Origin of the sequence: Paenibacillus sabuli, from assembly GCF_014705605.1 — a bacterium.
Taxonomy (GTDB): Bacteria; Bacillota; Bacilli; order Paenibacillales; family Paenibacillaceae; genus Paenibacillus_D; species Paenibacillus_D sabuli.
In genome coordinates, this window is the sequence record NZ_JACXIZ010000025.1 from 1 (window position 1) to 57,671 (window position 57,671).

Below are 57,671 nucleotides of genomic sequence, written 5' to 3' on the forward strand. Positions count from 1 at the left end.
GCAGATCAAAAAACTGCCGTACTTCCTGTCGGAAGTCGGCAGTTTTTTTGCAAGTTATGCAGCTTGAGTAGAATTTTCTCGTACGTCTGCGACTATTTGTCTAACAGACTCGCCAAAAGCTTGGCCGTCTCGGCCCGCGTCACCTCGGCCTGGGGCTGGAAGCGTCCTGCGCCGCGGCCGTCGATCAGGCCGAGTGCCTGCGCGTCGCGGATCGCGTCCTGCGCCCAGATCGACGCCTCGTCCATATCGACAAACTCGCGATCGGCAGCAATTGCCGAAACGGCCGGAGTAGACGGATGCGCTGCGTAAGCGGAAGCGACATCAGCGGCAGTTGCAGCACCAGCATCAGCAGTTATAGGAGCATTCCTCGTCGATAGTGACGCCGTTCTTGAAATAATAATTGACGCTGGTCGCCTCGAAGGCAAAGTAAGCGTCGCTCTCCAGTGCGGCATACGTGTCTTGCGCCAGCGGCGCGCCGTCCAGGGCCAAGGTCAGCTCATGCCACGGCGCATGCTCGGACGTGCCCTTGAGCAGCTGCGTGCCGCTCAGGATGTCGCCATCCCGGACGTTCAGACGCAGGTCCGAGCGGTCGCGACCGCCGGTGACGGCAATCTGCCGCGTCTCCGACGTGACCGTATGCGTGCCGTCGCTTGGAGATGGGCGTTTCTTCCGCATTGCGGAATGTAGCGAGGCGTGTGGCGGAGCCGCATAGGAGAAGGAGATAGAAGAAAAATTTGAGCTTGCAATTGACGAACATTGCAGATTATGGTATGATATTTCTTGTCGCCACAATACAAGGGGCCTTAGCTCAGCTGGGAGAGCGCATCGCTGGCAGCGATGAGGTCAGGGGTTCGATCCCCCTAGGCTCCATACAAAAAGAAACGTCATCCTGTAACAGGGTGACGTTTTTTGTATGGGTTGCATAGGGGAGATGAACCCCAAAAGGAGTTCGCCCGCTGGCAGGGAGTGAAAGGAATGTATCAAAGAATAAACGTCAAACGTACGAGCACGGCGTCTGAATCACCGCTGGGATCTGCTTCGTCGTATAGGCTTCGTCAGCCAATTTAAACAAGATTCATACATCCCCTATGCTCCATCTAATATAAAGCCGCTAAACACAAGGGATTCCGGGTGCTTGGCGAATGCGGACTACCTGGAATTGTTGGAGAGCCATCACGTGAAAGCTCGTAATCGATGATTTTGCGGCTGTACCAGCGCGTGGTGAACCAGATCTGCAGCCAGGTCCTATTTGAGGCCGAAGGAAACGAGACGAAAGTGGTAGAAGCGATGCAGATTAGCCGCGTGCTCACCGATATGGAGCGGCAACGGGGGGCGGCAGGGTGACCTGCCGTTTTCCGCCCCTCCCCCTTGATGATTGGCATTAGGAGATTCAACTTACTGGCCTGCCTGACGCACAAACGCTCACGTCATTGACGGTGATTCTTTCATCGACATAATGCGTGAGCGTTGACAGCCAAGCCGGTATTTTGGCTGGGTTTCTATTAACGATTCAATGCTTGCAGTGCGTCCGCTAAAGCGATATCGCCGCTCGCAAGCTGTTGTATGCGTTCCGGGAACATCTCCAGCACATAATGAAAGATAGACAGCACTTCTAACAATTCGTCCGATGACACCATACTGGATGAAGGGACGCTACAGACGTAGCGCACATAGATCTCCCCGGTACTCTGAATGCCAAAATAGCCAAGGGGTATGCGTCCGTTAATGACATGGAGGAAATGCTCCACATCCGATTGTCTCCCTTCAGCTATATCGCACGGAACCGTAGTATACATCTGCAGAAGTCTAATCCATTCAATGTCAGAATCAGGGAGGGGCTGGAAATTCAAGTTTACAATGCGATCTCTTCCGGCTGCATCCTTGCCAAGTGGCAAAAGCAGCACATGCAACGGGATATCAGGTGTTCGCTCTAGCAATTCCGACTGGAATCCCTCACGCTGAAATGCAAGTTGCATCCCTCCCAGCTCTGCCAGTTGCTTAGCATGCTCTTGTTCTGATATCATCCTGGGAGCCTCCCTTCATGATTTTGTTCCATTCAGTTAATCCCGCTTTTTCATTGCTTCGATTAACAGCTCGCGTTGTTTAATGACATCGCCATTTTCTCTAAACAACGCTTTAGTGCTGCAGCCTGTTGCTTCTATGTAATTCAACACACGCTTATATTGTCCGCGCTCTTCCTCAGTATTAGCCCGATCCGGAAGCTTCGATACCATATTAAGGATAAGCTCTGCATCTCTGCTCCGTCTATTATGCTTCTTATCGGATGATTTCTCAGCGTTGAAAACCGCCGACCATACCCGGGATGAATCTTGCTTGGCAGCCTTATCGCGACCGAACTGCTTCATTCGTCTAAACAAGCCCATGCCCACTTTCGCTCCGCCAGCTGCCGCTTTGAGGCTAACGCCGACAGCCGAGGCAGCTCCGCTCAGCGTTGCGATATCTCCCGCTATCGTCGCCATCTCCAGACCCGCTTCAATGCCAGCCCGCGTCATACGCTTCTGATTGATGTTTTTCATTTCCTTCGCCAGGCTATAATCCTCAATGTCATTCAATTCCAGTTCCGCTTGCTCTTTCTCCGCATCTGTAGCAGCATTTGCCGGGTCCAGGATAGCCGCCAGTTCATTCTTTCGTTGCTCAAGCAAGAGCTTGTTTGTCCCTTGTGATTCATGCAGCCGTCTTCCAAACAAAGAATAGGATTTGTGCACGACTACACCGCTACTTGCATATTTCGTTTTGAAATCACGCTTAATTTGGGTCATTTTTCCCCGCGATGTATTCCACTGGATCATGTTATATACTTTAATTGTAAGCTTAATCCCGCTAATTGCTATTCCAATACCGGGAATGACCTGTCCTAGTTTGCCAACGCCGGACTCCAGAATCTCCAGAATAGATTTGACCGTTTTGACAGCCGAGCTAGCGGCTTCCAACCCGTTTTGTACCACATCGAGACCGCCTCTAAACAGTTCCTTTTTTGACAATCCTTCATTGGAATTCGCCTCTCTATATAGTTCAAAAATGCTTTTGACCATAAAAAAGGCGCTCTTAATAGAGGACAGCGCGTCGCCAATGCTGCCGGAGTAGCCCGCCACTGCTTCGGAAGAGCCGATGCCGTCCTCATGCCCCTCTAGCTTGGCGGCATTGTCGACCACATTTGCCACGCCGCTAAATACTTTCTGCCCGCTCTCCAAACCTTCATAAAGCGCTCCGGCCGTCTCGGATCTGTTTTTCGATTCTTTAATGGCTTTTTTCATGTTGAGGAGTCCGATAAATCCAGCTCCAACATCTAGAAGGCCTGCGGCGACGCCAAGCCTCTGGTTTTGATGATCCGCTCGTGCCTTGTCGTCTTTCAGTTTGGAGACGTCTTGCTGATTTTTCTCGCCTTCCTCAATGGAGTCCTTCAGCGAGTCGGATAAATCGTCGTACACTTCGGATTGTCCGCCAACACCGGCGCTGGAGATATCCAATAGAGCATTGATATTGTCGAATGCAATATCTTCTGCTTGATAGTCTTCTGCTTGACCCATAGTGCCATTGGCAGACGCTTCACGCAGCCTATGCCCCATCAAGCCAAGGCCTGTTGGCGCTTGGGAGGACGCAGGGGGGATCGCCTGCGGGAGCGGAGGGATCGCCTGTGGCACAGGGGCAACCGGTACAGCGATGGGAATCGCCATGGGAGCATTTCGAGGCGGACGCTGGTTGACCGCGTTCCCGATTCGCTGTAACGGTGTTGTCATCATTTGAAGTGCTGACTGGTTGCCCACAGAGGCTTGCAACTGACGCATCACATCTATTGTTCCACGCTTTGAAATGCCGCCGGAATGAGCGGAGTTGATTTGTTGAGGAGCGACTGGCGCCCCTTTCTCGAGTGTTACTAAGCGAGGATGCGACTTGTCAGCCATCAAGCCTTGGCCCATTGAAGTTCTTCCTTTCCAAGTCAATTGTTTCTTCAGCCCATTTCCAAGGAATACCGCAATGGACATGCAGGAGTCATATCAGGTCCGTAGCATTCTCGCTGATGCAAGTACGATTATTATAGCATAAAACCGGACGAGCAGGAGGCAATCGGATTACTGGTCGCACGAATTAATTCTTCTTTAGATCGAAGCGATCCGCATTCATGATTTTGACCCTGGTTGCGGTGCGCAGGCGCCGGCCTGTCATGCGATCCATTCCTTCGTACAAGCCGTTCGTCTGTGGCCGCCATGCGACACGCATATCCAGCAAATTGACAAAAAAATCATTGGTGAGCACGCCGGGGCGATCGGTGAAGACGCCATTTCGTGTATCGGCGTAGTTCGCGCCGAGCACGCGCAAACCGCCGATCAGTGCAGTCATTTTGTAGACAGGCCGGAATTCAAAGCAAGTTTTTCTCTGCTTCGGAAAAGAGGCCGAAATTTTCGATTAGATTTATGTCGAAAAATGTCGTTGCTCACTTTCACAGAGAGACTTATAATGGAAAGAAAAAGTCTGGGAGCGGGAACGACGGGATGACGAAACGAAAATGGGGCGGGATTGCTGCAGCGCTAGCTCTGGGTATCATAATATGGGTGGGAATGACACCAGATGAAGATAGCACAGACTTCGTCGCTGGAAGCGAAGATGCACGGACGTCCGAGCAAGAGGAGTATGCGGGCACAGCCGCAAATGACCCGCTCGACAATCAGGCGGAATATACGATTCTGGTCTACATGAATGGCTCTGATTTGGAAAGTGCCTATGACGAGGAGTCCGATGCTCGCGACGGCGCAGCTACGGCCGATCTCGACGAGATGATCTCCGGTACTTCTGGCGAGCGTGTGCGTGTGGTGGTGGAGACAGGAGGGACTCTGGCCTGGGCCAATACGGTTGTAGACGGGGAGCAAAATCAGCGCTGGTTGATCGAGAATGGAGAACTGTATCATCTTGAGGACGTTGGCCGGCGCAACATCGGCGATGCGGATACGCTGACAGACTTTGTCGTCTGGGGAACGACGCATTATCCCGCCGAGAAATACGGACTGATTATGTGGAATCATGGCGGCGGCTCGGTGCTTGGCTTCGGCTCGGACGAATGGTATGACTACGATTCCCTGACGCTGGACGAGCTGGTTGCCGGACTCGATGAGGCTTTCGCGCAGACCGGCGAGCAGTTCGAGCTGATCGGGTTCGATGCATGTCTGATGGCGAATGTGGAGACAGCCTTCATGCTCAGTCCATACAGCCGTTATATGGTGGCCTCGGAGGAATTGGAGCCGGGGCACGGGTGGGATTATGCCGCAGTGTTCGACAGGTTGTCCGAGCAGCCGGGAGCGAATGGTGCACAACTGGGGCAATGGATTGCGGATACCTATCAGGCGCACGCCGTCGACTACGGTCAGGAGAAGAATATCACGCTATCGGTGATTGATATGGCGCAGACCGGGAATGTGGTTGTCGCGCTGGAGGCGCTGGTGGATGAAGCTGCGTCTGTTATTTCGGTCGACCGCTCCAACTTCTACCGATTCGCCAACGGTCGCAGTCGCGCGGAGGAGTACGGCGGGGCCTCCTCGCCGGACGAATCGAGCGACATGGTCGACTTGCTTGCTCTGACGCGCAATGTTGCCGAGCTCTATCCTGAGACGGCGGAGAACCTGGAAGACGCGTTGCAGAAGGCGGTAATTTACAATGTCAATAGCGTCGGACGGCCGGACGCAGCCGGCTTGTCCATCTATTTTCCACACCGAAACAAGGCCAATTTCGAAGACAATTTGCAGCTTTTTTCCAATATCGGTTTTTCACAGACGTACGTCTCTTTCCTCGAACAATATGTCAATGAAATGCTGGACGGCGAGGATGCTGTGAACGTGACAATGCGCGACGGACTAGAATTCGGATATAGCGAAGACGATGACGAATATGCCCCGTATGAAGTATACGTAGACCCGTATGAACTGGAGCGGATCGAGCAGATCTATGCGATCGTCTCGATGTATGTGAGCGAGGAGGACGGCGACGAGAGTCCGATGCTCTACCTTGGCTACGACCATTATGTGGATGTCGATTGGGAGCAGGGCATCATTCGCGACGACTTCACCGGCGAATGGCTGATGTGGGACGGCAATTTCGTCACGCTTGAGTTGTTGACTCAGGGAGAGGACTACATTCGCTACGCCATCCCGGTTAAGCTGAATGGGAAGGACATGGATATCCTGGTCCACTATGACATCGAACAAGGGAGCTTCGAGGTTCTGGGTGCGTGGGGCGGTCTTTCCGGAGAGACGGGGATGCCCGACAAAAATATGATTCCCGTACAAAGGGGGGACGAAATCATTCCGCAATTTTACTATTATACCGACACGGAAGACGGCTACGTTGACGGTGATGCGTTCACGGTCGGCGCGACCATCGAACTTGCCTATGATTTTTTACCGAACGGCTCATACTTGTACGGATTCTCACTGGTGGACTATGCCGGCAACGAAACCCTTACTGATTTTATCGAATTTGAGCTTGAGGATTGAGCGCCAGCCATACAATCAAGCCCCCGAATTACAGGCGCTTCCAGCGCAAGCGCTGTGTGAATCAATCAGAGATAGCCACCCACCACCCATGAAGGCAGTCAGTATGGCGATGCTCGCTCGACGTGGCGCCTGTAAAGGGTCTGACTATCTGGGAGGTAAGAGGCGCCGCCAGTCGATGGCCAGGTTGTCGAATGCATCATGCCTCCCCTGTTCCCATGGAGAACCTGTCAGGAGCGCGCTGCTTTCCGATATTGCCCCGGCGGCATGCCGACAACCTTCTTGAAGGCGCGGGAGAAGTTCTGGGCGTTGCTGTAATATAGGCGCGTCGCAATTTCCTCAAGGGGAATTTCCCCGTTTTGCAGCCACTCTTTGCTTTTGTTCATCCGAATGTGAAACAGCGCTTCCGAAAAGGTCGTATCCTGTATGTCTTTTAACGCCTGCTTGGCGAGTTGAACAGAAATGCCAAGCTCGCGGCAGACGTCGCTTAGCCGCAAGTCGTCCTCGAACCGTCGTTCCAGATGCTGCGTAATCCAGGCGCAAATCTTCTCGTATTGGCGACGACGCTCATGCGCCAGCTGATCGATGAGCGGATCGACGCAATTCGCGCGCATCCAGGCCGTCCACTGCGGAAGCGTGGACAACTGAAGGAGACTGTCGATTTCGTAAGGAAACGGCCTGCCTGCGGACAGCTCCCGCCACAGCACAAGGGCAAGCTCGATCAACTGGTGCTGCAACCCGCGATAGTGCTGATCGCCTTGGCCTTGCAGGGCGACCGTGTCGATCCGGGCCAGTACGTCGTAAGCGTGCTCCCGATCGGCCGCTTGCACCGCCTGAATCAATTCGTTCTCGAGTTCTCGCCACGCAGGAGCCGTCCCGGCTTGCACACCCGCGATAGTCGTCTCATACGCCAGAATGCCGCCTGTTCCGGCAATCATTTTTTGGCGCAGCGCGTCACCGGCTTCCACGTAAGACAGATTGACGTGGCGGGGGCGGCTGCGCGACGAGCTGAGGCCGATGGTCACCGTAAACGGGAAATAATTTTTGATAAATTGCGAAACGGCTTGAAGCGTGTGCCATAAAGAGGGGGCCTGGCCTGCAGAACCCGAGCATTCGATGACCGCGGCGAACCGGCCGCCGCCAATATTCAGGGCGCTGCACGCAAGGTCGTGCTCGACGCAGGATTCGCGAATGACGCAAATTACGCCGTATTCGAACTTGTGCATGTCGTTCTCGTCATACAGATCGAGCATGGCCTGATAATCGTCCATTTCCAGGACCATCACGCGATAGGGACGCCCGTCCAATGGAATATTGTACTGCTTGACACGTTCATGCTCCTGCGGCGAGCGCACGCCGCGTCGCAAGACGTTCCCCAAAAACGCTTCTTTGACCTCCGGAAGAAAATGCTTCATTTTTTCTTCCAAAAGCATTTGCTGGCTAAGTATACCGCTGATGCGCTGCCCCATCAGCTCGAATTCATCCCCGTGAGGGGGGAGCTTGGCGTCCTGATGCTCCAGCAAGCGTGCCACCCGCTTCCATCCCTTCCAGGACCACTGAATGGACGCCGTATACAACCCGAGCGAGAACAGCAGCAGGATGGCGGTGACGGCGGTGGTCGCAGTGCGCATCTGGCGAATCGGCTGCAGCAGCATCTGCTCCTCTACCGCGTAGACATAGCTCCACTGCGATTGACGAGGCGTCATGTACAAATAATAGAAGCCGTCGTGTGTGAGGGCGGCCGCCTGCTCCGGCGGAGCGGCCGCAATACGGCTCCACAGCTCGGCGGGCAAGTGAGCTTGGAGCGCCGCATCGTCAAGCAGCCCGCTATTGCGGACAATGCGATGCTCTTGGTCGACAATCATATAGTTGCCCTGGCTTTGTCGATTGCGCACAATCTCGCTAAAAAAATTCGGATTGAAATGCACGACGACATAGCCCTTGGGCGGGTCGGCTCGGAAGAGCGGCAGGGTCTGCACGTAAAACGTATAAAAACGCGTCTCGTCCGATACGCCGAGCAAGGCTTGGCGTTGTCCGAGCTCGGCAAATCGCGTCAGCTGCTCTTCGTAGCGCTCGCCGAATCCAAAATTCATGGTGCTGTTGGAGGCATACTGCTTGTTGAGCCGGGTGTCCACCAGCATGACATTGTCGACATGGGTCAGGGAGGCGTGCATCGTCTGCAACTGGCGAATCAGATCGACTGGAGGAGAACGATGCGCTTCCGTCTCGTCCATGTGCAGCCAACGTTGGTATTCCTGCGAACGTTCGAATTGAATGATCGATTGATTGGTTCGTTCCAGCAAGTTGTCGACCTGATCTCCGGCACTGATCAAATTGGAGGACTGCGCTTCGAAAACGACTTGCTTGAGCTGTTCGGCAGACAAGTGGTACAATATCAAACTCAGGGTGAAAGTGCTTACAATGCAGATTGCAAGTATATTGGCGATACTGCGTATTTTACGTGAGGACATGACCATCACCCCCGCCTGGCATATCGTGATCTCTTCTATTATATACAAAATTGCGCATGAAATAATGGTCAATTTCTGCATGCGCTGCAAATGACGCAAATGATAAAGCTATCAATTGGTCTAATTTCCTTCAAACCTGAGGTTCATTATTGAGCCTGGCCGCGGGCTCGTGGGATAATGCGGGCAACGCCAGATGAAAAGGATGTGGAACAGGTTGAATACACGTGTAAAAGGATGGCTGCCAGGCGCAATGGTCTTGATTCTATCCGCGTGCAGCGGCGGGGGAGCGTCGGACCAGCCCCCGGCCGGCAAGGCGGGGGAGACGGAGAAAGAAGAACGCGTTTCGGTCCATTTTTTTCTCAGCTCATCTCTGCCGTATGGTACGCCGACCATGGAAAACAACAAAGCGCTTGCGTTTTTGCGCGAGCAAACAGGGGCGGACTTGAACTTTGAGATTTATGAACAAATCTACGAGGATAAAATTCGGGTCAAGATTGCCAGCGGCGAAATTCCCGACGTATTTGAATGGGGAAAGGTCGATGATTTTCTGATCCCGCTCATTCAGGCCGAAGCCATCGTTCCCTTTGAGCCGTATATCGAGGGCTATGCGAATTTAGAAGCGCAGCAGCAGCTATATACGACCAAATATCAGGGTCAGATCTATCCGATTCCGGACGTGCGCAATCCGATTGCAAGCCAGGATATTCCATTGATCCGGCAAGACTGGCTGGATCGTCTTGGACTGGACGCTCCGACAACGACCGAAGAACTGTACGAGGTGGCCAAGGCCTTCACCGATGACGATCCGGATGGCAATGGCACGGACGATACGTACGGCATTCAGATTGCGGGCAATAACCTGGATGGGACGTGGAGCCTGAAAATGGCGTTCGGCGTCGACAACCAATGGATGGAAGAGGACGGCAAGGTCATTCCGTATTTTGAATCCGCCGGATACCGCGATTATTTGGCGTACATGCAGCGCCTGTTCCGCGAAGGCGCAATTGATCCCGACTTTGCGGTGACCGACCACATTCTGGCTCAAAACAAGGTGGTTGTGGAAGGGCGAGCGGGCATTTTCATGCATTATGCGACCCGGGTATATGAATTCGAGGACGGCTTGCAAAAAAGTAATCCCGATGCCCGATTGGTCGGCTTCGAAGCTGTGAGCGGCCCTGACGGCGACCGGGGGATCCGGGCGCGGGTCAACGAGGGGGGCGCGTATCTGTCAAAGGACGCGGCAGAGAATCCGCGTAAGCTGGAAGCGATTATGAAGTGGCTCGATTTTGGTGCCAGCCAAGCGGGCAAGGTGTTCCGTGACTCGGGGCTTGTCGATGTGCATCACAAGGCGGGCCAGGACGGAAATGTGGAATTGAACCAGAGCGTATTCGAGCGCGATTCGCCATGGGCGTTCTTGAACACGGCCCCGATTCAGGATACAAGCGAAGTCTACATCGATCGCAGCAAAAGCGAAGAGAGCCAGAATATTGTTCGGGAAGCCCATGCTATGAATGAACCGTACTTGGTATACGACGAAACGAAGACCCTGTTCTCGGAAGCGCTGACAAGTGTGGCCACCGAATCGGATCAGTATATCCTTGATCGCGAAATTCAAGCGATTATGGGTCAGATTGCAATCGAGAAGTGGGACGACGTCGTCCAGGAATGGTACGCCCGATTCAACGGCGAGCAAATCGTCCAGGAAATCGCCGAATCCATGTAAGCGGATGCAATAGCGTTGCGCCGTTAAACGACGAAGGAGGAATCAGCCATGAAGGAAGCCGCCCGACTGCACACGGCCAGCTTCGCGCAACGTCGCTCCGGCATATGGCGGCGCGCAGGCAGGCGACTGATCATGGATCGGTACATGTATTTGCTTGCGCTGCCGGGGCTGATCTACTATTTCATTTTTCACTACCTCCCGATGCTGGGCATCACGATTGCGTTTCAGGATTACAATGCTTTTCTCGGCTTCAGCGGCAGCGATTGGGTCGGGTTCAAGCATTTTGAGCGGCTGTTCAGCCATCCGGATTTTTGGCTTGTCTTTCGCAATACGATGATGATCAGCTTGCTGAATATTGTGTTTTTCTTTCCGACGCCGATCGCACTGGCCCTGATGCTCAACGAATTGCGCATTTCATTGTACAAACGGGTGCTGCAGACGCTGCTCTACTTGCCTCACTTTTTGTCCTGGGTAGTCATATGCATCCTGACGATCACGCTGATGAGTTCCACCGGCTTCGTCACGCATATGATCCAATGGCTCGGGTTCGACGTACAGCCGCTGCTGGACAAAAGCTTGTTTTGGGGAATCATTACCATCCAGAGCATCTGGAAGGATGCTGGCTGGGGAACGATCATCTTCCTGGCGGCGCTGGCGGGGATCAACCCGGATCTGTACGAGGCGGCGACGATGGACGGGGCCAACCGGTGGCAACAAATGCGCTTCATTACGGTGCCTTCGATTATGTCGACGATTGTCATCCTGCTCATTCTGCGGCTCGGTCAAATCCTGAACCTGTCGTTTGATCAGCTGTATATTATGGGCAACGCCATTGTACGCGATGTGGCCGAGGTGTTCGATACGTATGTATACAAGGTGGGGGTCGTGCAAGGCAACTTCAGCTTCGCAACGGCGGTCGGTATTTTCAAGTCCGTCATTGGGCTGCTGCTGGTACTGGGGACCAACTATCTTTCCCGAAAAACGAGCGAACATTCTTTATTTTAGCAGAACGGGGATGTGCCATGCGTAAGCCATTCACAGCGAGTCGGATCTTTGACGGACTGAATGTCATCATACTCGGGACCATAGCGGCGCTCATGCTCTTTCCGTTATGGATCGTGCTGGTCAAATCGGTATCGGTCGCGCACGTCGTGACGGAGGGCGGCCTCATGTTTTGGCCCGAAGGGTTTACCTTGTCCGCGTATGAGACGATTTTTCAACGCCGCAATTTTTTGAACGTATTTGCTAACACGATTGTCATTACCGTGCTCGGCACGGCAATCAGTATGATTTTGACCACCTGTCTGTCTTATCCGCTGTCCAAAAAAAGAGTGGCCGGTTCGACCGTCATGTTGTTCCTGGTGTTCTTCACCATGCTTTTTAACGGCGGTCTCGTGCCCAACTATTTGGTCGTGCGCGAGGTCGGCCTGCTCGACACCTTGTGGGCGCTGATGCTTCCGCAAGCGATTCAGGCATTTAATGTCATCATCATGGTCAGCTTTTTTCGCACCATTCCGCAGGAGCTGGAGGAATCGGCAAAAATAGACGGCGCCAACGATTTGATCATTCTGTTCCGCATCGTCGTCATGACTTCGCTGCCGGTCATTGCGACGCTGACGCTATTTTATGCGGTGAATCAGTGGAATACGTATTTTCAGGCAGTGCTGTATATTAACAGCGAACAAAATCAAGTGCTGCAGGTGTTGCTGCGGCAACTCATCCTTCAATTAAACAACCAGGAAGTCATTCAGGACGATGTAGCGAATCTGCATCAAGTCGCGGTGACGGTTAAACAGGCGATGGTCATCGTCGCGACCTTGCCAATCTTGCTGATATATCCGTTTTTGCAAAAGTATTTTGCAAAGGGCGTCATGATCGGCTCAATCAAAGGATAAAGACCAATGACGCGATCGCTTGTAAGGCGCGCGTCAGAGGCGTCGCGTTCGCGAACGATGGAGGGGAAACGTAAATGACGATATGGGAAACTGTGCGCAGTCGCGAAGAGCGGCTATTGGCGAGCGAGCTGCAGACATGGAAAGCGAACGGACGGATGTGCGACTACCCGGATACACACAATTATAGCGTGCGGTTGCGTCATCTCGACCTGCTGCTGCCGTTGTATCTCGACCCGGAATCGGCCTATTCCGGCAGTCCGGAGCTATTGCCTGATCTGGAGGAAGCCGCGCAGGGGCTGCTGGATACGCAGCTGGCCAGCGGGTGTGTCTCACTCATGGACTGCAATATCGATTCGCCGCCGGACACCGCGTTCGCGGTGCACCGCGTCGCCCTGCAATACGAGGCGATCAGCCGCCTCGGAGACGACCGCCTGCGGACGACAGGCGAGGCGCTGCGGCAATTCATGAGCCGCGCCGCGCCTTGCCTGCTCGAGGGCGGCGTACATACGCCCAATCATCGGTGGGTCATGTGCGGCGCGCTGGCCAGGATGGAAGCCGTATTCGGCGGCCAGGCGTTTCGCGAGCGGGCGTTTGCTTATTTAAGCGAGGGGTTCGACTTGACGGCGTATGGCGAGTGGACGGAGCGCAGCAATGCCGTCTACAACCCGGTCTGCGCCATCCATCTGTACGATGTAGCGGTCCAATTCGGCCACGCTGCGTCGTTGGAGGCCATCCGGCGCAACCTGTACATGATGACGCATATGCTGCATCCCGGCAATGCGGTAGTGACGGAATACTCGGGGCGTCAAGACCGGGCGCGCACGATGCCGCTTAATGCCCGGTATTACATCATCTGCCGGCTCATGGCGCATCAGGATCGCGATGCGACCATGGCCTCGCTCGCGCAAGCGGCCGCAGATAGCGGGCTGGAGCGGGCCGATGCCAACCTGCTGCTGTACCGGCTCCTGTATCCCGAAGCGCTGCGGCATCCCGAGCCGGCGTCCGCGCTATCGGAATCGTACACCGTGTTATACGGCGAGGGCAATCATGCCGCTGTACCGCAGACCGTGCCATACCGCGGCATGCCCGCAGGGCATCCGCACGGCGCCCCGGTGCTGCGGCACCGCGAGGGCAAGCTGAGCGTGACTGTGATGGCTGCTCAGCCGGAGTGGCTGTATGTGCAGTACGGCCAGGCACGGATGACGGGGCTGAAGCTCGTGGCGGGATGGTTCGGCATGGGCGGCGCGTCATTCCCGACCATCGTGCGCGTCGATGACCGCATCTACCGCCTCCACGTCGAGCTGGAGGGCCACTACCGGCAGCCGTTGCCGGAGCTTCACACTAGCGGACTGGGCGGCAGGTACGTCGAGATGCCGCATCAGCTCCGCGAGAAGTCCCATGTCTCCCGGTTGGAGCTCGATATCGAGATTCGTTTGATTCAAGGCGGTGTGGAAGTGGAGTGGGAGGCCGATGGGCCGCCCCACGTCTTTTTGCAAGCGGTGTGCATGTTCGCCAAGGAAGGACAATTGAGCGGCTCTGTCTTGCCCGCAGCACAACCCCGACTGCTGATGTGGGAAGGCGGAGAAGCGGTGTATGCGTGCGGCGGCGACTGCTTGGCGGTATCGACGCCGGAGGCAGGACCGCGTCATCGCGAGCCTGTCATACGGGGCGATCGGCTGAGCGAGGATGCGCTGCATTTGGCATTCAATGCGGTGACCCCGTCGAAGCGCATCATTCGCATTCGCGGGTATGAGGAAGCGTAAGCATGCGAGCCGAATGCGGCGACGCATTCACGCGAAGAACGCGCCATTCGTCATAAAAGACGTCCGTGATCGTGCCATTGCCCGTACATTTTGTTTTCTCTTGTATTTTTGATCAATTTGTTCAGTCTGTGCTGGAATAATGCGGGCTGCTGCCTGACGCTTTGAATGGTATCGATCCGAACCCTTCGATATAACTCGGGAAATGCCAGGAAATGCGCGTAGACTTGCTCATCCTCCTTCAACCGCTGCTCAATCGCATCATCGATTCGAAATGCATCGGGGTCCAGATCGGGAAGCACGCGTCTGCCTTCGTCTGTCATCAGGCCGAGCTTTTCCAGGCGACGGGCCCGCGCCTTGTTCAGCTCCGTCCATGAACTTTTGTTCCTTCTCGGAGACAGCCGCTGCGCTGTCTCCGTTTCGGATACTTTCTTCTTGAGGCCATCGATCCATCCAAAGCACAACGCTTCCTCGACCGCGTCCAAATACAACACCCGATCCAGGGCCGGCTTCATCGTAACCAGGACCCAGCAGCAATTTTCAGTATTGCCATGTTCCTGCAGCCAAGCCCTGAGCGCCTGCCTCGAAGTTGCTGCAATCCGATGTTCAATTTCCATTGTTGCCGGCGATCACTTGATCCAGGAATCGATCTGCGTCGCGATTGAATTTCCAGCAGACGCCGAATTTGTCTGCCAGCAGGCCAAAGCATGAAGACCAAGGTGTCTGCGACAACGGCATGATCACATGGCCGCCGACAGACAATCGCGCAAAGTATTTCTCCAACGCTTGGATATCCTCGATGACTAAACTGATCCACACGTTGTTTCCTGGGACCAGCTCGCCGGTGGTGCGCTTCATGGAAGGCAGCAAATCCGACATCATGAGCTGTCCGCCTGCAAATGCGATGGAGGACTCCATGATCAATTCCAGCTCCTCTTCCGGCAGCGGATAATTCGGGTCTTGCGGGAAATCCTTAAACTTTACTTTTTTGACTTCTGTCGCATGCAAGGCCTCCGCATAAAAGGCAATCGCTTGTTCGGCTATTCCATCAAAATTCAAATAGGCAATCGCGGACATGAACCAAAACCTCCTTTTTGTGATACCTGTAGTATAATGGACGAAAGGTGACAGCATATCGTCACCATTCTCAAAATACATGAAAAAGAGGTCGGTCATGAACAAGGTGGAGAGACTGATATCGATCATCATGATCCTGCTAAAAAAAGAGGTGGTGTCAACCACTGCATTTGCGGAATTATTCGATGTCTCCAAAAGAACGATTCTGCGCGATATGGAAACGCTGAGTCTGGCCAACATTCCGATCTATGCTGCACATGGCGTAAATGGCGGCTACGGCATTATGGAAGCGTACAAGGTGGACAAACGGCTTTTGAGCAATTCCGATCTGGAGCATATCCTGACTGCGCTCGGCGGCTTGGAACAAATCCTGGTGAGCGAAGAAGTGGAACGGACGATTAAAAAAGTGGAAGCGATGGTTGGCGCATTGCCGCTGAAGCGTTCCGTTCAGCTATCTTTTTATGATTGGGAAGGCAGATCCGAAATGCTGGACACCATAAAAGCCTGTCAAGCAGCCATATGGAAAAGCACGCTCGTTTCCTTTGCTTACATCGACAAGCATGGTGCAGGAACGAATCGAAGGGTGGAGCCCTACGCGCTTCATTTCAGCGAAAGGAGCTGGTACTTGAGAGGATTCTGTCTGCATCGTCAGGAATACCGAACGTTCAAATTATCCCGGATCGAGCAGCTCAGCATGGAAGAAACAACGTTTCAAGTCCGAGCGGATTGGTCCGAAGCAAAACGCGATACGGGCGATCAGCCACCGCTCATTGCGGTCAAGGCCTTGATCTCCCCCAGCATCAAAGATCAATTCATTGAAAGGTTCGGCAGAACGTGTATTGCGCCCTATAATTCGGAATATTGGTCAGCTGCTTTCTCGATTCCGCATAATACGACCGGATTTAAATTTTTAGCAGGTTTCGGTACGAATTTAAGAATTACGGAGCCCCGAATCTATGTGGAAGAATTTCGATCTTATTTAGCTGAAATGATGGCGAACTATACAAAAAGCCTGGGTTGACGACTTGGCGATGGCCAGCCCAAGCCCCGCCCGGGTGTGGGAGTCCATTGCAGGATGCTGCACATGAAAAATTAGGATATACTGATAGCAGTATCCTTGTTCAGGGGGAAAAATGATGCGCACATATGCTCCTTCGGAAATCAAGTCGCTAACCAACCAAGAAAAACATAGGAAAGGCAGAACAGAAATTCAAACTGCTGAGCTGTCGTTTGGCTCCGAGCTATATGATAGCTGCGTCAGTGCTTTGTATTATTCTGCTTTTCAATATGTGACAGCATTAATATTAACGAAGGGTGAAAATGTAAGTAGCAAGCATACCTACGTCCGGGGATGGGTCAACAAAAATCTCGGTGCAACAGGCACGATGCCACTGGAGTTAGTGAAGTTGTATAATCGACTAATGGATCACCGGTCAGAGGCCGACTATAGTGTGACGGTTAGCTTTTCAAAAGATAAGGTATCCGATTTAATGGAGCAAGTCAGAACGTCCGGTCCTGATACGGCAGCCCGCGCCCGGTTTCGCAATAGGTTTTTAGACTATATAAAAACATCGCCCAGTTGTAATTGCAGGAGCGGTAAAAGTCGGTGATTTCCCTCCAGTGCCTATGCCGCAGGAGGATATTTGTTTTGCCGCGACGCTCATGCAATTCGAAGGAGATGGTCGTGCCCACCCATTCCGGGTCGGACTCCGTGCATGTCCATTCCACTTTTTCCATTGGCTTCAAGGTCACGATTCGCATCTTCGTCAAGTCATGGCCGCCAAACCGAAATTCGTGGATTGATCCAACCTCTTGATAGACCGTAAGCTCGCGGGTCCACACTTCGGCTAGCCCTTCCGCTGTGGTGAGGGCCTTGTATACGTCTGCCGCAGGTGCATGAATGCTTTGCAGGTGTTCAATATCTGCCATGAGGCTTCCTCCTCTTTTTACGTTTTCTAAATTATAGCGGTTTGTTGCAAGCAAGACTTCTTATGAATTGCGATTATTCGGCAACTGGTTCTACACGGTTCCCCCTTACGCAACGGCGATTTCAATGCAATGCAACGCAATAGGCATATCCAGCAAAAGGCGTCGACGTTGCATGTCATCAGCGATCAGATGGCGGGGAGCAATGTTTCGGGCAGGCTTCCTCTTGCACCCAGCAGGTTGCGTCCGTAATCGTGGTATGGCTTGCCTGGGAACCGGAATGCCCGTGCTCCGCGTCTACCGCAATCGATAGCTGACCCGTCGGGGCGATGTCCGCGCTGAAGAGCTGCTCGCTATGATAAATCCCCTTGGGCAGCGAGCAAGTATAGACAAATGCCGCGATTGCGGTGGCAGCGCGCGCGGTCAGCTCTCCTTCGCGATGGGATTCCAGGCCCACCTGAACTTGATACGGGCAGCCTTGTCTGCTCCCTGCGGCACAGACGCTTAACGCGCACACATCTGAGCCCATTTTGAATCTGCTGAGCGCGCCGACAGCCAGCTTGCGACCCCCAGGCAGCTTCAGCAGATTGAATCCCCGCATCCGCTGCAGCCAGCCGCTGATGCGGGTGAACGACGCGGAATCAAAGCTTAAATAGGTGGAAGCCGACGGGATGTTCAGGGTGCGCGCCAAATTGAAAACGTTTGGGATCTGTAAAGCTGCGCACCTGCAGGGCTTGTCCCTGTTCCATTACAGAATACACGGTATGCAGGCTATCAACCGTCCATTCCATTGCGGCCCTGCCATGTACATCGCCAAGACCCAGCAGGACAGCAATGTCGATGCGCGCGGTCTGCTCCAGCAGGCGGGCCGCCGCTTTGGCCATCAGATTCGACAAGCCCGGAGCAAGCCCTACGCTCAGGACGGCCGTTGCGCTCCAGAGCTTGCCCTGTTGTTGAATTTGCTCCATCTTGTTAAAACAATCGAGATTGGAGGAGACATCCACATAATCAATTCCGTGGTGGAGGCAACGCTCTGCAAATCGAGTATCCTGCAGATCCAGACACATAACGACGAGTCGCGTTTTTGCGGGAAGGCGTGCATGGGCGTCATCTTGAACATCGACCATCAGCGGCTTGATCTGACCGAAGGTGGCGCTGGTAAATTGCGTGGCGCGAGAAAGATTGCGGCCGGCAGCATATACTTTTCCGGGCCATCTCGCACCGAGTGCGCGGCTGATTAGCCCCCCGACATTCCCATATCCGCCAATGACCACAATTTCATCCTTCATTGCCGATTGCCCCTCCTTTGATTGCAAAAAAGCCTTCGATAAGAAACGAACCAAAAAAACGACCAGTCGTCTCGAATCCCGTATCTCGAAGCAAGCGCTCGATCTGATGCGCAGCAATTACATCGGACTGTACGCCAATTGTGCCTGCAAAGCGATTCCAGTCTTCCAGGGTTAAGCCGGCATGAAGCATATGCTGCCGCCAGCCTGCCATCTGGCAGCGGAAGGCTTCGCTTGCGGGCTCTCCGCAAATCGTGGAGCATAGCAGGATGCCTCCCGGTTGAAGACGCGCATGAATTTCCTGAAGAAGCGCGCGTTTTGCCGGTATCCCTTGCACAAAATGCAACACCAGCATACAGATCGCCGCATCGAAGCCCGCATTATGCGGCAAATCCTTGGCATACCCCAACTGCAACCGGACCTGTTCCTCCAAGCCCGCTTGCGCGATCCGCTCACGTGCTGCGCTCAGCATGGATGGAGACGGATCAATGCCGGTCATCTGCCAGCCGGGATGGCGTGCCCCGAGCAAGGCCAGTTCCTGCCCGCCGCCGGCGCCGACGACAAGCAGCCGTGCGGACTCCGTATCAACGGCTGTACGCGCCAGATGACCGGTGAGCATGCGTTCCATCGTGTGATGCAAGAGTTCATACCCGGCAATTTTTTGAGCAATGGTTTGCTCATATTGCACAGCCACGTCGTGCTGCCAGTTCATTGTGTCTTTTGTTTCGCTCGATTTGATTTGCGATTTGTTCGCGTCGTCGTTTTTGCACATGGCGGTGAACTCCTTCTGTTGTATGATGAATTGGGCAATACCATGAAATCGGGATTCATGTTCAAGTATAATGAATAGTAGGAAAAAACCTATCCCATAAACAGGGGATATGGAAAGGAAGAGGCTGATGATGCGTTCAACCGTCACCCGAATGATCAAGCAATTAGAGAAGAGCGCGGCCGACTCCTGGGCGTATCGCAAAGCCCTGCTCGAACTGCTGCGTCCCATCGTGCCGTTCGATGCAGCCTGCTGCACCCTGGTGGATCCGAATACGCTGCTGTCCACCGGGGCTATGTTCGAGGAAGGGGTGGAAGCGATTCATCATGACCTGTTCCGGCATGAATATACGCAATCCGACTTCAATGTTTATGAAGAAATCGTCGCTTCAACTGAACCGGTGCGCGCGCTTAGCCTCTCAACCGGGGGAGCGTTGAGGCGGAGTGGGCGCTTTCGAGAGGTATTGGAGCCAGCCGGATTCGGAGATGAACTGCGTGCTGCACTTGTCATCGACCGAGCCTGCTGGGGGTACTTGACCTTGTTCCGGCGCGCACATCACCCCCGCTTCAATGAGCAGGATTGTGAATGTATCCAGGCCATTGTCCCGTCTGTCGCCCGAGTACTGCGTTCAGCCGGGCTTGCGTTGCCGGATCCCGCTGCAACGATGAACACCGGGCGGGGGATGCTTCTTCTCACGGAGCAGTTTGATTGCCTGGCGAGCAATGCTGCCGCACACGACTGGCTGTCGCATCTGCGACAGATGGAACAGCTGTCCTCAGACAGCTTGCCATGTACCGTGCAAGCCGTATGCGCCCGTGCACTGAAGCCGCAGACGGAGTCCCGAGCGCATGTCTGTATCCCAATACCGGATATCGGGTATCTGGCCGTTCGTGCCCATCATTTGAAGGACGCTATCGGATCGATTCAGCTCGCGGTCTCGCTTGAACCGGCCCAGTCGAGCGATTTCATGCCTCTCGTCACCGATGCGTATGCCTTATCCGCACGGGAGAAACAAATTACCGCGCTGCTCTTCCGGGGATTGTCGACCAAAGAGCTCGCTGCCGAGCTCAACATCTCGAGTCATACGGTTCAGGACCATATGAAATCCATATTCGCCAAAACCGGAGCGACCAATCGCCGGGAGGTGATGTGGCGGATCCTGTCGGGGTCCGGTGTGCCTGTGGAATTGAAAAGTTAAGCGGGATAGAACAACCAGAAAGCGCAGAGAGGGGCAAATAGCATGTCCGACATTTACCTATTCCGCAGCATCCGCCAGCTGACGATCAGGGAGGGGGACGCGCTGCAGCAGCTGCATCCGCCTGCGCTGTGGATGATGATCTCAATCTCGGGCTGCGGCGTGGCACAGATCCAGCATCAGCGGCAATTGTATATGCTGACTGCCCAAGGTGCGCTGCTCTCCTACGAAGGCGGAGAAGCGCTGGCATTGCAGACTGAGCCGGGCATGGGGCCATGGAGGTTGTACTACATAGAGTTCGAGAGCATGCGGTATGCGGAGCCGGAGGCAGGGGAGGCCGATGCCAGAGAGCGGCAGGTCGGCGAATCTGCGATCGCTGTCGTCGAGCGCCCCGTGATCGACGAGCTCTCTGCGATGGCGGAGCGCCTGCACTACGCGGCGCATATGTTGAGCGACCGTCGGGAGCGCGCACTGCGCGTACAACTGGTGTTGCAGGAGATCCTGCTATGGTGGCATGCCAGCGATAACCGCCTTCCCGCCCAGCAGACGACCGAGCAGGCCGAGCAGGCCGTGCAGCATGCGATGGAGCTGCGCTATCAGGAGGAATGGCGTCAACGAAACGACAACGGAAGCGGATCATCAACAGGAGAACAACGATGCGCTTGAGGCAGATGGGGCGTCTGCGACGCGCGTCGTCTCTACGATAAATGGAGAGGTGGAGATTCCGGCTGAACCGCAGCGAATCGCTGCAACCTACTATGCAGGCGAGCTGGCTGCGCTCGGTATACGTCCAGCCGGCACGGTGACGCGATTGCTGCCCGAGCAAAGTCCGCACCTGGCCGGTTATACGGACGATGCGCTGGATCTTGGACAATTCCCGCCGAACATGGAGGCGATGGTGGAGCTGGCCCCGGATCTGATCATCGCAGCCGACTTCGATGAGCTTGATTACGAGCAATTGTCCAAAATTGCTCCGACGGTCATCCTCCCATGGACCACCGATGATGTCTGGGGCAAGCTGAGGACCGTCGCCGGGATCCTGGGCAAGGAAGCGGAAGCGGAGGTATACATCGAGGCCTACGAGACGCATGCCGCCGAAGCGCGCGCCGCCATTGAAGGCGTCATTCAGGAAGGGGAGACGGTCTCGGTCATCCGCTTCGTCGGCAAGGGCGGGGTCCGGGGATATGCCGGACGGGATGTCGGGCACGCGTTCCACCACGGATTGCAGCTCGATATGCCGCCAGCCATGGAGGCGCTGGTGGAGGAAGACCCGAATCTGACATCGACCGGCAATCTGTCGCTGGAAGAGAGTCTCACGTATGCGGGCGGCGACTGGCTCTTCATCCTCGTGACGGACAAGGAATCGGATCAGGCCTACCAGCAGGCTCAGGAACTCTGGTCCAATCTGCCTGCGGTGCAGAACCAAAGGGTGCATCTGCTGCCGGCGGATGTCTGGTTCACCTATGACCCGATCTCGATGAACCATACGCTGGACGAAGCGGTGCGGCTGCTCGTAGGAGGAGACGAACAAGGATGAAGGATGCAGAAATGGAAGAGAAGCTGATGCTCGAGCTGTACGATACGACAATTATCGGTGGGGGCCCTGCCGGTTTGTATGCCGCCTTCTATAGCGGCATGCGGGATATGAAGACCAAGCTGATCGATGCTACAGGCAATACGGTATTTTTGCTGCTGGCGGCGCTTGTCACCTTTTATCCGTTGTGGCACGAGCTCAGCCTGTCATTCAGCAACACCGAAGGCGCGTATCGCGGGGGGATCTTCCTGCTGCCGCGCGGCTTCAATCTGGAGGCGTACGCCAATGTGTTCCGCTCGGACTTCATCTGGCTGGCGTATCGCAACAGCATCATCGTGACCGTCGCAGGCACGTGCCTGAGCGTGCTGTGCACGGCAATGACCGCCTATGCGCTGGGGAAGCGGACGCTGCCGCTCAAAAATGCGATCATTCTCATGATCCTGTTCACGATGGTGTTCAACGGCGGGCTGATTCCGACCTACATGATCGTCAAAACGTCGGCCTGATCAATTCCCTGTAGGCGCTGATCATCCCGGGCATGCTGTCGGCGTTCAACGTCATCGTCGCGCTCAACTTCTTCCGCGCCATTCCGATCGCGCTCTCCGAGTGGGGCACGGCGGGCGGCGGGGCGGGCTGGCTCGAGGGCAATGTCGTGCCCGCGCCGGGCGGCGGCCTCGTCAATATGCTGCGCCTGACGACCGATCCGGTCTGGGACCTTGTGGCGCTGACGACCGTGGAGGCGCAGGGCGCCGCGCTGCGCTTCGATCCGGCCACGGGCTTCGCCCGGCTGCCCGGCGGCTCGCACAAGTTCACCGTGCGCCGCGACGCGGCAACGGGACTGTACGTGACGCTGTCCAATCAAGGCGAGGATCGGACCCGTCCGGTGCTGCGGGAGCGGCTGTCGATGTTCGCGTCCGAGGACCTGCGGCGCTGGTTCCACGTCATCACATTAATGGCGGCGGATCCGGGCGAGGACCCCGAGCGCGCCCGCATGAAGACGGGCTTCCAATACGCCGACTGGATCCTCGACGGGGTCAGCTTGCTCTATGTCGTGCGCGTCTCGTATGACGGCGCGCATAGCTTCCACGACAGTAATCGCATCGTATTCGGCGCGGTGGGAGATTATCGGGCGCTCTTGGAGGCGCGCCGGCCGAAGTAGACGCGGCGACGGCCGGCGATGACCGTGCTAGATCCCTTGCGCGATCATGGCATCGGCGACCTGGACGAAGCCGGCGATATTGGCGCCCGCGACCAGATTGCCCGGCGTACCGTACGCCTCGGCAGCCTCGGTGCAGGACCGGTAGATGTCATGCATGATCGCCTGCAGTCTGCCATCCACCTCCTCCATCGTCCAGGAGAGGCGTGCGCTGTTTTGCGCCATTTCGAGCGCGGACACCGACACGCCTCCGGCGTTGGCGGCCTTGGCCGGCGCGAACAGCACGCCGCTGCGCTGGAACACCTCGATCGCCTCGAGCGTCGACGGCATGTTGGCGCCTTCGCCGATGGCCCTCACGCCGCCGAGCACCAATGCTTCGGCGGCGGTCTTGCCGATCTCGTTCTGCGTGGCGCACGGCAGGGCGATCTCGCACGGGATCGTCCAGATGCCGTCGCAGCCCTCGACGTACAGCGCCTCCGGATGCGCCTCGACGTAGTCCGCGATGCGCCGGCCTTCCACTTCCTTCAGCCGCTTGATCGTCTCCAGGACGAGGCCTTCCTTGTGATAGACGAAGCCGCCCGAATCGCTGCATGCGACCACCTTGGCGCCGAGTTGCATGGCCTTCTCCATCGCATAGATGGAGACGTTGCCGGAGCCGGAGACGACGACTGTGCTGCCCCGGAAGCCCGAGCCTGCATGCTGCAGCATCTCCTCTACGAAGTACACCGCTCCATAGCCCGTCGCTTCCTTGCGCCCGAGACTGCCGCCGTACCCGATATCCTTGCCCGTCAGCACGCCCGCCTCATATGCGCCGGCGAGCTTTTTGTATTGGCCAAACAAGTAGCCGATCTCCCGGGCGCCTACGCCGATATCGCCCGCCGGCACGTCGGTATCCGGTCCGATATGCTTGCTTAGCTCGGTCATGAAGCTTTGACAAAAGCGCATGATCTCAAAATCCGACTTGCCCTTCGGGTCAAAGTCCGCGCCACCCTTGCCGCCGCCGATCGGCTGTCCGGTGAGGGTGTTTTTGAAAATTTGCTCAAAGCCCAGAAATTTGACGATGCTGGCGTTGACGGTAGGGTGAAAGCGTAAGCCGCCCTTGTACGGTCCGATGGCGTTGCTGAATTGGACGCGGAAGCCGCGGTTGACGCGAATGCGGCCGGCGTCGTCCTGCCAGGGCACACGGAACGACAGGAGCCGGTCCGGCTCGACGAGCCGCTCCAGCACCGCGTGGGCAGCATAGGCCGGCTTTTGCGCCACGACTGGCACGAGCGAGGTCAGCACTTCTTGCACGGCTTGATGAAATTCGAATTCGCCGGGGTTGCGCCGCTTGACCGCCTCGAGCAATTGCGAGACGTGAAGCTCCGCTTCCCGGGTGTCGATGAGGGTTGTTTGTTCTGCCAAATGCATGGATACACTCCTTCAATGTGTCTTTCGCCGAAAAGAATACTATAATAGTAGTCATGAATTGTTGATCGTTTCAATATCTAGTCTGAATGAGATTGATGCAATATATGCATAAGGGGGGCGAAAGCAAAGATGGAGGTACGTCAAATGCGCTACTTCATGGAGGTGGCCAAGCGCGAGCATGTGACCGAGGCGGCCAATGCGCTGCATGTGGCGCAGTCGTCGGTCAGCCGGCAGCTGGTACAGCTGGAGAGCGAGCTCGGCGTCGATTTATTCGTGCGCAAAGGCCGGCGCGTCAAGCTGACGCCGATCGGCCGGATATTGCTGGAACGGGTAGAGGGGATCATGCATAGTATCGGCGAGGCGGAGCGGGAGGTCAAGGAATATTTGGCGCCGGAGAAAGGGGTAGTGCGCATCGCCTTTCCGATCAGTCTGGCGGCGCATGTGCTGCCGACCGCAATTTACGCCTTTCGGCAGCGCTACCCCCAGGCGCAATTCCAGATGAAGCAGGCGCTGTACCACGATCTGATCGACGGCGTCGCCGGCGGCGAATTCAACCTGGCGATGATCGCGCCGCTGCCCGAGGGAGAGCCGCGGGTGCGGCAGCGGCTGCTCTTCACCGAGCGGATCGTGGCGCTCCTGCCGGCCGCACACCCGCTCGCCGGACGCGATGCGATACGGCTGGCGGACATGCGGGAGGAGGCTTTTGTCACCTTGCCCGAAGGGACGGTCTTTCGGAGAATCGTGCTGCAGGCCTGTCAGCAGCTCGGATTCGTGCCGCGCATCGCCTTCGAGGGGGACGATATCGACGCGCTGAAGGGGCTCGTATCCGCAGGGCTGGGCATCGCGCTGATGCCCGAGGTCACACTGGTGGACAACATCCCCCAATCGACCGTCAAAAAGCCGCTCGTCGATCCCGATGTGACGCGCACGATCGGCGTGCTCTGTCCGCAAGGGCGCAAGCTGCTGCCGACGGAGGCGCTGTTCTACCAATTCTTGACGGAATTCTACGCGGACTAGCGCTCGCGCCTGACCTCCTGCAAAAAGGCGATGCACATCAGCACCATAATGAGCGAGAAGGGCAGCGCCATGAGCAGCGACGCGGTCTGCAGGCCTTGCAGGCCGCTGGACAGCAGGAGTACGGCCGCTACAGCCGCTTGCAGCACGCCCCATACGATCTTGCCGATGCGCGGCGGGTCCATCCGATCGCGGGTCGTCATCATCGCCAGCACGAAGGTTGCAGAGTCCGCCGAGGTGACGAGAAAGGTAAAGATGAGCGCCAGGGCGATCCAGGTCAGCACCGGGCCCAGCGGCAATTGCGCCAGTGTCGCGAAGAGCCCGTACGTCAGGTCCTCCCGCACCGCATCGGCAATGGGCAGGTCGGCGATGGTCTCAAAATAAAGCGCGGAGCCGCCCATGATGGCCATCCACGCGATGGCGACAAGCGGCGGCACGAGCAAGGTGCCGCCGATGAATTCTCGAATCGTCCTGCCCTTGGACACGCGGGCGATGAAGCTGCCGACGAACGGTGACCAGGCGATGGCCCAGGCCCAATAAAAGAGAGTCCATTCCTTGAGCCAATCCAGATTCGGCTGCTGCGGCCGTATATTGAAGCTGAGCGGAATGATTTCGTTCAAGTAACGGCCGACGCCCGAGATGAAGCTGTTGAAGATATACAAGCTGGGGCCTGCCACGAAGGCGAAGCCCATCAGCAAAAAGGCGGCGCTCAGATTGACAAAGCTCAAAATCCGGATCCCCTTATTCAGTCCGGTAATGGAGGAGACCAGATAGGCGAGCAGCAGCAGGCCAATGATGAGCAGCCGGCTCCAGGCTGTATCTGGAATCTGCAGTGCATAGTTCATCCCGCCATTCACTTGCATGACGCCGAGCCCCAGCGAGGTCGCGACACCGGTGGCCGTGGCGAGCACAGCCAGAGTGTCGATGACCGATCGCCATCCCCGCGGTACCCGCCAGCGCCGAGCCAGCGGCTCGAGCACTGCGCTGATTGAACCGGGCCGGCCCCTGCGGAACTGCGTGTAGCCGATGGTCAGGCCGATGACGGCAAAGATCGCCCACTGATGAATGCCCCAATGAAACATGGCAAATTTGATTGCGGCTTGCGCCGCTTCCTTCGTCTCCGCTTCATAACCGACAGGCGGATTCAAATAGTGCTTGATCGGCTCGGACACGCCCCAAAAAATAAGGCTGACGCCAAAGCCGGCGCTGAACAGCATGCCAATCCAGTTGAAATACGAATACTCCGGCCGGTCGTTGTCTTGGCCGAGCCGGAGATGGCCGGTCCGACTGAACGCCAAATACGCGCAGAAGCCGATGAACAGCACCACGATAACCAAATAAAAGCCGCCCAGGTACTTTGCCGTAAGGGCAAAGGCTTGGTTGGCAAATTGGTTGACTTGATCTGGAAACAGGGCTCCGATCAAGACGAAGAGCAGGACCAGTACGACGGAAGCGTAAAAGACGACGTTGAACTTTTTCATCGTTTTGAAGCGTATCATAGTGGCCCTTACCCGGGCGCAGGCACGATTAAACAACGCGCAGCCTCAATTAAACAGCGAGCGCAAGTCGCAAGGCTAGCGGTTGGCGGACTGCAAGCCGGTGCTCCGCCAGCTGATTACGCGGTGGGATACATGTCGCGAATAAGCGCATTGGAGACCTGCCCTTCGAGGATAGGCTGCGATACACGCCATGCGGAGGGCACGCGCCGCGGATGAACGCCGCTGCGGATGCGCCGTGGGCTCGCACCCATGCGCCGCGTACACGCGCTGTGGACACGTGCCCGTGCGTCCATGCAGATGCCTGCCGAGACAAGAGTTGTGGATGAACGCTGCCTGGCGAATTCGAGCAGGCTGCCCCGTTTGCAGAGCATGCGGGCGACCGTCGCCCGGGCTGCGCCTTCCACTCTACTCTACTGTAATGGACATGAGAGGTGCTTAGCGGCGTTTTTTGACTTCCTTCCACGTGTAGCGGACAAGGGAGACGCTTAGCGGGGATTATGACCCGGGTAAGTGGCTGAAATGATCGCTAAGCGTCGCTAGTGTCCATTAGAAATGCGCGAGGCTTCGATTTAGGCGCTAAGCGCCGCTGGTGTCCGTTAGAGCTGCCTCGCAGTGGCTGCCGAAGCATGCATGGGAATCCGGTGCCATTTGCCGAGCTGGGCGGGGCACGTTCTGCCGCTATACGCCAGATGTACTGCCGACGGAGGTTCCCCATACGGACGCGCGCAGCTCAGCTCAGGCCGCAGAGTGGCTGGTGGGGCGCTACTGGAACGACCGCTCACACGCGAGGGCGAATGGCCCAACGCACGTCCGTTTCGCAATGTCAAGCGCCGTTTCGACACGGACTGCGCGGCACACGAATCGCCAGGGGCTAGCCCCCGGCGATGTCTGGGTTGCGCGAGCGGAACACCTCGTTGTGCGAGGAGACATAGGCCATGCCCGCCGCATTCGGATCGAGGTACTGCTTGGCGCTGTTCACGGCCAGAATCGCGTCGTTGAATGCGCCGGCGATGAGCCGCACCTTGCTCGGGTAGGAGGCGCAGTCGCCTGCGGCGAAGACGCCCGGCACCGCGGTAGCGGTACGCGCGTTTACCCGCAGTATGCCTTCCTCGCTCTCGAGCCCCCACTGGGCCATGACGAGGCCGCTGGCGCTGTAGCCGTGGAAGACGACGACCTCGTCCACTTCGAGCGTCTCGGAGCGTCCGCTGTCGAGCTGCTCGATCGTGACCTGCGCGATGCGTGCGCCGGCGCCGTGCAGACGCGCGAGCCGGCACGGCGTCCGCACGTCGGCCCGCTCATGCATCAGCGCGACATTGCGCTCCATCGCCCGAAAGGCGCTCTGTCGATGGACGACCGTGACGCGGGCGCCGAGCTCGGCGAGCTCCAGCGCCCAATCGACGGCCGAATTGCCGCCGCCGGAGACGAGCACGCGCTTGTCCCGATAACGCGTCGGATCGGTCACCGTATAGTGCAGATTGGTCAGCTCATACAACTGCGCCCCGTCCAGCTCGAGCCTGTGCGGCTCGGCGATGCCCCGTCCGACCGCGATGATGACCGTGCGCGACAGGTGGAGCGCCCCGCTGTCGGTACGCAGCTCGAGCAGGCCGTCAGCTCGCCGCGTCAGCCCGTCTACGCGCGTCCGGCACTGGATCGTCGGGTCGAAGGTGGCCGCCTGGCGAACCAAGTGCTCGACCAGCAGGGCGCAGCGGATCGGGGGCAGGCCTCCGACGTCCCAGATCCGCTTCTCCGCATAGGTATGCAGGAAGCCGCCGAGCTTGTCCCCGCCCTCGAGGATCTTGACGGACAGGTCCCGCATGCCCGCATAGAAGGCGGCATACAGCCCGGCCGGTCCGCCGCCGATGATCGTCACGTCGTAGACGGAGGGCTCGCCGCCTGCTGCTTGATTCATTCCGCTCAAGGCTGCTTGTGCTCCAGCGCCTCCACGACGGTGTCGATTGCGGCGCTGTCGGCGAGCGGGGACATGCCGACGTTGAACCAGTCCTTGCCTTCCACCATATATAGATGATCTTGTTGAACGGCAGTCAACTTATCCCACAACGCACTTGAGAGCATGCGTTCGAACTGGCTCTGCACCTCTTCGCTGGATTCGTCGTCGAGCTGGATGATGAAGTGATCGGCATCGTATTCGGGCAGCACCTCCAGCGAGATGGAGCGGGCATTCTCGGCCTGCGGCAATTGCGGGACCGGCGCCAGCCCCAGTTCCTCGTGGATCAGCTTGCCGCGGGCGCTGCTCGGGCCGTGCACGACGATTTCCTTGGCCATGATGCGCATATACAGCACCGTTTCGTCACCGATCAGCTCGTCCAACTGCGCCGCGGCCTCGTCCGTCTTTGCCTGCAGCTCGGCGATGACGGTTGCGGCTTGCGCCTCTTTGCCGAATACCGCCGCGATGTCGCGCAGCTCGTCGCGCCAATCGTCGCGCTGCGGCAGCAGCACAGTAGGGGCGATGCTGGACAATTGATCGTAGTCCTTCTCCGACCACCACGCCGGCGCGAGGATGAGATCGGGATCCGCCGAGAGGATCGCTTCGAAGTCGGGCGTCCGGTCGATCCCCATCTTCAGCGTGTCCGCGAGCCCATCCCCCAGATAGGAAGGGAATTCGTCGTGGTAATTCTGGACGGCGACCGGGACGACGCCCAGAGCGTACAGCAGCTCCGGATAGACGACCGACAGCCCGATGACGCGCTCCGGTTCGACCGGGATGGCGACATCGCCCATGACCGTCTCCAGAACCTGCGTCGCCGTTGTCTGCTCCTTTGTTGTCTCGGCTGCTTCCCGGCCGTCAGTTGACGTCTGCTCGTCTTGGGCGGGAGCGCCGCTGTCGTTTGCCGCTTCGTTTGTGACGCCGCCGGGCGCGGCGTTTGTCGTCCCGTCCTGTCGGGTGCCCTGTTCGCGCGCCGCTCCGCATGCGGCGAGTAATGCTGCGATGAGGATGACCATGCCTACCGTTGACCAACTGCGTTTCATTTTTGTATACGCCTCCTGATGGGGTTGGAATTCATGAAGATAATCCTCAACTAAGAGTAATTATCATTATCATTTAACGGTAGTATAAAGGAATCGCGTCCGGCAAAACAGGAACAATTGCGACTTTATTTTATGCACGATCGCGCCATAGCTTGAGCGCCTCGTCGAGCAGCAGCTCGTGGGTGAAGGCGGTATACTCGCTCAGTGGACCGGCAGGCAGGGTGTCGATCTTGCCGCTGCGGACAGCGGGCAGCGCCGACCAGCACGCGGTCCGCGTCAATGCGCGCCAGGCTGACTGCGAGGCGGCGTCCGTCCCCACGAACACCAGCAGACGATCGGCTTCCAGCTCGGCGAGCCGTTCGCAGCTCAGCTCGGCCGCAGCGGCGTCTTGGCTAAGAGTGGGAGGGGCGTGCAGCTGCAAGTCCGTATAGAATACCTCCGCCATGCTGCGGTTCCCGGGCAGCTCGAGCCGCGTACCGCAGAGGCGCACGATGAGCAGCTTGTCCTCGCCGACAGTCGTCGCAATCCGAGCGCGGACATGGGCGGCTTTTTCGGTGTAACGCGCGAGCCAGAGCTCCGCAATGGCCGATCGGTCCAGCTCGCGGGCGATCTGCCGCAGCTGGGCGCGCCAATCGCCGGCAGGTCGGACGCTCGTCACGATCGGCGCAATGTCGCACAGTCTGTCGTCCGGTCGTCCACAAGCTGCGACGATCGCATCCGGCTCCAGTCGTTGCAGCTGCTCGTACGCCATAGCCGCGTCTTCGCTGAGGGCCAGCACGTCCGACGGGTCGTATTTGCGCCTGTAATAGTCGGTCCACGGATGGTTGGACGGCGCCGCGCTAGGAATGATCTGCAGGGCAAGCAGAATGCCGATGGCCGGGTCGTCGACGGCGGCGATTTTTTGCCTGCTGTTGTGCCGAAATGCAGCCGGCGGCACGCCCGTCACCTGCTTGAATTTGCGTCTGAAATAGATCTCGTCCGGGTACCCGACGTGCCGCGCGATATCGGACATCCGGCGGCTGCCGGCGCGCAGCAGCGTCTGCGCCTGCCGGATGCGATAGACGGTGAGGTAATCGAGGGCGCTGCAGCCGTAGGCCTGCTTGAAGCGCCGTATGAAGTGGCGCGTGCTCATGCGGGCCACCGCCGCCAGCTCCCGGATGGTCAAGCGCTCGCCGTAATGCTGCTCGAGGTGGAGCCGCGCCTGCTCGAGCGCGGCGTCGTCGCGGTGAGCCGCGTCGCGGCTGTGGTCCAGCAGCAGCGAGTGGAGCAGCTCCAGGAATCGGACCTGCGCCTCGAAGCGCTGCAGCGCTTGCGGGGCGCGGCATTGCTCGCACATCCCGCCGCAGAGCAAGCCGACCGACACCGGGGAGCGGACCGGCAGCGCGCCGTAGACCGGCAGCGGGCTCCCGGGCCGGAGCGTGCGCAGCTGTCCGTCTTCGGGCTGCCCGCTCTGCAGCGCCTCGAAGCGCAAGGCGTACAGCCCGCCTCCCTCCCGGGCCGTGCCTTGTCCCTCGATCAACTGCCCGGGCGCAGCCAGGTGGGCCGCACCTGCGCGCAGCTCGAAGAATTGCCCGTCTACCGTCAGCCAGCCCTCGCAGCTGTCGGCATACAGCAGCAGGTGCGCGGGCAGGAATTGGGCGCGCAGCGCCCAGGCATCGCCGCTTGGCTCGATGCGCTCCGCCGCTTGCAGCTTGAAGACGAGCGTATCGAGCGCGGCGTAATGCTCGGTCCGGGTCTTTTCTTTTGTCTCCGTCACCTTGAGCGGCTCCTTTCTTACTTTTGGCGATACTTCGATGATTGCGGTTCGCTTATGCTACTTTACCATAGTTTGGATCATAATATCCTACATGTAATTTGAGTTTTATACATCGTCACCCTACCGTCGATTCCCTATACTTTTTAGTAAGCGGACTTGGCCACGCTCCGATGTGCCTTGTGAACGCTTTTATTTTCAAATCGTGCAACCAAAATTCAAACAAAAGGGGAATACAACGTGAAAAAGAAGGGTTTTCTAGGGGTTACGCTCCTGACGTGCCTGGTGCTCACATCCGCTTGCGGCAACAACGATTCCGGAGCCGATTCGAGCGCGACCGGATCCGAGGGGGAGTCGAACGAAACGGTAAACCTCCGCATGGTCTGGTGGGGAAACAAGGAGGTGCACGATCGTACGCAAAAAGTCGTCGAGTTGTTTGAAGAGGCGCATCCCAACATCAAGGTTTCCACGGAGTTCACCGGGTGGGGCGGGTATTGGGACAAGCTTGCGACCCAGGCGGCCGGACAAAATTTGCCCGACGTCGTGAATATGGACCTTCAATATTTTGCGGAGTACACCAACCGCGGGTTGCTCGCCGACCTTACGCCTTTTACCGAGCAAGGCATTCTGAATTTCGACGATGTGGATCCGGCATTGCTCGAGGGCGGCATGGTCGACGGAAAGCTGTATGCAGTCAGTCAAGGCACGAACTCGTATGCGATGACGTACGACCCGGCCATGCTTGAAGAAGCGGGAGTCGCCGATTTTGGACCCGGTTACACATGGGAGCAGCTCGGCGCAATCGGGGAGCAAGTGAAAGCGCATTACGGCAGCGGCACATACGTGACCGTTCCGCAAGATTTGCCGGCTTTCGGCTTCTATTTGCGTCAGCACGGGGCTTGGATTTACAACGAAGCGGGCGACGGGCTGGGCTACGAGGGCGATCAATATCTGATCGACTTCCTGACGATGGTGGACGAGCTGAGGAAGGCCGATCTTACGCCGCCGCCGGATGTCGTGAACAGTGTGCAAGGGTTGGAAGACCAGCTGATTGTGCATAAAAAATCCCCTTTCCAGCCGTTGACCAGCAACGAATTCGTGGCGATTGCACAAGCGGCGGACCGGCCGCTTGAGCTGACGATATTCCCTTCGCTCGAGGGCGGAGAGCCCGGACAATATTTGCGTCCCGGCCAATTCTACGCGGTCTCGGCCAATTCCGAGCACCCGGAAGAAGCGGCCATGCTGGTCGATTTCTTCACCAATAGCGAGGCGGCGCACGAAGTGTTGATGGGGATCTACGGCGTGCCGATTTCAAGTAAAATATTGTCGCATATCACGCCGCTGGTAGACGAGAACACACGAAAGACATTCGATTACATCGAGCTCGCGAAAGACTATGCCGGCCCGATGTCGCCTCCGGACCCGAAAAGACAAGGGGAAGTCGTCACGGCGTATGAAAGCATTCAGGAAGAAGTCAGCTTCGGCGTTACGACGCCCGAGGAGGGGGCCAAGCGTTTCCGTGCCGAAGCGGAAGCCGTTTTATCGCGCAACGCCCAATAAGCGACAGATCAGAACAGAATGGAGGATCGGCCATGCACGATTCAAAAACACCGGGGAAGGCAACCCGATCAAAGGCAAGCCCGCTTCTTCAAGCATGGAAGAAACAAGCGATCGGTTATTCCTTTATTTCCCCTTGGCTGATCGGCTTCCTTTGCTTTGTCATCGGGCCGATGATCGCCTCGCTTTATTTATCGTTTACCCATTACGACATCCTCTCCAGCCCGACTTGGGCTGGATGGGACAATTACGTGCGGATGTTCACGTCCGATCCGCGCTTGATGACATCGCTCAAGGTCACCTTTTTGTTTGTGTTTCTTTCCGTGCCGCTCAAGCTGGCCTTCGCGTTGTTTGTGGCGGTGCTGTTTAACCGGAATCGACGCGGCGTCGGGTTGTACCGGACCATTTATTATATTCCCTCCATCATCGGGGGGAGCGTCGCGGTGGCCGTCATGTGGCGGCAATTGTTCGGGCGCAATGGCGCGGTCAACGACATCCTTTCGTTTTTTCATATCGAGGGGATGAACTGGGTGGGCAGTCCCGATACCGCGCTGTCGACGCTTATTCTATTGGTCGTGTGGCAATTCGGCGCGCCCATGCTGATTTTTCTGGCGGGTCTCAAACAAATTCCGTTGGAATTGTACGAATCCGCTTCTGTGGACGGTGCGGGGGCGGCGCGAAAGTTTTTCAGAATCACATTGCCGATGCTCACGCCGGTCATCTTTTTTAATCTGGTCATGCAGACCATCAACGGGTTTATGACCTTCACGCAGAGCTTTATCATTACCGAGGGAGGGCCGCTGGACCGGACATTGTTCTATGCCGTTTATATGTACGAGAAGGCATTTGCCCATTTTGACATGGGGTACGCGTCAGCCCTGGCCTGGTTCCTGCTGCTCATTATCGGGTTCTTTACGGCGCTGATTTTCAAGTCCTCTTCTTCATGGGTGTACTACGAATCGGACGGGGGAAAGTAATCGTGGCTCGTCAAAACACATTTTTGTATCATCTGTTCGTGATATTGTTCGGGGTGATCATGATCTACCCGATCATCTGGATGATGGCCAGCTCGTTGAAGCCGAACACGGCGATCTTCACCGAGGCGTCCTCCTTGCTGGCCAGTCCGGTGAAATGGGACAACTATGCGATCGGCTGGCGCGGATTCGGCAATGTCGGGTTCGACACATTCTTTTTAAATTCCGCATTTGTGACGGTACTGGTCGTGATTGGAACGTTGCTCTCCTCGACCACAGTCGCCTTTGGCTTTGCCCGCTTGCAGTTCAGGTTAAAAACGTTTTTTTTCGTATGCTTGATGGTCTCCATGATGATTCCGATGCAAGTGACGATGATTCCGCAGTACATTCTATTCGACGGGCTTAACTGGATCAACTCCTACAAGCCCTTGATCGTTCCGGCATTTTTTGGCGGCGGACCCTTTTTTATCTTTTTGATCATTCAGTTTATTCGCGGCATCCCGCGCGAGCTGGATGAAGCGGCGACGATCGACGGTTGCTCGACGTACGGCATCTTTGCGCGCATTATTTTGCCGCTGTGCAAGCCTGCGCTCGTCACGGCTTCCATTTTCGCTTTCATGTGGACGTGGGACGACTTCCTCGGGCCGCTCATCTATTTGAATGACACCGCGCTTTATACGGTCTCGCTCGGCTTGCGCATGTTTTCCGACCCGGCCGCTGTAACCGATTGGGGCGCGATGTTCGCGATGGCGACCTTGTCGCTGCTGCCTCAGTTGCTCGTGTTTTTGTTTTTCCAGAAATTTTTGGTACAAGGCATCGCGACGACCGGCATCAAGGGGTGAGCGGCGGCGCCTGCGACAACGCAGAGAAAAAATAGAGAAAAATAGGAAGAGGAGAGAGTCGATTGAAGATTTTATTGCTTGATCTGGATTCGACCAATCCAGCCCATCTGGGCTGTTACGGCTACCATCGCAATACCTCGCCGAATATCGACCGGATTGCGAAAGAAGGCGTTGCTTTCACGAACTACTACACCTCGGATGCCCCCTGCTGTCCTTCTCGAAATGCATTGATGAGCGGCAAATTCGGCATTCACAACGGCGTCGTCGGACACGGCGGGACTGCCGCCGATCAACGCCTTGAGGGAAGTTCCCGTGAATTTCGGACGAAGCTGCATACGGACAGCTTGCCGGCTATTTTTCGAAAGCGGGGGATGACGACGGCTCTGATCAGTCCGTTCGCGGAAAGGCATTCGGCCTTCACGTTTTACGCGGGATTCAACGAAATGTACAATACCGGAAAAAACGGCATGGAATCGGCCGAAGAGGTGACCCCTGCCGTGCTGGGCTGGCTCGACCGGCAAAACCGCGACGACGACTGGTTTTTGTACGTCAATTACTGGGACCCGCACACGCCGTATCGCGCGCCCGAGCAGTTCGGCAATCCGTTCGAAGCGGATCCGCTGCCGGCTTGGCTTAACGAGGAGCAGTTCGAACGCCATCTGAGCAAAGTCGGTCCGCACAGTCTGCACGAGATCAACATGTACGACGATCGCGAATTTCCGGAATATCCGCGCCAGCCCGGAAAAATAGAGCGCTACGAGGAGCTTCGCAAAATGATCGACGGCTACGATTGCGGCATCCGCTATATGGACGAGCATCTTGGCCGGATATTTGACGCGCTGGAGCAGCAGGGCATCATGGAGGAGGTCGCGATCGTCATCACGTCCGACCACGGGGAAAACCTGGGGCAGCTCGGCATCTACGGCGAGCACGGCACGGCCGATCAGGGGACCTGCCGGATTCCGATGATCATACGCTGGCCGGGGTGCAAGCAAGACTATGTCGATCATGGCTTGCATTATCACCTCGATCTGCTTCCTACCGTCGCGGAGCTGCTCGACCAGCCGGCGGCGCAAGAGTGGGACGGCCGGAGCTATGCGTCCGCCCTGCAACGCGGAAGCGACGCCGGGCGCCCGTATCTCGTCGTATCGCAGTGCGCCCATGTGTGCCAGCGCAGCGTTCGTTTCTCCGATTACCTGTATATCCGGACGTACCACGACGGCTATCATCTGTTCGACAAAGAAATGCTGTTCGATCTCAAGGCCGATCCGCACGAATCGCAAGACCTGGCCAAGGCAAGACCGGACCTGTGCCGGGAAGGGGTCTATCTGCTGAGCGAATGGCACGATGAGGCAATGCTGTCGATGCCGTACGAGGTCGACCCGATGTGGACGGTGATGAAGGAGGGAGGGCCGTATCATGCCAGAGGCCATCTGGCCAATTATGTCCGCCGCCTCGAACAGACCAACCGCGGGCACGCCGTGCCGGAGTTGAAAAGAAGACATCCCGGGGAATTTGGTTGAGAAGGCGAAATGGCGAGGCCGACTCTTTCGGCCAGGGCCGTTTCGTTCCGGGAAAGATAAGACAGCGAAATCGAGCCGATTGGTCCTACAAGTGCCACGTAGGACCAGTCGGCTCGATTTCATAAATCGGCTTGTATCATGCTGTTTGACAGCCGACCTCCCACCCGCGCAATAACGTTAGTTTCTCGAGACTCACGTCGAAGATTGGATGATAAACGCTTTCGGCGATGTCGACATGAATTTTTTGAAGGTTTTGGAGAAGTAGGACGGGTCATAGTACCCCAGGTGCTCGGAAATTGAAGATACGGTCATATCGGTGTCTGTCAGCAGATTACAGGCTTCCATGATTCTTAAGTAGTGTATATATTGAATGGGAGACTGGCCCATGACTTCTTTGAAAATTGAAATCGTGTAGTTGGGAGAGCGATGAATCAATCGAGCGAGATCGTCGATCTCAATCGCTTCGCGGTAGTGATCGATCAGATAGTCTTTCATTGCTTTCACATAGCTGAGCTTCATCGGCGCAATCGTTGATTCCCTCATTTCTTTGCCCAGCAAGCCAAGCAGCTCCTGCAGGATGCCTTTGCAAATAAAATACCGCAACGGCTGTTCTTCGCGCAATTCGGCAAACATTTTTTCGATGCGATGTTTATAATATTCAAAATTGTTGACGCGCAGGACGAAGTAGGTTTTGCGGCTTAAATAGTCGGGTTCGTCCTTGAAAGGAGCGCTCAGGTTGAACAGCACCGTGTATTTGTGATGGGGCTGGCCTGCAACGTTTTTTCCGCTGCGCTCGGAGTGCAAAGGGATAAACAAAATTTGACCCGGACTCAAAATGACTTCCTCGTTGTTGATGACATAATGGGCCTGTCCTTCAATCATCAACACAACAATATGCCATCTGATGCGTTCAGCGGCGGTATGCCAGTCGGGAATCATTTTGTCAAGATTTACGGTTACTTCGTTGAACAAGATTGTCACATCCCTGGTGAGTACAGCGTTTTCCATGTATGCTGTCTGTCAGTATATGCTCTTACTGTATCATACTTTAAAACGTAGAGCACTCGCAGATTATGGCCTGATTTCCGCTGCATTTTGGGGGTATTAAGCAGGAGCAGCATTGTTTATACTCAAAATTACATCGCTTTCAATCAGCGCTTTCATTTCTGAGGATAAGGAGGGAATGACGGATCGACTCAGTGCTCGCCTCAACGAATGGCTTGAACAATTCGACTCTGCCTATCGAAAGGAACGATGAACGATGAGAAAAACATGGTATGCCAAGCTGCTTGTGCTCGTTGCCGTGCTTTCGCTGTCCTTTTGCCTCTCCGCCTCGGCGAATCCGGCGATCGTCAGCTACGGCGGCTCCTATTCGAGCGCGCTCGCCTCCGGTCAGACCTACGAGATGGCGTTTGAGGCGATCACGTTTCCAAGCCGGGATGGCACTATGCTCAGCGGCTGATTTTTGCCGGCGGCCGCAAAGCCTGCAGGAAGGACGATTATTATGGCGCACGGCTATCGCGGCAACCGCCTGGAGTCGAAGCTGCCGGCGCTTGAGCTGGCGTCGATCTGGCCGCGTCCGGTCCTGTTCATCCACGGCGCGGTCCGGACCGACCGGAGGGCGCCATGGGACAGCCAAGCCGGAGGTCGAGTCGAGACGCTTCCTCCGGCTTGGGTGTAGGCAATGCGGATGCGGTTGCAGGCTGCTGAGAGGATGAATAAATCAGTGCTTATTCGGCAAATCGAAGCGGTCGGCGTTCATGACCTTCGTCCAGGCAGCGACAAAGTCGCGTACGAACTTCGCTTGGTTGTCGTCTTGGGCATAGACCTCGGCGATCGCACGCAGCACGGAGTTGGAGCCGAAGACGAGGTCGACCCGGGTGGCGGTCCGCACTAGCGTGCCGCTGCTGCGGTCGCGTCCTTCATACGTGCCGTCCGCTGCAGGCGTCCAGGCGATTCCCATATCCAGCAGCTTGACGAAAAAGGCATTGGTCAATGCGCCCGTCTGCTCGGTAAAGACGCCGTGCGCGGTACCGCCATAGTTGGCGCCCAGCACACGCAGGCCGCCGATCAACACGGTCATCTCCGGCGCGCTAAGGTTGAGCAACTGGGCCTTGTCGATCAGCAGCTCTTCCTCGGGCCCTTCGAGGCCGGCGCGACGATAATTGCGGAAGCCGTCGGCCAGCGGCTCCAGCGCGGCGAAGCTGTCCGCATCGGTCTGCTGCTGCGTGGCGTCGCCGCGTCCCGGCGTGAACGGCACTTCGACCGGGCAGCCGGCAGCGCGCGCCGCTTGCTCGATCGCCGCGCTGCCGCCCAGCACGATCAGATCCGCGAGGCTGAGCGGGCGGGGCAGCTCCGCTTGCACCCGCTCTAGCACGCCAAGCACGCGAGCCAATTCGGCAGGCTCATTGGCCTCCCACCCGCGCTGCGGCTCCAGCCGGATGCGCGCGCCGTTGGCGCCGCCGCGCATATCTGAGCCGCGGAACGTGGAGGCCGACGCCCAGGCCGTCTTGACGAGCTCTGCGACGGTCAGGCCGGAAGCCAGCAGCTTCGTCTTGGCGGCGTCGAGCTCGGCTGCCGTCCACTGCGCGTCGCTCCCCGGTACCGGGTCCTGCCAGATATAATCCTCGGCGGGCACCTCCGGTCCGAGGTAGCGGGCGCGCGGCCCCATGTCGCGGTGCATCAGCTTGAACCATGCGCGGCCGAAGGCATCGGCGAATGCGGCAGGATCGGCATGATACCGTCTTGCGATGCGTGCATAGTCCGGATCGTGGCGCAGCGCCATATCCGCAGTCGTCATCATCGTCGGCACGCGCCGACTCGCGTCCTCGGCGTCCGGCGCGAGATGCGCCGCATCGGGATTGACAGGGGCCCACTGATGCGCCCCGGCCGGGCTGGTCGTCAGCGTCCATTCATAGCCGAACAACAGGTCGAAAAAGCCGTTGTCCCACTGCGTCGGATTGGCCGTCCAGGCGCCTTCGACGCCGCTCGTAATCGTGTCCCGGCCACGGCCGGAGCCATGCGCGCTCAGCCAGCCGAGCCCTTGCGCTTCGAGCGGCGCGGCTTCCGGATCGGGGCCGACCCGGGCGGCATCGCCGGCGCCGTGCGCCTTGCCGAAGGTATGACCGCCGGCGATCAGCGCGACCGTTTCCTCATCGTTCATGCCCATCCGCTGGAACGTCTCGCGGATATCGCGGGCGCTGCCGAGCGGATCGGGATGACCATCCGGACCTTCCGGATTGACGTAGATGAGTCCCATCTGCACGGCGGCCAGCGGCTTGTCGAGCTCACGGTCGCCGCTGTAGCGATTTTCACCCAGCCACTCCTTCTCCTTGCCCCAGTATACATCTTCCTCAGGGTGCCAGATGTCTGCGCGTCCGCCGCCGAAGCCGATCACGGGTCCGCCCATCGATTCGATCGCCACATTGCCGGTCAGTACGAGCAGATCGGCCCAGGAGATGCGGTTGCCGTACTTCTGCTTGATCGGCCACAGCAGGCGCCGGGCTTTGTCGAGGTTGCCGTTGTCGGGCCAGCTATTGAGCGGCGCGAAGCGCTGCGACCCGCTGCCTGCGCCGCCCCGGCCGTCGCCAGTACGGTAGGTGCCCGCCGAATGCCACGCCATACGGATGAAGAATGGACCATAATGGCCATAATCGGCCGGCCACCAATCCTGACTGTCGGTCATCAAGGCCCGCAGGTCTTGCTTCAACGCCTCGTAGTCGAGCTGGCCGAACGCCTCGGCGTAATCGAAATCGGCGTCCATCGGGTTTGATTTGGTGTCGTGTTGGCGCAGCAAGCCGACATGAAGCTGCTTCGGCCACCAGTCTTGGTTCGAAGTACCCTGAGAATGATGACTGGCGGCCGTGTGTCCATGCGAGAAGGGGCACTTGCCGGCAGGGGATGGGTGGTCCATGGAAGATCCTCCTTATTAATCATAGTTATTTTTAATTAATAATAATTATAATTATAATAAAGAGGGCGATAAATAGCAACAATAGAATCTGGTGCGAGCGTACGCCGAAGATTGATCAGGCGGCCTGCTCCGAGCCGGCACCCTCGCCATGGGCTTGTCGATGTGCACCGGGCGCGGGCCGCGGCAGTACGGCCGCGGCCGGACGATTGGCAAGACGAGCGCCGCGATCAGGAGGCGTTTCTGCAGATTCACCGCACGCATCCGACCGCGAAGGGGGTGCTGGACCTGCGCGCCTTCCTGAAATTCGCCGAACGCGGCATGCAGGCGCTGCCGATCGCCGATGCATCCTCGGCGGCGCCCGTGCCGCTTGTCCTCCCGTACGACGCTGATTCTCCGGCAATTGGAGCAGGTGCTGGACGCCGACGCGCCGATTAGCCGCAGCCTGCTGGCACGGCGGCTCCTGCAGGCCTGGGGGATCTCGCGCATGGCTTCAATAGATCCGATAGCGTCCGCTCAGCGCCAGCAGGGCGAAGAAGAACAAGCAATTGTCATAGTAGCGGCGCGGCCCGCGGCGCAGCGGCGTCTCCCACAACAGCCGCACGAAGTAAGCGGCGTCCTCCGAATCGGCGGCCAGCGCGGCCGCCGCATTGGTCGCCAGCAGGCCGACCGGATGCAGAGCGGGCTCGTCGAAGGGCTGCCCGTCGATCGTATAGCGCCGGTAGTCGGCGACCGGGATCGGCCGGAAGAAGCGCAGCAGCCGATTCGACTGCTCCACCTGCCACGGATCGCGGCGGAACCATTCCCAGTCCAGCGCGACATTGGCCGCCACCCGGTACGCGTCGCTGAAGAAGTGACGATAGTCCCCGTGCCGCTGCGGCGGCGCGGGCGTGCCGTCATAGTGGGCGTACTCCGGCGCCAGTCCGGTCTGCGGGTGGCAGGCCAGCTGCAGATAGGCCCGGCTGGCATCCGCCGCCTCGCGCCAAAATGCGCGGTCGCGCGCATCCGCGCGTTCGGCGAACAGCTCGTAGAAGTGGGGCAGGTGATAGGAAGGGTCGCTGAACGGCGACTCCGGCACGAACTTGATCAGCTTGGTCGCTGGGTCCCACATCGGATCGCCCGGCGCCCCGTCCTCGCCCTGATGCAGGCAGGCCCGCAGGATTTGCCGCGCCTGCGCGGCATAATCCAGCGGCGGCTCGCCATCCCCCCACCGTGCGGCGGCAAAAAACAGCGCCATCGCAAAAAATTCTTCCCCATCGGGCGCAGGTCCGGACGACAGGCGGGTGCCGTCCGGCTTGCAATGCCACGCAAAATAATGCTTGTAGCGACCCTCCCGGTGCTGCATATAGGTTACCGCGAATCGCCACAGCCGGTCGAATACCTCCTGGCGGTCCATCTGGACCGCCATCATCATTCCATACGACACGCCTTCCGTCCGCACGTCCAGATTGCCGGTATCCAATATATAGGCGATGTCCGCGCCAAGCGGATAATAAAAGCGCACCGCCTCGTCCGCATCGCCGAACAGAGCGGCCCATACCGCCTCCAGCCGCGCTTCGATCGCCGTCTCCGCAATGCCAAGCTCGGCCAGCACATTCCGGTAGCGTCCCGTTTGATACGCGCTTTTTTCGTGTGTTCGCATAGGAATTCCTCCCTTATCCGTTGAATTACCTATACCATAGCATGGAAGAACATGAAAAAAGTATAGCATCTGCTGCAAAAACTATAGCGTTTCCAAGGATAAGGAGGTCGCCATGTACACCGTCATGATCGTCGATGATGAACGCTACGTCCGCAAAGGACTGATCGAAATGCTCGATTGGGCGCAAGCGGGCTTCCGCGTCGCCGCCGAGGCGGACAACGGAGAAGACGCGTTGGCCCTGATCGAAGAACTGAGGCTCGACCTGGTCATCACCGATATTCGCATGCCGGTGCTCGACGGCATCGAGCTGATTCAGCGCGCCTCGGCCCGCAAGCTGGATACGGCGTTCCTGATCATCAGCGGCCACAATGACTTCCGCTATGCGCAGCAGGCGGTGCGCTTCGGGGCGCTCGACTATGTGCTGAAGCCGATCGATCAGGACGAATTGTTGAAAGCGGTAACAACCTTTCGTCAAAGGCGGGATGCGGAGATCGCGCTGCGCGGCCGCAGCGCGCTGCAAGACGCGCGCCGGCAGTTGGCGCGCATGCTGCGCGGCGAAGCGGAAGCGGCGCTGCTGGCGGAATGGGAGCAGCGCTGGCCGTCGGCGGGCAAGACCTGGTTCGCCTACGCGCTGGTGGAGCTGAACGATCCCGATCCGTGGCGGCCCAGCCGGCCGCTGGAGGACGAAGCGGCGGGCCGGGAGCTGGCAGCCGCCGTGCAGGAGGCGGCGAGCGTCCCGGCACCGCCGGTGCTGATGGTCCACCGCCGGGCGCTAGGCTTCGTGGTGCCGGCCCAGTATTGCGCGGCCTATGGCGGGCGCTTGCAGGACTGGCTGGCGGCCGTCCTGCATCGCCTGCGGCAGCGGCCGCTCTGCGGCCGATACGAGCTGCGCGCCTATGCGGGGGAGCGGGTCGAGACGCTGGCGCGGCTGAGCCGGGCCTTCGCGACCGCCAAGCAGCAGGTCGCCTTCAAGCTGTTGGAGCCGGGCAGCGAGGTGCTGCTTCATGAGCGGACGCAGCACAGCGAGCTGCACTATATCCAACTGGAGGATGAGGTGCTGTGCAAGCTGCTGGAGGCGGTCGAGGAAGGGGAGCGGGCGGCGATCGATCGCGCCCTGACGCGGCTGTTCGCCGAGTTCGCCGAGCGCCGCTTCTCGCCGGAAGCGGTGAAGGCGGCGATCGCGCAGGGCGTGCTCGGCATCGTCAAGACGATTCGTGGCCTGAAGGGCGCCGAGACGGAGCTGCCGAGCATGGCGGCGATGATCGGCTGGCAGGATATCAGTCTCACACTGCCCACGCTGCGCAAGCTTGCAGAGACCTTTTGCCTGGAGGCGGCGGAGCTGATCGGTCGCTTGTTCCGCGCGCGGGGCAGGGGCGGGATCGAACCGATCAAGGCGTATGTCGACGCGCATTTTCATCAGAATATCAGCCTCAAGAGCATCGCCGCCCAATTCTATATGAACGCGGCTTATCTCGGCCAGTTGTTCAAGAAGAGCATGGGCGTCTACTTCAACGATTACGTCCAGCAGCTTCGCATGAACGAGGCCAAGAAGCTGCTGCGGCAGCGCGATCTGCGCGTGTACGAGGTGGCGGAGCGGGTCGGCTTTCAGAATGCGGATTATTTCGTCACGGTGTTCGAGAAGCTGGAGCACATGACGCCCAGCGAATATCGCAACCGGATTCAGGCACGCGAACGAAGCGGAGGGAACCCTTGACATGAACCGGCTGCTGCACAATATCCGGCTGCGCAATAAGATGCTGCTGGTGTATTTCGGGTGTATTTTTGCCCCGATGCTCGTCACCAACATGTTGTTCTACACCATTATCGCCGACAATGTGCGGGAGCGCAGGGTCGAGGAGATCGATCGGGCCGTCGAGCAGATCAGGAACGATTTTCGCGCCCAGATCGACGGCGCGGTCGGCGTGTCGGCTTTTTTTTATGCAGATTCCACCACGAACGAGCTGCTCGAACGCGATTACGCCCGCACGGAGGCGTATGTGGAGGCGTACGACGGCTACTTGCGCCGCATCTTCGGCAATCACAGCATGTCCTCGCCTGCGCTGCAGAGCATCACCGTCTACGTGGACAATCCGACCATCCTGCATTCGGGCAACATCGGCCTGCTCTCCGCGCAGGTCAAGCGGACCGCCTGGTATGCGGAAGGCTCCAGCAGCGAGCGCTCTTACCCGGTGTTCGTGCGAACGACGACCGAGGACGGCCGCTTCGGAGGCTTCTCGCTGCTGCGCCGCATGGATTATTTCCAGGATCGGATGTCCAAGGAGAAGCTGCTCCGCATCGACTTCAAGACGCTCGACCTGATCGAGACGTTCGCCAATCTGAACATGACCGGCGATCTGTACCTGGTCAATCCGCAAGGCGGCATCGAGTATACGACCGACGCCGCGGTCGATTGGCGCGGCCAGGCGGCCTATGCGGCGCTGCAGGCGGACGATGCGATGGAGTTCGTCAAGGACTTCGGCGGCGTCAGCTACTTGAAGGGGTGGCGCATCGTCGGCGCGATCGACGAGGACGAGATCATACGGGAGGTGCGGCGCTCCCGCGACTTCATCGTATGGTCTGCCTGTCTGATGATCCTGCTGCCGACCGTCATCATATTGCTCGTGACGCGCTCGATGAATGTGCGCATCGTCCGCATTTTGCAGCATATGAAGAAGGTCAAGAATCAGCAATTCGCGCGCATCGCCGGCGATCAATACCGGGACGAGATCGGCCAGCTCACGCTGGAGTTCAACCGGATGATCCTGCAGATTCGCAGCTTGATCGATGATGTCTATCTGGCCGACATTCAGCGCAAGTCGCTGGAGCTGGCGCGCCGCAAGGCGCAGTGGAACGCGCTGCAAAGTCAGATCAATCCGCATTTTTTGTTCAATGCGCTGGAGACGATCCGCATGCGCAGCCTGCTCAAGCAGGAGAAGGAGACGGCCAAGATCATTCACAGCATGGCCCGCATGTTCCGCAGCTCGCTGACCTGGAACAAGGATCGTATCTCGGTCAAGGAAGAGCTGGAGCTGATCGAGTGCTTCCTGGACATTCAGCGCTACCGCTTCGAAGACAAGCTGAGCTGCCGGATCGAGGTCGCGCCGGAAGCGTACGACTGCGAGGTGCCCAAGATGCTGCTGCTGCCCTTCGCGGAGAACGCCTGCATCCACGGCATCGAACCGCTCAAGCAGGGCGGGGAGATTCACATTCGCATCACGACCGAGGAAGACGAGCTGCGATTCGAGGTGACGGACAACGGCCGGGGCATGGAGGAAGAGGAGGTCAAGCGCATCTATACGCATCTCAATGCGGACGACATGATGGGCGAGCGCATCGGGCTGCAGAATGTCATATACCGGGCCAGGATGGCCTACGGCGACCGCTTTCGGCTGTCGGTGAACAGCCGTCCGGACGTCGGCACGGCGATTGTGCTGCGCATGCCGCTTCGAAGCGAATAGCTATAATTTCCAAAGAAAACCCTGTAATTGGAAGGGTGACCCCGATTCGAAGTCGCTTTTATACTGAGAAGGCAAGCAAAACGATCGCGAGAGGGGTAGGATTATGATGAAAAAGAGAAGCACCTGGCTTGTCTGTCTGGCCTTGCTCTGTGTCATTGCGGCAACTGCCGCCTGTACGGGCGGCAACGACAACAAAGGTACGGCGAAGAACGACAGCGGCAGCGGCAACGGCAACGGGACAGGCACAGGCACCACGGACAATACAACGGCCGATGCCGCGAAGGAGAAGGTGACCTATACCATCTTCAACGGGGTCGCAGGCTCCAAGGACATCAATACGAACGAAACGACGATCGGCAAAGTGCTGGAGGATCAGACCGGCGTCAACTTCAAGCTGGAATTCCTGGTAGGCGACCTCAACACGAAGATCGGCACGATGATCGCCTCCAATGAATACCCCGAAGTGCTCATTCCCGACGCCGCGATCGAAGAAGTGATGAACGCCGGCGCCTTCATTCCGCTCGACGATCTGATCGACGAGCATGCGCCGAACATCAAGCGTGTGTACGGCCCGTTCCTGGACCAGATGCGCGCCAAGGACGGCAAGCTGTACTATCTGCCGATCGCGGTGCAGGTCGGCGACTATGTGCCCGATCCCGAGCCGGGCGCGGCCTTCTACATCCAGCGCCGGGTACTGGAGGAGGCGGGCTATCCCGAGGTGCATACGCTGGAGGAATATCTGGAGCTGATTCGCAATTACGTGAAGGCGCATCCGGAGGAGAATCTGACCGGCATGGTCTCGCTGACGCATGACTGGCGCTTCTTCTCGATCGCCAATCCGCCGATGCATCTGTCGGGCTATCCGAACGACGGCAACGTGCTGGTCGATCTGGATACCCATGAGGCCAAGGCCTACGCCGCCTCGGAGGAAACGAAGCGCTGGCTCAGCACCTTGAACGGCTTGAATGCCGAGGGGCTGTTCGACAAGGCATCCTTCGTCGACAACTACGATCAGTACATTGCCAAGCTGACCTCGCACAAGGTGCTCGGCTTCTATGATCAACGCTGGCAGGTGCAGAACGCGCTCAATGTGCTGCGGGATGCGGCGCGCAAGGACACGGCCATGGACGGGTACAATTACTTTCCGCTGCCGATCACCTTTGATGCGGGCACGCCGGACGCCTACGTCGAGCCGCAGGGCGGACTGGTCACGAACCGCGGCATCGGCATCACGGTGAGCGCCGAGGATCCGGTGCGGATCATCGAGTATTTCGACAACATGCTGACCGAGGACAATCAGATCCTCACCTCCTGGGGCATCGAGGGGGAGACGTACGAGGTGAATGAGGAAGGGCGCTTCTACCGGACGGAAGAGCAGATCAACACCATCGACGAGGCGTTCAACGAGCAGTTCGGCTTCAAGCAGTATAGCTGGAACTGGCCGAGCTACTCGGCGAATTCGACGCTGGCTGATGGCAACGGCAAGTCCGTCGGCTACCAGCCCGAGGTGTTCCAGATGAGTCTGACGGAAGGGGACAAAAAAATCCTGGGGCAGTATGGCGCGCAGACGTACTCGGACCTGTTCGCCGAGCCGGTCTACCGGGCCTGGTACCCGGCCTGGGGCTTCGCCAAGGAGCAGAATTCGCCGGAGCAGATGTGGGAGGCGGCCAAGGAAGAGCTGCAGAAGAAATACTTCCCGAAAATGGTGCTGGCCTCGCCGGATAACTTCGAAGCGGCGTGGAAGGAATACACGGAGGCGTTCGCCAAGCTCGACACGGCCGGCTATGAAGCGTGGACGACCGAGCAGGTGAAGCAGCGCATCGAGAACGACTGAGCCGGCGGATCGGATAGGCCGCCCGCGGCGTGGCCCGCAGCGCGGCCTGCGATGTGGCCCGTGGCGCGGCCGGCGGCGTGGCCTGGGGAGCGGCCGGCGGTGTGGCCCGAGGAGCGGCCGCGGCGTGGCCGGCGGTGTAGCCCGCGGAACGGCCCGAGGAGCGGCCGGCGGTGTGGCCGGCGGTGTGGCCCGAGGAGCGGCCAGCGGTGTGGCCGGCGGTGTGGCCTATAGCGTGGTACGCCGATGTCTGGTGAGTGGCCGCGAAGCGTCAGTCGCTGCGGGCGCTCGTTATTGCTCGAACTTGGTCTCAACGCGGTTGCGAACTGTAAAAGTACAGTTCAACTAGCTCAAACTAAGATGAAGTCGCATTTCAACTGCAAAAGTACAGTTAATTTTCGGCGAAATGATGAAATTTGGTTAAAATCGAAAGAAATAACTGCACTTTTGCAGTTCAGCTCGAATTTAGCATTAGAAGACGGCAAAATAACTGCACTTTTACAGTTCGTTGTAGATCGCCGCCGCGCCGCAGCAACCACTCCCGAATCAAGCAGCAGTAACTGCCGAATCAGGCAGCAACCATTCCTGAATCACGCAGCAGTAACTGCCGAATCAAGCAGCAACCATTCCTGATCACGCTGCAGCAACTGCCGAATCAAGCAGCAGCAACTGCCGAATCACATAGCATCGGCCGGCCGAGAAAGGCACGTTGCAGACCAACATGCGAGAAGTGCGGGTGCCCTTACAAAAGTTGAAGCTGATGCTATGGAGGGATAGCCGACTGTGGAGTTCGCGAGGATGGACGTTGGTCGAAATACGATTCATAACTAGCGGACTGTCAGGAGTCACGGTGGTGGCGATAGTGGCATCAGTCTATCGTTTGCAGTATCGGTGGTGGCGATTGTGGTAGCGGCATGGCTGACAACGAGCCGGTGTAGGTGCCTAATGGCGACAACAGAGAAAGGAGTGAGCGCGGTGGGGATGCGGCAATTTTTCATCAAGTTGGGTCGGCAGCGCGCTTTGTTGCTGATGTCCTTGCCTTTTGTAGTCTGGTTGTTCGTGTTCAAGTACGTGCCGATCTGGGGCTGGAGCATCGCCTTTCAGGACTACAAGCCCGCACTCGGATTTTGGGAGCAGACGTGGATCGGCTTGGATCATTTTCAATTTTTGTTCGGTGACGAGCGCTTCCTGCGCGTCTTGCGCAACACGCTGGCGATGAGCACGATCAATCTCGTACTCGGCTTCGGTACGGCGATCACGCTGGCGCTGCTGCTCAACGAGGTTCGCCGCGTCGCCTTCAAGCGCGTTGTACAGACGGTCAGTTACTTGCCGCATTTCATCTCGTGGGTCGTGGCGGCCAGCATTATTCAGAATACGCTGGCCCCCGACGGCATACTGAACCAACTGCTCGTATGGACGGGCTTCATCGATGAGGGCAACGAGATCCTATTCCTCGGCATTCCCGAATACTTCTGGGGTATCTTCGGGGTCGGCACGGTGTGGAAGGACATCGGCTGGAATACGATCGTGTACCTGGCCGCGATGACGACGATCGACCCGTCGCAGTACGAGGCGGCGGAGATGGACGGGGCCGGGCGCTTCAAGCGCATGATCCATGTGACGCTGCCGGGCATTCGGCCGGTCATCGTCGTCCTGCTGATCATGAACATCGGGTATTTGATGGAATCGGGCTTCGAGCCGCAATACTTGCTGGGCAACGGCATGAACGTCGACTATTCCGAGAACATCGACATTTTCGTTTTGAAGTACGGCATTGCCCAAAGCAACTTCTCGCTCTCCATCGCCGCGGGCATGTTCAAGACGATCGTCAGCTTCATCCTGCTGTTCGCCGCCAATCACATCGCCAAGCGTACCGGGGAATCGCGATTGTTCTGATCGCATGCACGCAAGTACGAACACGAGGGACAACGGTTGCATAAGGACGCAAGCAGGCACATGGAACCGGGACACATGTACAACGGACCCGCAAGCAGGCACATGGAACCGGGACACATGTACAACGAACCCGCAAGTAGTCATATCGCCGCAAGCAGGCATAACGAACCCGTAAGCAGGCAGATCGAAGAACGCAAGCACGCCGACGTGCGCAGACGGGGCGTCAAGCATGATGAAGAAGGAGGGATGACGTGTGAAAATGGCTCGGGCGGGAGGCGCAATTCACGCCGCGATGGAAGGAAGGAGCCGGATCAGGACTTCTGCGGGCGACCGGATATTCGACGTGTGCAATTATGGATTTATGATCGTGCTGATGGTGGTGACGCTGTATCCGTTTCTCAACGTGTTGGCAGTCTCGCTGAACCAAGCGCAGGACTCGATCAAGGGCGGCATCTACGTGCTGCCGCGGGTTTGGACGCTGGACAATTACATGTACATCTTCAAGGAAGCGACGATCTTCCACGCGACGCTGATCTCGGTGCTGCGTACGGTCATTGGCACGGCGGCTACGGTGTTCTGCTCGGCGATGGTCGCCTACACGATCAGCAGACCGGATTACGTGCTGCGCAAGCTTGTGACGATTTGCTTCATTTTGACGATGTATTTTAACGGCGGTCTGATCCCTACCTACCTGCTCATCCGCGATCTGGGGATGATCGGCAGCTTCTGGGTCTATATCTGGCCGGGGCTGATCGGGGTGTTCAACCTGATCATCATTCGCTCCTTCATCGACGGGCTGCCCGAGAGCATCCTGGAGTCGGGGCGGATTGACGGGGCTGGCGACTTTCGGACCTTCTTCTCTATCGTGCTGCCGCTGACGACGCCGGTGCTGGCGACCGTGGCGCTGTTCTCGGGGGTGTACCAATGGAATTCGTGGTTCGACGTCTTCCTGTACAATTCATCGCATATCGAGCTGAGCACTCTGCAGTATGAGCTGCAGAAGATCTTGCAGAATTCGAATATTACCTCCGGGATGTCGGGCCTTGACGGCATGATCAAAGGCATGACCGGCTCACAGAGTGCGGTGACGCCGCTGTCCGTGCGGGCAACGATGACGATTGTCGCATCCGTGCCGATCATACTGGTCTATCCCTTCTTGCAGAAATACTTCGTCAAAGGCATGATGGTCGGCGGGGTGAAGGGGTAAGGCGCGCGCTCCGGCATGCGCACCGGCATGCGCTCCGGGTATGCGCTGCAGGACGCGCGTCGCGTAAGCGGCGCGCGTCCTGCAGCGGTCTTCACAGATGACGGCGGTTGTTGTATAGTAGAGATGCAATGATACAACTCGGTTCTATAATATAGTACACGATGCAATGGAGGGCTTACCGATTCCGATCATTCAATCCGTCGAGCGGGCGCTGCAGATCCTCGATCTGTTCGACGAATACCGGCCCGAATTGAAAATTACCGAAATCAGCGCCAAGCTGCAGCTTCACAAGAGCACGGTGCACTCGTTGTTGAAAACGCTACAAGCGCAGCATTATATTCAGCAAAATCCTGAAAACGGCAAATACCGGCTCGGTCTGAAGCTGCTGGAACGCAGCAGCCGTCTGATCGAGAGCCTCGATATTCGCCAGGTCGCGCGCGGCGAGCTGGAGGAGCTGTGCCGGGTGACCGGCCAGACCGTTCATCTCGTCGTGCTGGACGGCCGGGAAGGCGTCTACATCGACAAGGTCGAAGGGCCGAAGGCGGTCATCCGCTATTCGCGCATCGGCAAGCGCATCCCGCTGCACAGCAGCGCGGTCGGCAAGGCGCTGATCGCGGATGCGCTGCCGGAGAAGCTGGAGGCGATCCTGGCCGGCTATACATACGCCAAGCACACCGAGCGCACGCTGACGAGCGAGTCCGCGTTGCGCGCGGAGCTGGAGCGCGTCAGGGAGCAGGGCTATGCGGTGGACGATCAGGAGAATGAGCCGGGCGTCTATTGCATCGCAGTGCCGATTCACGGCTACACCGGCGAAGTGGCGGCTGCGATGAGCATCTCGATGCTGATCGCGCGCGTGTCGGAGCAGGAGCGCGAGGCATATGCGCAGGCGCTGCTGGCGGCAAGCGAGCGCTTGTCTGCGCGCCTGGGCGGCGGGCTCGCGCGGCGGCCGGGCGCCAGGTAGGCGAAGCAGACGAGTGGAAGTCAGGACTACGCGAGGATCACGTCGGGATCATGCTGGGATTACACCGGGACCATGCCGTGATCATGCCGGGATCACGAGAGGGGGGCAGCAGCGATCGGCAGATCCATTGCCGCTGGCAGCGGCGCTGCTGGGCCAGTTGGCGTGTGCATTGGGATTCGGAGTTATTCGGACGTACGAAGTTCGGGGTTGTCCGAATCGGGTTAGGGCTTGATCGTGCGGTCGGCTTACCGCATATAAGCCTTTCTTTTTACCTTTGATTATAAAACTTGGTTTTATAATATAAAACAAATTAAAGGAGATCAGGCCGATGCGATTGGTTCGTTATATTGAGGCAGAAGGCAAGCCGCCCGTTTTTGCCGCTTGCACGGAGGAAGGGCAGGTGGTTCCGCTGCCCCAAGACGGCATTCAGGCGCTAATCCGGCAAGCGCGCAGCGAGCGTGTCACGCCGCTGGAGTGGGTGCGGAAGTGGATGCGCACCGCGCCGAGGCTGGAGGCGAGCGAGGAGCAGCTTCGGCTTGCCGTGCCGCTTGTCGCCCCGGAGGTATGGGCGGCCGGTGTAACCTATGCACGCAGCCGGGATGCTCGCAATTATGAGGCGACCGGCGGCAAGCTCGATGCGACGACCTTTTACGATAAAGTATACGACGCGCCGCGCCCGGAGCTGTTCCTCAAGTCGACGGCGGCGCGGACGGTCGGGCCGGAGGAGGAGATGCTGCTGCGCAGCGACTCGAATTGGCAGATTCCCGAGCCCGAGCTGGGCCTGGTGCTGGATGGCGACGGCGCGATCGTCGGCTATACGGCGGGCAATGATCTGAGCTGCCGCGATATTGAAGGCGAGAATCCGCTGTATTTGCCGCAGGCCAAGGTATGGAAGCGCTCTTGCTCGCTTGGGCCGGCGATTGTGCTGGCCGAGTCGGTGGAGGACCCGTATCGCTTCGAGCTGGCATGCCGCATCTATCGGGGCGGCGCGCTCGTCAGCGAAGGCACTGCCAGCACCGGGCAGTTGAAGCGACGATTCGACGAGCTGGTGGCGTATCTGATTCGGGATAACGACACCTTTGACGGCAATGTGCTGCTCACCGGGACGTGCATCGTGCCGCCGAATGCATTTACATTGCAGAATGGCGACGTCGTGGAGATCGAGATCGGCGGCATCGGTACGCTGCGCAATACGATGCGCAGCCCGACGCAAAACGCGACGCAAAACGCGACGCATGATTCGGAGCGGTCAGCGAGCGAGTTCGGGTGAGCCGGTATCCACGCACGAGGGTTATCCCTACCAATCAAGCTGAAGGAGGCAATACTTTATGAGTGTACAAGCAGCAGGTGTAATGTATCGCAATTATATCAATGGACAATGGGTGCCCGCGGCCAGCGGCGACATGGAGGTCAGCGTCAATCCGGCCAATCGGAGCGACGCGATCGGCCGCTATCCGCTCTCGGATGCGGGCGATGTCGACCGCGCGGTGCAAGCGGCGGCCGCCGCGCGCCGCGACTGGCGCAAGCAGACCGGCGCGGCGCGCGGCGAATGCCTGCGCAAGGCGGCGGACGCGCTCGAGCGCAGGCTGGAAGAAGTGGCGCGCACGATGACCCGGGAGATGGGCAAGACGCTGCCCGAGGCCAAGGGCGAGACGGCGCGCGGCGTAGCGCTGCTGCGCTATTACGCCGGGGAGGGGATGCGCAAGGTCGGCGACGTGATCCCGTCGACCGACAGCGCTGCGCTGATGTATACGACGCGCGTTCCGCTCGGTGTCGTCGGCGTCATTACGCCGTGGAATTTTCCGGTCGCGATCCCGATCTGGAAGATGGCGCCGGCGCTGGTGTATGGCAATACGGTCGTCCTGAAGCCGGCCGAGGAGACGTCGGTGACGGCGGCGCTGGTCGTGGAATGCTTCGAGGAAGCGGGCTTCCCCGCAGGGGTGATCAATCTGATCATCGGCAAGGGCGATGTCGTCGGCCCGGCGCTGGTCGATCATCCCGGCGTGCAGGGCATCACCTTCACCGGCTCCAACGCCGTCGGCAAGCAGATCGGTCAGCAGGCGCTGGCGCGCGGCGCGAAGTATCAATTGGAGATGGGCGGCAAAAACCCGGTCATCGTGCTGCCCGACGCCGATCTGAAGCTGGCGGTGGAGGCGACGATCAGCGGCGGCCTGCGCTCGACCGGGCAGAAGTGTACCGCCACGAGCCGCGTCTTCGTGCATCGCGACGTCTACGCCGCCTTCCGCGAGCTGCTGCTCGAAGAGACGAAGAAGCTCACACTCGGCGACGGGCTCGAAGACGGCGTATGGATGGGGCCGTGCGCCAGCGGCAAGCAGTTGGAGAAGGTCGTGTCCGCTATCGCGCGCGGCGTCGAGGAAGGCGCGGAGCTGATCTATGGCGGCAAGCGGCCGGGCGACGGTCCGCTGGCCGACGGCTATTATGTGGAGCCGGCGATATTTGACAGGGTCAAGCCGGAGATGACGATCGCCCGCGAAGAGATCTTCGGCCCGGTGCTGGCGCTGATCGCTTGCGACGATCTCCAAGACGCGCTGGCGATGGCCAACGACAGCGAGCTCGGGCTGAGCGCGGCGATCTTCACCAAGGATATCGGCAGCATGCTAAGCTTCATCGACGATATCGAGGTCGGACTGGTACGGATCAACGCCGAGACGGCGGGGGTCGAGCTGCAGGCGCCGTTCGGCGGCATGAAGCAATCGAGCTCGCACTCCCGCGAGCAAGGGCAGGCGGCGATCGAGTTCTTCACCTCGGTCAAGACGGTATTCGTCAAGGCGTGAGCGCCGGCGGAAGGAGAGGGGGGGACGTCCATGAATCATACGTTGCAAGCGATCATGGCGACATGCGAGCCGGACGTGTACGCGCTGCAGACGGCGGCGCGCGGCCCGGAGGGGGCGCTGCCGCTGACGCATGAGCTGCTGATGCAGGCGCCGAGCGGCGACCTGTTCGGACTGACGCAGAATGTAGGCATGGGATGGATGCCCTCTCGGCTCGGCGGGCAGCAGGTGCTGCTGCTCAGCACGCAGGGCGGCATCCGCGGCGAGGACGGCACGCCGGTGGCGCTCGGCTACCATACCGGCCATTGGGAGGTCGGGCTGCTGATGCGGGCCGCGGCGGAGGAGATCGCAGCGACAGGGGGCGTGCCGTTCGCGGGCTATGTCAGCGATCCGTGCGACGGCCGCAGCCAGGGGACGAGCGGCATGTTCGACTCGCTGCCGTACCGCAACGATGCGGCGATGGTCTTCCGCCGGCTCATCCGCTCGCTGCCCACGCGTGACGCGGTGATCGGCGTCGCCACCTGCGACAAAGGCATGCCCGCGATGCTGATGGCGCTCGCCGGCAGCGGCGATCTGCCCGGCATCGTCGTCCCGGGCGGCGTCACGCTGCCGCCCGAGCAGGGCGAGGATGCGGGCAAAATTCAGACGATCGGCGCCCGGTACGCGGCGGGCGAGCTGTCGCTGCAGGACGCGGCTGATCTCGGCTGCCGCGCCTGCGCCACGCCCGGCGGCGGCTGCCAGTTCCTCGGCACGGCGGCGACCTCGCAGGTCGTCGCCGAGGCGCTCGGGCTCACCGTGCCGCATGCCGCGCTCGCTCCGTCCGGCCAGGCGATCTGGCTCGATCTGGCGCGCCAATCGGCGCGTGCCGTCGCCGCGCAGCAGGCGCGCGGGCTGCACTTGCGCGACATCCTCACTGACGGCGCGCTGCACAATGCGATGGTCGTGCACGCGGCCTTCGGCGGCTCGACCAATCTGCTGCTGCACATCCCCGCGATCGCGCATGCGGCCGGGCTGCGGGTGCCGGATGTGGCGGACTGGACGCGCGTCAATCGCAGCGTGCCGCGTCTGGTCAGCGTGCTGCCCAACGGGCCGGAGCCGCATCCGACCGTGCGCGCCTATCTGGCAGGCGGCGTGCCCGAGGTGATGCTGCATCTGCGCCGGGCCGGCCTGCTGGACGAGACGGTACTGACGGCAACGGGCGAGCCGCTCTCGGCGGTGCTCGACTGGTGGGAGCGCTCCGAGCGCCGGGCCGAGATGCGGACCGCGCTGCTGGAGCAGGACGGCGTGCAGCCCGATCAGGTCATCATGAGCCCCGAGCAGGCGCGGGCGCGCGGCTTGACGTCGACCGTCACCTTCCCGACCGGCAATCTGGCGCCCGAGGGCTCGGTCATCAAGTCGACGTCGATCGATCCGTCCGTGCTGGACGCGGACGGCGTCTTCCGCCGCCGCGGTCAGGCGAAGGTATTCACCTCCGAGCGCGCGGCGATCCGCGCCATCAAGACCGGGGGCATCGCACCCGGCGATATGCTCGTCCTGATCGGGCGCGGTCCGCTCGGCACCGGGATGGAGGAGACGTACCAATTGACGTCGGCGCTCAAGCACCTCTCCTACGGCAAGCATGTGACGCTGATCACCGACGCCCGCTTCTCCGGCGTCTCGACCGGCGCCTGCATCGGGCATGTCGGCCCCGAGGCGCTGGCCGGCGGGCCGATCGGCAAGCTGCGGGACGGCGACTGGATCGAGGTCGTCGTCGACCCCGTTGGGCTTAGCGGAAGCGTGGACTTCATTGGCGAGGAGGAGCGTTTGCTGGGTCCCGAGCAAGGAACGGCGGTGCTCGCTGCGCGTCCGCTGCACCCGGACGCTGCGCCCGACCCGGCGCTGCCGGACGATACGCGCTTGTGGGCGGCGCTTCAGGCGGCGAGCGGCGGCACGTGGCGCGGCTGCGTGTACGACGTGGATCGGATTGTGGAGGCGTTGACGAGAGGCGGAGCAGAGGGAGCGGGAGGCGGCGCTGGACAATGAAGTTACCTGCTCGTGCTGTGTTTGCCCTCTCCTGCTTCCCTCATCCTGTCAAAAAAGATCGGGCAGCGCGTACCAGTACCCGGCGCATGGCGCAACGGATCCGAGGAGCTGGACAATACCGGTGATGATGCGCAGCCTTCGGGACAGCCCGAGGTGTGTGAAGATGTCGGTCCAATGCCTTCCCACCTTTAGCATAATTAAACTCAAGCCTGTCACTCGCCTTTTCGCGCCGCAGCGAGAAAAGAATCGACAAGCTTCCATTGCATGGAAAGGTCGGTTGTAGAAAAGCGCTCGGCCTGCTGCACGCGGCGGCGCGCTCCGTTTCATTCGGGTTCATTGCTTGCTCGCGCCAATATTTTCGAGCTCTCCTCCTGTCGACGTAACACTTGGGACCGGCTACACGAAGTCGGACAGAAAAAATTAAATAATTGAGCTCTGTTCATTTCGTCATTCACGAGTAGATATGCTATGATGGAATTTGCTAAAATAACAAATGAGGAGTGATATTCTGAGAAAAAAACAACCGATGTCATTTGACGATCTGCTAAAGGACCTGCAAGGGCAGAAAACAATTCAAGAGGACCCCAGTCGGCCTTCATTGGAGAAGCTTTTTCCTGCATCGTTTATGAGAAAGCATTCCAGATTCAATAGCTTCCGGGAATTTCAGGAAAATGGCAACTTTCAGGCTGATACGCTACAAGACATTGAAAAAATATCCGGTGAGCTTTTCGATCGGCACATTGACAGAGAGACGGATTTTCCGAATTGGAAGACGATGCTGGAAAGCGCAAACCGGGAGTTCGAGAGAGGAAAATAAACGGCCAAGGGTCGGAACGAGGAGACGCTGGGAAGATCCCGAGCGTTTTTTCAATTTGGTCGATCCGACTCAATTTGGTATTTTCCACCAGCCCCCCCCCGGTCTTTACGTCCGCTCCAAAAACGTCTTCGACGTTCAGATTGGTTAGGTCTACTAATATGGCGATTCGAAATATACAGCGCAACTGAGCGAGTAGAGCCTTCATCGAAGAACGCCGAACTGGACGGAAGCTACCCCAGCGAGGTATGCGCACAAAGCTCCCGGAGATGGCGAATGACAATCC

At 58.4% G+C, this 57,671-nt stretch carries 48 protein-coding genes, 1 tRNA gene and 2 pseudogenes; 32 read left to right on the forward strand and 19 right to left on the reverse strand.

Features of this window, described 5'->3' with window-relative positions; genetic code table 11:
* Window positions 1–92 precede the first annotated feature (92 nt).
* The gene (locus IDH44_RS26980; RefSeq protein ID WP_190919014.1) at window positions 93–245 is read right to left on the reverse strand and encodes an S-layer homology domain-containing protein; all 153 of its coding nucleotides are present in this window, start codon (window positions 243–245) and stop codon (window positions 93–95) included.
* Between the two features lie 100 nt (window positions 246–345).
* Complete coding sequence (locus IDH44_RS15020) at window positions 346–675, reverse strand: hypothetical protein (protein ID WP_190919016.1); 330 nt, start codon at window positions 673–675, stop codon at window positions 346–348.
* A gap of 122 nt (window positions 676–797) precedes the next feature.
* Between IDH44_RS15020 and IDH44_RS15025 the strand changes: the two genes are divergently transcribed.
* A tRNA-Ala gene (locus tag IDH44_RS15025) sits at window positions 798–870 on the forward strand.
* A 632-nt stretch (window positions 871–1,502) separates the two neighbouring features.
* Here the strand turns inward: IDH44_RS15025 and IDH44_RS15030 are convergent.
* The 3 genes and pseudogenes from IDH44_RS15030 to IDH44_RS15040 form a co-directional block, all read right to left on the reverse strand.
* Window positions 1,503–2,024: a hypothetical protein gene (locus IDH44_RS15030; RefSeq protein ID WP_190919017.1), complete on the reverse strand. Its 522-nt coding sequence runs from the start codon at window positions 2,022–2,024 to the stop codon at window positions 1,503–1,505.
* 36 nt (window positions 2,025–2,060) lie between these two features.
* On the reverse strand, window positions 2,061–4,004 hold the full coding sequence (locus IDH44_RS15035) for a hypothetical protein (RefSeq protein WP_190919018.1): 1,944 nt from the start codon (window positions 4,002–4,004) through the stop codon (window positions 2,061–2,063).
* Window positions 4,005–4,107: 103 nt separating this feature from the next.
* Window positions 4,108–4,362, reverse strand: a pseudogene (locus IDH44_RS15040) (catalase/peroxidase HPI); the annotation flags it as partial.
* Between the two features lie 215 nt (window positions 4,363–4,577).
* On the opposite strand from IDH44_RS15040, the gene IDH44_RS15045 reads away from it, so the two are divergent.
* Window positions 4,578–6,503 carry a clostripain-related cysteine peptidase gene (locus IDH44_RS15045; RefSeq protein WP_190919020.1) on the forward strand — a complete coding sequence of 642 codons (1,926 nt, stop codon included), beginning with the start codon at window positions 4,578–4,580 and terminating at the stop codon, window positions 6,501–6,503.
* A gap of 227 nt (window positions 6,504–6,730) precedes the next feature.
* Here IDH44_RS15045 and IDH44_RS15050 read toward each other — a convergent pair whose 3' ends face one another.
* On the reverse strand, window positions 6,731–8,884 hold the full coding sequence (locus tag IDH44_RS15050; protein WP_190919021.1) for a helix-turn-helix domain-containing protein: 2,154 nt from the start codon (window positions 8,882–8,884) through the stop codon (window positions 6,731–6,733).
* A 301-nt stretch (window positions 8,885–9,185) separates the two neighbouring features.
* On the opposite strand from IDH44_RS15050, the gene IDH44_RS15055 reads away from it, so the two are divergent.
* The 4 genes from IDH44_RS15055 (at window position 9,186) to IDH44_RS15070 (ending at window position 14,352) form a co-directional block, all read left to right on the forward strand.
* Window positions 9,186–10,694, forward strand: coding sequence for a type 2 periplasmic-binding domain-containing protein (locus IDH44_RS15055; RefSeq protein ID WP_190919023.1), 1,509 nt, complete (start codon window positions 9,186–9,188; stop codon window positions 10,692–10,694).
* A gap of 48 nt (window positions 10,695–10,742) precedes the next feature.
* Window positions 10,743–11,699 carry an ABC transporter permease gene (locus tag IDH44_RS15060; RefSeq protein ID WP_190919024.1) on the forward strand — a complete coding sequence of 319 codons (957 nt, stop codon included), beginning with the start codon at window positions 10,743–10,745 and terminating at the stop codon, window positions 11,697–11,699.
* A 17-nt stretch (window positions 11,700–11,716) separates the two neighbouring features.
* Window positions 11,717–12,589: a carbohydrate ABC transporter permease gene (locus IDH44_RS15065; RefSeq protein ID WP_190919025.1), complete on the forward strand. Its 873-nt coding sequence runs from the start codon at window positions 11,717–11,719 to the stop codon at window positions 12,587–12,589.
* A 74-nt stretch (window positions 12,590–12,663) separates the two neighbouring features.
* Window positions 12,664–14,352, forward strand: a complete 1,689-nt coding sequence (locus IDH44_RS15070; RefSeq protein WP_190919027.1) for a hypothetical protein — start codon at window positions 12,664–12,666, stop codon at window positions 14,350–14,352.
* A 50-nt stretch (window positions 14,353–14,402) separates the two neighbouring features.
* Here the strand turns inward: IDH44_RS15070 and IDH44_RS15075 are convergent, their stop codons facing one another.
* Window positions 14,403–14,966: a YdeI/OmpD-associated family protein gene (locus IDH44_RS15075; protein WP_190919028.1), complete on the reverse strand. Its 564-nt coding sequence runs from the start codon at window positions 14,964–14,966 to the stop codon at window positions 14,403–14,405.
* Complete coding sequence (locus tag IDH44_RS15080; RefSeq protein ID WP_190919029.1) at window positions 14,956–15,426, reverse strand: VOC family protein; 471 nt, start codon at window positions 15,424–15,426, stop codon at window positions 14,956–14,958. Before IDH44_RS15080 ends, IDH44_RS15075 begins: the two co-directional genes overlap by 11 nt.
* 97 nt (window positions 15,427–15,523) lie before the next feature.
* Here IDH44_RS15080 and IDH44_RS15085 point away from each other — a divergent pair, with 97 nt between their 5' ends.
* Window positions 15,524–16,447 (forward strand): helix-turn-helix transcriptional regulator, encoded by a 924-nt coding sequence (locus tag IDH44_RS15085; protein WP_190919031.1) that lies wholly within the window; start codon window positions 15,524–15,526, stop codon window positions 16,445–16,447.
* Between the two features lie 115 nt (window positions 16,448–16,562).
* Window positions 16,563–17,036, forward strand: coding sequence for a HEPN domain-containing protein (locus IDH44_RS27405; RefSeq protein ID WP_190919033.1), 474 nt, complete (start codon window positions 16,563–16,565; stop codon window positions 17,034–17,036).
* Here IDH44_RS27405 and IDH44_RS15095 read toward each other — a convergent pair.
* The 3 genes from IDH44_RS15095 to IDH44_RS15105 all read right to left on the reverse strand — a co-directional run bounded on the left by IDH44_RS15095 (window position 16,927) and on the right by IDH44_RS15105 (window position 19,410).
* Complete coding sequence (locus IDH44_RS15095) at window positions 16,927–17,355, reverse strand: SRPBCC family protein (protein ID WP_190919034.1); 429 nt, start codon at window positions 17,353–17,355, stop codon at window positions 16,927–16,929. The two genes, IDH44_RS27405 and IDH44_RS15095, sit on opposite strands and share 110 nt — an antisense overlap.
* A gap of 638 nt (window positions 17,356–17,993) precedes the next feature.
* Complete coding sequence (locus tag IDH44_RS15100; RefSeq protein WP_190919035.1) at window positions 17,994–18,641, reverse strand: saccharopine dehydrogenase NADP-binding domain-containing protein; 648 nt, start codon at window positions 18,639–18,641, stop codon at window positions 17,994–17,996.
* The gene (locus IDH44_RS15105) at window positions 18,631–19,410 is read right to left on the reverse strand and encodes a class I SAM-dependent methyltransferase (protein WP_190919037.1); all 780 of its coding nucleotides are present in this window, start codon (window positions 19,408–19,410) and stop codon (window positions 18,631–18,633) included. The genes IDH44_RS15100 and IDH44_RS15105 overlap by 11 nt, the downstream gene beginning before the upstream one ends.
* Window positions 19,411–19,537: 127 nt before the next feature.
* Between IDH44_RS15105 and IDH44_RS15110 the strand changes: the two genes are divergently transcribed.
* The 5 genes from IDH44_RS15110 to IDH44_RS15130 are packed head-to-tail and all read left to right on the forward strand — an operon-like array spanning window position 19,538 to window position 23,295.
* Window positions 19,538–20,605, forward strand: coding sequence for a helix-turn-helix transcriptional regulator (locus IDH44_RS15110; protein WP_190919039.1), 1,068 nt, complete (start codon window positions 19,538–19,540; stop codon window positions 20,603–20,605).
* Between the two features lie 42 nt (window positions 20,606–20,647).
* Complete coding sequence (locus IDH44_RS15115) at window positions 20,648–21,268, forward strand: hypothetical protein (RefSeq protein WP_190919040.1); 621 nt, start codon at window positions 20,648–20,650, stop codon at window positions 21,266–21,268.
* A complete protein-coding gene (locus IDH44_RS15120; protein WP_190919041.1) occupies window positions 21,180–22,139 on the forward strand; it encodes an ABC transporter substrate-binding protein in 960 nt (319 codons plus the stop codon). The genes IDH44_RS15115 and IDH44_RS15120 overlap by 89 nt, the downstream gene beginning before the upstream one ends.
* Window positions 22,136–22,642: an ABC transporter permease family protein gene (locus tag IDH44_RS15125; protein WP_190919043.1), complete on the forward strand. Its 507-nt coding sequence runs from the start codon at window positions 22,136–22,138 to the stop codon at window positions 22,640–22,642. The genes IDH44_RS15120 and IDH44_RS15125 overlap by 4 nt, the downstream gene beginning before the upstream one ends.
* 32 nt (window positions 22,643–22,674) lie before the next feature.
* Window positions 22,675–23,295 carry a hypothetical protein gene (locus tag IDH44_RS15130; RefSeq protein WP_190919044.1) on the forward strand — a complete coding sequence of 207 codons (621 nt, stop codon included), beginning with the start codon at window positions 22,675–22,677 and terminating at the stop codon, window positions 23,293–23,295.
* Window positions 23,296–23,322: 27 nt separating this feature from the next.
* Here IDH44_RS15130 and gdhA read toward each other — a convergent pair whose 3' ends face one another.
* Complete coding sequence (gene gdhA, locus IDH44_RS15135; protein ID WP_190919046.1) at window positions 23,323–24,702, reverse strand: NADP-specific glutamate dehydrogenase; 1,380 nt, start codon at window positions 24,700–24,702, stop codon at window positions 23,323–23,325.
* A gap of 129 nt (window positions 24,703–24,831) precedes the next feature.
* Here gdhA and IDH44_RS15140 point away from each other — a divergent pair, with 129 nt between their 5' ends.
* The gene (locus IDH44_RS15140; RefSeq protein ID WP_190919047.1) at window positions 24,832–25,719 is read left to right on the forward strand and encodes a LysR family transcriptional regulator; all 888 of its coding nucleotides are present in this window, start codon (window positions 24,832–24,834) and stop codon (window positions 25,717–25,719) included.
* Here IDH44_RS15140 and IDH44_RS15145 read toward each other — a convergent pair.
* The 4 genes from IDH44_RS15145 to IDH44_RS15160 all read right to left on the reverse strand — a co-directional run bounded on the left by IDH44_RS15145 (window position 25,716) and on the right by IDH44_RS15160 (window position 31,959).
* Window positions 25,716–27,215, reverse strand: coding sequence for a BCCT family transporter (locus tag IDH44_RS15145; protein ID WP_223869707.1), 1,500 nt, complete (start codon window positions 27,213–27,215; stop codon window positions 25,716–25,718). The genes IDH44_RS15140 and IDH44_RS15145 overlap by 4 nt on opposite strands.
* A gap of 871 nt (window positions 27,216–28,086) precedes the next feature.
* Window positions 28,087–29,124: an NAD(P)/FAD-dependent oxidoreductase gene (locus tag IDH44_RS15150; RefSeq protein ID WP_190919049.1), complete on the reverse strand. Its 1,038-nt coding sequence runs from the start codon at window positions 29,122–29,124 to the stop codon at window positions 28,087–28,089.
* 5 nt (window positions 29,125–29,129) lie between these two features.
* Window positions 29,130–30,203: an ABC transporter substrate-binding protein gene (locus tag IDH44_RS15155; protein WP_190919050.1), complete on the reverse strand. Its 1,074-nt coding sequence runs from the start codon at window positions 30,201–30,203 to the stop codon at window positions 29,130–29,132.
* Window positions 30,204–30,333: 130 nt separating this feature from the next.
* Window positions 30,334–31,959 (reverse strand): AraC family transcriptional regulator, encoded by a 1,626-nt coding sequence (locus tag IDH44_RS15160; protein WP_190919052.1) that lies wholly within the window; start codon window positions 31,957–31,959, stop codon window positions 30,334–30,336.
* A gap of 237 nt (window positions 31,960–32,196) precedes the next feature.
* On the opposite strand from IDH44_RS15160, the gene IDH44_RS15165 reads away from it, so the two are divergent.
* The 4 genes from IDH44_RS15165 (at window position 32,197) to IDH44_RS15180 (ending at window position 36,852) form a co-directional block, all read left to right on the forward strand.
* On the forward strand, window positions 32,197–33,516 hold the full coding sequence (locus IDH44_RS15165; protein ID WP_190919054.1) for an ABC transporter substrate-binding protein: 1,320 nt from the start codon (window positions 32,197–32,199) through the stop codon (window positions 33,514–33,516).
* A gap of 32 nt (window positions 33,517–33,548) precedes the next feature.
* Complete coding sequence (locus tag IDH44_RS15170; RefSeq protein WP_190919056.1) at window positions 33,549–34,490, forward strand: carbohydrate ABC transporter permease; 942 nt, start codon at window positions 33,549–33,551, stop codon at window positions 34,488–34,490.
* Window positions 34,457–35,329 (forward strand): carbohydrate ABC transporter permease, encoded by an 873-nt coding sequence (locus tag IDH44_RS15175; RefSeq protein ID WP_190919057.1) that lies wholly within the window; start codon window positions 34,457–34,459, stop codon window positions 35,327–35,329. The genes IDH44_RS15170 and IDH44_RS15175 overlap by 34 nt, the downstream gene beginning before the upstream one ends.
* Before the next feature lie 62 nt (window positions 35,330–35,391).
* Entirely contained in the window at window positions 35,392–36,852 is a 1,461-nt protein-coding gene (locus tag IDH44_RS15180; protein WP_190919059.1) for a sulfatase family protein, read from the forward strand.
* A 192-nt stretch (window positions 36,853–37,044) separates the two neighbouring features.
* On the opposite strand, the gene IDH44_RS15185 is transcribed toward IDH44_RS15180, so the two are convergent.
* Complete coding sequence (locus IDH44_RS15185) at window positions 37,045–37,824, reverse strand: helix-turn-helix domain-containing protein (RefSeq protein ID WP_190919060.1); 780 nt, start codon at window positions 37,822–37,824, stop codon at window positions 37,045–37,047.
* A 289-nt stretch (window positions 37,825–38,113) separates the two neighbouring features.
* On the opposite strand from IDH44_RS15185, the gene IDH44_RS15190 reads away from it, so the two are divergent.
* Together IDH44_RS15190 and IDH44_RS15195 are read left to right on the forward strand one after the other, a co-directional pair.
* Window positions 38,114–38,314, forward strand: coding sequence for a hypothetical protein (locus IDH44_RS15190; RefSeq protein WP_190919062.1), 201 nt, complete (start codon window positions 38,114–38,116; stop codon window positions 38,312–38,314).
* A 42-nt stretch (window positions 38,315–38,356) separates the two neighbouring features.
* Complete coding sequence (locus IDH44_RS15195) at window positions 38,357–38,533, forward strand: hypothetical protein (protein ID WP_190919064.1); 177 nt, start codon at window positions 38,357–38,359, stop codon at window positions 38,531–38,533.
* Between the two features lie 42 nt (window positions 38,534–38,575).
* Here the strand turns inward: IDH44_RS15195 and katG are convergent, their stop codons facing one another.
* Window positions 38,576–40,765 carry a catalase/peroxidase HPI gene (gene katG / locus IDH44_RS15200; RefSeq protein ID WP_190919065.1) on the reverse strand — a complete coding sequence of 730 codons (2,190 nt, stop codon included), beginning with the start codon at window positions 40,763–40,765 and terminating at the stop codon, window positions 38,576–38,578.
* A gap of 340 nt (window positions 40,766–41,105) precedes the next feature.
* On the opposite strand from katG, the pseudogene IDH44_RS27410 reads away from it, so the two are divergent.
* A pseudogene (locus IDH44_RS27410) lies at window positions 41,106–41,204 on the forward strand (hypothetical protein); the annotation flags it as partial.
* A gap of 51 nt (window positions 41,205–41,255) precedes the next feature.
* Here the strand turns inward: IDH44_RS27410 and IDH44_RS15210 are convergent.
* Window positions 41,256–42,404 (reverse strand): glycosyl hydrolase family 8, encoded by a 1,149-nt coding sequence (locus IDH44_RS15210; protein WP_190919067.1) that lies wholly within the window; start codon window positions 42,402–42,404, stop codon window positions 41,256–41,258.
* A gap of 112 nt (window positions 42,405–42,516) precedes the next feature.
* Between IDH44_RS15210 and IDH44_RS15215 the strand changes: the two genes are divergently transcribed.
* The 11 genes from IDH44_RS15215 to IDH44_RS15265 all read left to right on the forward strand — a co-directional run bounded on the left by IDH44_RS15215 (window position 42,517) and on the right by IDH44_RS15265 (window position 57,388).
* Complete coding sequence (locus IDH44_RS15215; protein ID WP_190919068.1) at window positions 42,517–44,118, forward strand: response regulator transcription factor; 1,602 nt, start codon at window positions 42,517–42,519, stop codon at window positions 44,116–44,118.
* A 1-nt stretch (window position 44,119) separates the two neighbouring features.
* Window positions 44,120–45,862: a sensor histidine kinase gene (locus tag IDH44_RS15220; protein WP_190919070.1), complete on the forward strand. Its 1,743-nt coding sequence runs from the start codon at window positions 44,120–44,122 to the stop codon at window positions 45,860–45,862.
* 106 nt (window positions 45,863–45,968) lie between these two features.
* On the forward strand, window positions 45,969–47,696 hold the full coding sequence (locus IDH44_RS15225; RefSeq protein ID WP_190919093.1) for a type 2 periplasmic-binding domain-containing protein: 1,728 nt from the start codon (window positions 45,969–45,971) through the stop codon (window positions 47,694–47,696).
* Between the two features lie 243 nt (window positions 47,697–47,939).
* Window positions 47,940–48,326 carry a hypothetical protein gene (locus tag IDH44_RS15230; protein WP_190919072.1) on the forward strand — a complete coding sequence of 129 codons (387 nt, stop codon included), beginning with the start codon at window positions 47,940–47,942 and terminating at the stop codon, window positions 48,324–48,326.
* Window positions 48,327–48,674: 348 nt separating this feature from the next.
* Window positions 48,675–49,589: an ABC transporter permease gene (locus IDH44_RS15235; protein ID WP_223869712.1), complete on the forward strand. Its 915-nt coding sequence runs from the start codon at window positions 48,675–48,677 to the stop codon at window positions 49,587–49,589.
* A 259-nt stretch (window positions 49,590–49,848) separates the two neighbouring features.
* Window positions 49,849–50,796: a carbohydrate ABC transporter permease gene (locus tag IDH44_RS15240; RefSeq protein WP_397326784.1), complete on the forward strand. Its 948-nt coding sequence runs from the start codon at window positions 49,849–49,851 to the stop codon at window positions 50,794–50,796.
* 181 nt (window positions 50,797–50,977) lie between these two features.
* A complete protein-coding gene (locus IDH44_RS15245; RefSeq protein WP_190919097.1) occupies window positions 50,978–51,757 on the forward strand; it encodes an IclR family transcriptional regulator in 780 nt (259 codons plus the stop codon).
* 328 nt (window positions 51,758–52,085) lie between these two features.
* On the forward strand, window positions 52,086–53,027 hold the full coding sequence (locus tag IDH44_RS15250) for a fumarylacetoacetate hydrolase family protein (RefSeq protein WP_190919075.1): 942 nt from the start codon (window positions 52,086–52,088) through the stop codon (window positions 53,025–53,027).
* A gap of 58 nt (window positions 53,028–53,085) precedes the next feature.
* Window positions 53,086–54,552 (forward strand): alpha-ketoglutaric semialdehyde dehydrogenase GucD, encoded by a 1,467-nt coding sequence (gene gucD, locus IDH44_RS15255; protein ID WP_190919077.1) that lies wholly within the window; start codon window positions 53,086–53,088, stop codon window positions 54,550–54,552.
* Window positions 54,553–54,606: 54 nt separating this feature from the next.
* On the forward strand, window positions 54,607–56,571 hold the full coding sequence (locus tag IDH44_RS15260; RefSeq protein WP_397326785.1) for a YjhG/YagF family D-xylonate dehydratase: 1,965 nt from the start codon (window positions 54,607–54,609) through the stop codon (window positions 56,569–56,571).
* Window positions 56,572–57,097: 526 nt separating this feature from the next.
* Window positions 57,098–57,388 carry a hypothetical protein gene (locus IDH44_RS15265; RefSeq protein ID WP_190919080.1) on the forward strand — a complete coding sequence of 97 codons (291 nt, stop codon included), beginning with the start codon at window positions 57,098–57,100 and terminating at the stop codon, window positions 57,386–57,388.
* Window positions 57,389–57,671 lie beyond the last annotated feature (283 nt).

What these genes read in the sequence shown, in the direction of transcription:
- IDH44_RS15100 (WP_190919035.1), bottom strand. Translation starts at nt 18,641, where the DNA reads ATGAAGGATGAAATTGTGGTCATTGGCGGATATGGGAATGTCGGGGGG.
- IDH44_RS15045 (WP_190919020.1), top strand. Translation starts at nt 4,578, where the DNA reads ATGACACCAGATGAAGATAGCACAGACTTCGTCGCTGGAAGCGAAGAT.
- IDH44_RS15145 (WP_223869707.1), bottom strand. Translation starts at nt 27,215, where the DNA reads ATGATACGCTTCAAAACGATGAAAAAGTTCAACGTCGTCTTTTACGCT.
- IDH44_RS15235 (WP_223869712.1), top strand. Translation starts at nt 48,675, where the DNA reads ATGCGGCAATTTTTCATCAAGTTGGGTCGGCAGCGCGCTTTGTTGCTG.
- IDH44_RS15190 (WP_190919062.1), top strand. Translation starts at nt 38,114, where the DNA reads ATGAGAAAAACATGGTATGCCAAGCTGCTTGTGCTCGTTGCCGTGCTT.
- IDH44_RS15150 (WP_190919049.1), bottom strand. Translation starts at nt 29,124, where the DNA reads ATGAATCAAGCAGCAGGCGGCGAGCCCTCCGTCTACGACGTGACGATC.
- IDH44_RS15120 (WP_190919041.1), top strand. Translation starts at nt 21,180, where the DNA reads ATGCGATGGAGCTGCGCTATCAGGAGGAATGGCGTCAACGAAACGACA.
- IDH44_RS15215 (WP_190919068.1), top strand. Translation starts at nt 42,517, where the DNA reads ATGTACACCGTCATGATCGTCGATGATGAACGCTACGTCCGCAAAGGA.
- IDH44_RS15065 (WP_190919025.1), top strand. Translation starts at nt 11,717, where the DNA reads ATGCGTAAGCCATTCACAGCGAGTCGGATCTTTGACGGACTGAATGTC.
- IDH44_RS15130 (WP_190919044.1), top strand. Translation starts at nt 22,675, where the DNA reads ATGCTGTCGGCGTTCAACGTCATCGTCGCGCTCAACTTCTTCCGCGCC.
- IDH44_RS15060 (WP_190919024.1), top strand. Translation starts at nt 10,743, where the DNA reads ATGAAGGAAGCCGCCCGACTGCACACGGCCAGCTTCGCGCAACGTCGC.
- IDH44_RS15080 (WP_190919029.1), bottom strand. Translation starts at nt 15,426, where the DNA reads ATGTCCGCGATTGCCTATTTGAATTTTGATGGAATAGCCGAACAAGCG.
- IDH44_RS15140 (WP_190919047.1), top strand. Translation starts at nt 24,832, where the DNA reads ATGGAGGTACGTCAAATGCGCTACTTCATGGAGGTGGCCAAGCGCGAG.
- IDH44_RS15125 (WP_190919043.1), top strand. Translation starts at nt 22,136, where the DNA reads ATGAAGGATGCAGAAATGGAAGAGAAGCTGATGCTCGAGCTGTACGAT.
- IDH44_RS15175 (WP_190919057.1), top strand. Translation starts at nt 34,457, where the DNA reads ATGGGTGTACTACGAATCGGACGGGGGAAAGTAATCGTGGCTCGTCAA.
- IDH44_RS15105 (WP_190919037.1), bottom strand. Translation starts at nt 19,410, where the DNA reads ATGTGCAAAAACGACGACGCGAACAAATCGCAAATCAAATCGAGCGAA.
- IDH44_RS15075 (WP_190919028.1), bottom strand. Translation starts at nt 14,966, where the DNA reads ATGGAAATTGAACATCGGATTGCAGCAACTTCGAGGCAGGCGCTCAGG.
- katG (WP_190919065.1), bottom strand. Translation starts at nt 40,765, where the DNA reads ATGGACCACCCATCCCCTGCCGGCAAGTGCCCCTTCTCGCATGGACAC.
- IDH44_RS15035 (WP_190919018.1), bottom strand. Translation starts at nt 4,004, where the DNA reads ATGTCCATTGCGGTATTCCTTGGAAATGGGCTGAAGAAACAATTGACT.
- IDH44_RS15195 (WP_190919064.1), top strand. Translation starts at nt 38,357, where the DNA reads ATGGCGCACGGCTATCGCGGCAACCGCCTGGAGTCGAAGCTGCCGGCG.
- IDH44_RS15030 (WP_190919017.1), bottom strand. Translation starts at nt 2,024, where the DNA reads ATGATATCAGAACAAGAGCATGCTAAGCAACTGGCAGAGCTGGGAGGG.
- IDH44_RS15265 (WP_190919080.1), top strand. Translation starts at nt 57,098, where the DNA reads ATGTCATTTGACGATCTGCTAAAGGACCTGCAAGGGCAGAAAACAATT.
- IDH44_RS15220 (WP_190919070.1), top strand. Translation starts at nt 44,120, where the DNA reads ATGAACCGGCTGCTGCACAATATCCGGCTGCGCAATAAGATGCTGCTG.
- IDH44_RS15070 (WP_190919027.1), top strand. Translation starts at nt 12,664, where the DNA reads ATGACGATATGGGAAACTGTGCGCAGTCGCGAAGAGCGGCTATTGGCG.
- IDH44_RS26980 (WP_190919014.1), bottom strand. Translation starts at nt 245, where the DNA reads ATGGACGAGGCGTCGATCTGGGCGCAGGACGCGATCCGCGACGCGCAG.
- IDH44_RS15230 (WP_190919072.1), top strand. Translation starts at nt 47,940, where the DNA reads ATGTCTGGTGAGTGGCCGCGAAGCGTCAGTCGCTGCGGGCGCTCGTTA.
- IDH44_RS15155 (WP_190919050.1), bottom strand. Translation starts at nt 30,203, where the DNA reads ATGAAACGCAGTTGGTCAACGGTAGGCATGGTCATCCTCATCGCAGCA.
- IDH44_RS15210 (WP_190919067.1), bottom strand. Translation starts at nt 42,404, where the DNA reads ATGCGAACACACGAAAAAAGCGCGTATCAAACGGGACGCTACCGGAAT.
- IDH44_RS15095 (WP_190919034.1), bottom strand. Translation starts at nt 17,355, where the DNA reads ATGGCAGATATTGAACACCTGCAAAGCATTCATGCACCTGCGGCAGAC.
- IDH44_RS15115 (WP_190919040.1), top strand. Translation starts at nt 20,648, where the DNA reads ATGTCCGACATTTACCTATTCCGCAGCATCCGCCAGCTGACGATCAGG.
- gucD (WP_190919077.1), top strand. Translation starts at nt 53,086, where the DNA reads ATGAGTGTACAAGCAGCAGGTGTAATGTATCGCAATTATATCAATGGA.
- IDH44_RS15110 (WP_190919039.1), top strand. Translation starts at nt 19,538, where the DNA reads ATGATGCGTTCAACCGTCACCCGAATGATCAAGCAATTAGAGAAGAGC.
- IDH44_RS15020 (WP_190919016.1), bottom strand. Translation starts at nt 675, where the DNA reads ATGCGGAAGAAACGCCCATCTCCAAGCGACGGCACGCATACGGTCACG.
- IDH44_RS15240 (WP_397326784.1), top strand. Translation starts at nt 49,849, where the DNA reads ATGGCTCGGGCGGGAGGCGCAATTCACGCCGCGATGGAAGGAAGGAGC.
- IDH44_RS15170 (WP_190919056.1), top strand. Translation starts at nt 33,549, where the DNA reads ATGCACGATTCAAAAACACCGGGGAAGGCAACCCGATCAAAGGCAAGC.
- IDH44_RS15260 (WP_397326785.1), top strand. Translation starts at nt 54,607, where the DNA reads ATGGCGACATGCGAGCCGGACGTGTACGCGCTGCAGACGGCGGCGCGC.
- IDH44_RS15225 (WP_190919093.1), top strand. Translation starts at nt 45,969, where the DNA reads ATGAAAAAGAGAAGCACCTGGCTTGTCTGTCTGGCCTTGCTCTGTGTC.
- IDH44_RS27405 (WP_190919033.1), top strand. Translation starts at nt 16,563, where the DNA reads ATGCGCACATATGCTCCTTCGGAAATCAAGTCGCTAACCAACCAAGAA.
- IDH44_RS15085 (WP_190919031.1), top strand. Translation starts at nt 15,524, where the DNA reads ATGAACAAGGTGGAGAGACTGATATCGATCATCATGATCCTGCTAAAA.
- IDH44_RS15250 (WP_190919075.1), top strand. Translation starts at nt 52,086, where the DNA reads ATGCGATTGGTTCGTTATATTGAGGCAGAAGGCAAGCCGCCCGTTTTT.
- gdhA (WP_190919046.1), bottom strand. Translation starts at nt 24,702, where the DNA reads ATGCATTTGGCAGAACAAACAACCCTCATCGACACCCGGGAAGCGGAG.